We start from the raw sequence: 57,671 nt of genomic DNA, 5'->3' as shown, positions 1-57,671 counted from the left end.
CCTGCGCGATGCCACCCCGGCGCAGCTGTATCCACTGTATCTGCAGGAGCGCGAACAGCACGCTGGCAGCAGCGCGTTCTATCTGGACGTGGCCGATCTGCTGCTGGCCAGCGGACAACGTGAGCTGGCCCTGCGCGTGCTTTCCAACCTTGCCGAAATGGACCTGGAAAACCGCCACGTGTTGCGTGTGCTTGGCTACCGCCTGATGCAGGCCAAGGCACCGGCGCTGGCCGTGCCGGTATTCCGGCAGGTGCTGGCGATGGGCGAGGAGGAGCCGCAGAGTTTCCGTGACCTCGGCCTGGCGCTCGAAGCGGCCGGGCAGTACCAGGCGGCGGTGGCATCGCTGTATGAAGTGGTGGTGCGCCCGTGGGATGGCCGCTTCGACGGCATCTCGCTGATCGCGCTGGATGAACTGACCCGGCTGATCGCACGCGAGCGCGTCGACGCCTCGGCCATCGACCCGCGCCTGCGCCGTGCGATGCCGCTGGACCTGCGCGTGGTGCTGAGCTGGGACAGCGACAACAGCGACATGGACCTGTGGGTCACCGATCCCAATGGCGAGCGCGCCTACTACGGCAACCGGCTGACCTACCAGGGCGGGCAGATGTCGCAGGACTTCACCGGCGGCTATGGCCCGGAGCAGTTTTCGTTGCGTGATGCCAAGCCCGGCACCTACAAGATCGAAGCGAACTACTTCGGCAGCCGCGAGCAGCTGGTCACCGGCGCCACCACGTTGATGCTGCGCTTGAGCACCAAGTGGGGCAGCCGCACCCAGCGCGACCAGCAGGTCACGCTGCGGTTGAAGGACCGGGCGGAGACGGTGCTGGTCGGGGAGTTCGAGGTGAAGTGAGCGGCCAATACCCCGCCAAGGCGATGCCGCCGATGAAGATCGCCGCGTTGCCGATGGCGTTCAACACTACCTCCACCACCGCCGTATCAGGCAGTGCCAGTGCAGTGGCAACCGTCTCCAGCACCGGGCTGATGATGAGATACAGCCCGATCACGGCGAGTACCCGCCCGATCCGCTGCCACGACGTCTGCGGATCCACCGGCCAGCCGCGCCACTGCAGGAAGGCGAAGACCAGCAGCAGCCCCAGATACCGCCCCGCGCTGTCTGGCGGGACGAACTCGGTCGTCAGCGCCGCTGCCGTCACGCCGACGCCGAGGGTGGCGAGGATGAGGTGGCGGGTTCGATTGCGGCGCGCGGGCGCTGGCAGGCACTGCCAGGCAAGCCAGCCCAAGGCCATCCCGACCAGCCAGCCGCCCAGCACATCGGACAGGAAATGCCGCCCCAGGTACATCCGAGACAGCGCCATCAGTAACGGCCAGCCGATCAGCAGCGCGATTCGCCAGCCAGCACTGCGGATACCGAAGCACAGCACGAGAGCCGTCATCGCCGCTGTGGCTACGCCCACATGCCCGCTGATGAACCCATAGTCCGGATCCGGCTGCGCACGCAACGCTGCAATGGCTTCATCGGTCGGCAGCGACCAGAACGCTCCGGCAGCGCCATCGGCCACCAGCGCCTGGCCCGGGCGGCCCTTGTCCAGCACGTGGATGTCGACATCGCTGGGACGGGGCAGCGCAGCACCCTGCTTGATCGCGTGCGTGGCCATCGACATCAGCAGTACCGCCATCATGATGCCCAACCCCGCGCGCAGACGTATCCCGAAGCTGCAGACCACGATCAACAGCACGTACGCCCACTCGTAGCCGAGCGTGCTGACGACGCGCATCAGCGGCAACATCCACGCCGCATCGAAGAACGACTGCAGCCACACATGCCAATGGGTCTGGAACATCCGTATTCCTCAGTGCCGGGCCACCGCCCGCGGGACCGGCAACGATACCGGCTGCCGGCGCAGTCCGAACAGTGGGCGCAACCAGCCGACGCCGCGCCAAGTGACGAATGGCGGTCGCCAGGGGACGGGTGGGGCGCACTACCATGGCCTGATGAGTCAGGCTGACGACCCTTTGCAAATGGATGATTCAATGGCGAACGGACGTGCCGCGCGGTGGCGGCCGGGTGCGCGGATGCTGGTGTGGTCGGTGATCCTGCTGACTACCGCGGTGGCCAATGCGCTGGTGGAAGTGATGGATGCGGGCCGCCGTGGCGAAGACCTGGGCCTGTGGCAGCCGATGATCTGGGAGTTGAGCAGCGTCGCGATGATCCTGCTGACGTTGCCGGTCCTGTGGTGGGGCTGCCAGCGTTGGCCGCTGCACGCCGATACCTGGAAGCGACGGCTGCCGCTGTATCTGCTGGCCAGCGTGGCGTGGTCGGTGGTGCATGTGACCGGGATGATGGGGCTGCGCCATCTCGCCTATGCCGCGCTCGGCTACCAATACCAAGACGATGCCACCTGGCCGGTACGCCTGATGTACGAGTACCTCAAGGATGTCCGTGCCTTCTTCAGCTTCGTGGCGATCGAGCACTTCTTCAGTTGGTTCGGGCGACGCCGGCAGGGCGAAGCGCATCTGCTGGCCGCGCCGGACGATGCGCCCCCGGTGGACGCGGTGGAGCGTCCGGAGCGGTTCCTGGTGCGCAAGCTGGGCCGCGACTTCCTGGTCGCCACCGGTGATATCGAGTACGCCCAGGCGGCGGGCAACTACGTCAATCTGCGGGTGCGCGGGCACGACTACCCGCTGCGCAGCACCATGGCGGCGCTGGAAGAGCGATTGGATCCGGGGATCTTCGTGCGTGCCCACCGCAGCTGGCTGGTGAACATGCGGCACCTGGTCTCGATCGAGCCGCTGGAGGGGGGTGAGGCCCTGCTGCACATGGACGATGGCGGCCGGGTGCCGTGCAGCCGCCGGCAGCTGCCCTCATTCCGGCAGGCGCTGGCCGTGCAGGCACCGGCCTGACCTTGCCTGGCTGACCGGCACCCGGGCGGACCCGGGTGCCGGCAGGGCACTCAGCGCTTGCTGTCTTTCTTGATCATCGCGTCGATGCGCCCGGCGCGGGCTTCCGAGCCCGGGTGCGAGGACATCAGGCCGCCATCGCTGGACAGCTTGCGGAACATGCTGGCCAATGCGGCCGGGTCGTACTGGTGGCGCTTCATGAAGCGGTAGCCGTACTCGTCGGCAGCGCTCTCTTCCTTCTGCGAGAACTGCGCGTTGACGAAGCCTTCAGCCAGTTCGCCGAGCTGGCCCTGGGTCAGGGTGGCGACATTGGCATTGCCCGAGGCGGCCAGCGTGTCACGACCGGCCGAGGCCAGCAGCGCGGTGCGCATCTTGGTCTTGGAATGGCCCAGCTTGACGTGGCCGATCTCGTGACCGATCACGCCGCGCACTTCATCGTCCGAGGCCATGTCCATCAGGCCGGAGTACACGCGAACGCAGCCGTTGGCCATGGCCCAGGCGTTGACGTCTTCGGTCAGGTAGACCTTGAAGCTAAGGCTCATGCCGTCTTCATTGGCCAGGCCCTGGGTGATCTTGGCCAGACGCTGGGCATACGGGTTGTTGGCCGGGGCCACCTTGTTCTGCTGGTCCATGTAGACGCAGGCTTCGTCGGCGGCCTTGGCCACGTCCTGGTCGGACAGGGTCAACGCCTGGCCGGCCTTCAGGCCGGTGCTGGCCAGCTGCTTGAGGTCCAGGGCCGAGGCGGTGGTGGAAGCGGTCAGGCAGGCGAGAGCCAGCAGCAGGGCGGAGGATGACGTCCTCATCGGGGTAGTGCTCCATGTAGTGCGTTGGGGGACGCCGCGGGCAGGGGGCCGCGCAGCGGGGCGGAAGTCTACCGTCTGCCCGGGCGCCCGTGTTCAGCGATGTCGTTTTCCTGGCCGGAACAGGGCGATTCCCACCCCGGCCACCGCCGGAAAGCCCCGGATAGGCTATGATGGACAGTCTTTTCGCACGCATTAATCGCCGACATGATCGAGCTCAATCCTGTCCGCCAGCGCATCACCGATCTCACCGATCGCGTGCTCTCGCTCAGGGGGTATCTTTGACTACGACGCCAAGAAAGAGCGTCTGGAAGAAGTAACCCGGGAACTGGAAAACCCGGATATCTGGAACAACGCCGAGTACGCCCAGAATCTTGGCCGCGAACGCGCCAATCTGGACAAGACCGTCGGCGGCATCGCCACGATCCTCGACGGCCTGACCGAGTCGGGCGAACTGCTGGAACTGGCCGAAAGCGAACAGGACGAAGAAACCGCCCTGGCCGTGGTCAGCGACCTGGACAAGTACCAGAAGCACGTGGAGCAGCTGGAGTTCCAGCGCATGTTCTCCGGGCAGATGGATACCGCGGCGGCGTTCGTCGACATCCAGGCCGGTGCCGGTGGTACCGAAGCCCAGGACTGGGCCGAGATCCTGCTGCGCATGTACCTGCGCTGGTGCGAATCGCGCGGCTGGAAGACCGAGCTGATGGAAGTGTCCGGTGGCGACGTCGCCGGCATCAAGTCGGCCACCCTGCGCGTGGAAGGCGATTACGCCTACGGCTGGTTGAAGACCGAAACCGGCGTGCACCGCCTGGTGCGCAAGTCGCCGTTCGATTCGGACAACCGCCGCCATACCAGCTTCACCTCGGTGTTCGTGTCGCCGGAAGTCGATGACAACATCGAGATCGACATCAACCCGGCCGACCTGCGTACCGACGTGTACCGCTCCTCCGGCGCGGGTGGTCAGCACGTGAACAAGACCGAATCGGCGGTGCGTATCACGCACATCCCGACCAACACGGTCGTGGCCTGCCAGACCGGCCGCAGCCAGCACCAGAACCGCGACAACGCGATGAAGATGCTGGCCGCCAAGCTGTACGAGCTGGAAATCCAGAAGCGCAACGCCGAGCGTGACGCGGTGGAAGCCACCAAGTCCGACATCGGCTGGGGCAGCCAGATCCGCAACTACGTGCTCGACCAGAGCCGTATCAAGGACCTGCGCACCGGCATCGAACGCTCCGATACGCAGAAGGTGCTGGATGGCGACCTCGACGAATTCGTCGAAGCCAGCCTGAAGTCCGGCCTGGCCGTGGGTGCCAAACGCACCGACGCCTGACCGTCGGGGCCGCCACGTGCGGCCCCGATCCGTTGTGCCCGGGCCGCGCCCGGTTTCGCAATCCGCCCCGACCATCGGCATGATGGCGGGGACCGTACCTTCCCCCCGACATACATAGACCCACGCCATGAACGATCAGACCGCCGCGCCGCAGCCCCCCGTCGACGAGAACAGCCTCATCGCCGAGCGCCGCGCGAAACTGACCGCCCTGCGCGGGCAGGGCATTGCCTACCCGAACGATTTCCGCCGCGAGCACTTCGCCGGCACCCTGCAGGCCGAGTTCGCCGACGCCGAGCAGTGGACCGCCGAAGCACTGGAAGCCAGTGACCGCCAGGTCAAGATGGCCGGCCGCCTGATGGCCAAGCGCGTGATGGGCAAGGCCAGCTTCGCCCAGATCCAGGACGAGTCCGGCCGCATCCAGCTGTTCCTGCAGGGCAGCACCCTGGGCGATGCCTACACGGCGTTCAAGGGCTGGGACGTGGGCGACATCATCGGCGTGGAAGGCGGGCTCACCCGCACCAAGACCGGCGAGCTGTCGGTCAAGGCCACCAGCATCCGCCTGCTGACCAAGTCGCTGCGCCCGCTGCCGGACAAGTGGCACGGCCTGGCCGACGTGGAGCAGCGCTACCGCCAGCGCTATGTCGACCTGATCGTGACCCCGGAGTCGCGCGAGGTGTTCATCAAGCGCTCGCGGATCATCCGCGCCATGCGCGCCTGGCTGGACAGCCGCGACTTCCTGGAAGTCGAAACGCCGATGATGCATTACATCCCCGGCGGCGCCACGGCCAAGCCGTTCACCACCCACCACAACGCGCTGGACCTGGACCTGTACCTGCGCGTGGCCCCGGAGCTGTACCTCAAGCGCCTGGTCGTGGGTGGGCTGGAGCGCGTGTACGAGATCAACCGCAACTTCCGCAATGAAGGCGTGAGTACCCGCCACAACCCGGAATTCACCATGATGGAGCTGTACGAGGCCTACGCCACGTACACCGAAGTGATGGACCTGACCGAAGGCGTGATCCGTGACGTGGCCAGCAAGGTGCTGGGCACCACCACGGTGGAGTGGGACGGCGCCACGATCGATCTGGCCCCGGCCTTCCGCCGCTGGCGCATGGATGAAGCCGTGCGCCACCACAACCCGGAAATCAGTGCGGCCGACTGTACCGACCGCGATGCGCTGGTCGCCCATTGCGAGCGCCTGAAGATCCGCATCAAGCCGTCCTACGGCTGGGGCAAGCTGCTGCTGGAGATCTTCGAAGCCACCGTCGAGCACACCCTGATCCAGCCGACCTTCATCACCGACCACCCGGTCGAGGTGTCCCCGCTGGCCCGTGCCAACGATGACCAGCCGGGCTATACCGACCGCTTCGAGCTGTTCATCAACGGCAAGGAGCTGGCCAACGGGTTCTCCGAGCTGAACGATCCGGAAGACCAGGCCGCCCGTTTCCAGGCCCAGGTCACGGCGAAGGAGGGCGGTGATGACGAAGCCATGCATTACGACGCCGATTACATCCGCGCGCTGGAGTACGGCATGGCGCCGACCGGCGGCCTGGGCATCGGCATCGACCGGCTGGTGATGCTGCTGACCGGCAGCAGCTCGATCCGTGACGTGCTGCTGTTCCCGTATATGCGTCCCGAAAACTGAGACCTGGGTCCGGACGTGCTTGGGGCACGTCCGGATGGGGGTTCCGCTCCCGTGGCCGCGCGAGTATGGTTTCTGCGTGGCCTTAGCAAGGTGCTATGGCGTGATGGCCACGGACCATGACGGGTTGCAGCGGGTGCTTACATTGGCATCACACTGTGACGACGATCATGAACTGGGGTGTTCATGACGGGAGGCGGACCCATGCAAGGTGCCAGTGTGCTGAGCGGCGGAGTATCCTCTCCGCAGCATGTTCCAGTGTGGTCAAGGAAGAAGGCAGAAGCAGCCTTGAATATTGTCATCGTTGACGACCAGACGTCCGCGCGAACCATGCTGCGCCATGTCATCGAAGACATCGCGCCGGAACTGTCCGTGCACGACTTCGGCGATCCACTGACGGCGCTCGCCTGGTGCGAGTCGCATGCCGTGGATCTGCTGCTGCTCGATTACCGCATGCCGGAGATGGATGGGCTGGAGTTCGCCCGCCGGTTCCGCCGCCTGCCCAAACACCGCGACATCCCCGTGATCCTGATCACCGTGGTCGGCGATGAGCCGATCCGTCAGGCCGCGCTGGAAGCGGGGGTGATCGATTTCCTGGTCAAGCCGATCCGCCCGCGCGAACTGCGCGCGCGCTGCTACAACCTGTTGCAGCTGCGCCAGCAGTCGGAGAACGTGAAGCAGCGCGCGCTCTCGCTGGAGCAGCGGCTGCTGGCCAGCATGCATGAGGTGGAAGAGCGCGAGCGTGAGACGCTTTCGCGCCTGGCGCGTGCGATCGAGTTCCGTGATGCCGGCACCAGCGCCTACCTGGAGCGCATGGCGCACGTGGCGGGCCTGATCGCCGAGCAGCTCGGGCTGCCGGAGGAAGAGGTCAAGCTGATCGAGATGGCCGCGCCCCTGCACGACATGGGCAAGATCGCCATTCCCGATGCCGTGCTGCTCAAGCAGGGCAAGCTGAGCGAAGAGGAGCAGGCGATCATGCGCCGGCACCCGCGCATCGGCTATGAACTGTTGAGTGGCAGCCAGAACCGTTTCATCCAGGTCGGCGCGCTGATCGCGCTGCGCCACCACGAGCGCTACGACGGCAGCGGCTACCCGGATGGGCTGGTCGGCGATGCCATTCCGCTGGAAGCGCGGATCGTGGCGGTGGCCGATGTGTTCGATGCCCTGATCTCACCCCGTCCGTACAAGGAAGCATGGACCATGGAAGCCACGCTGGCTTATCTGTACGCCCAGCGTGGCCGGTTGTTCGACCCGCGTTGCGTTGATGCCCTGCTGCGCGGCCGCCTCCAGCTTGATGAGATCTGCGCACAGCACTCCACTGCGTCATCCCGCCCGGGGATGTGATATGCGTCGTCTGTACCCGCGGCTGAAGCAACGTCTGGCGCAGCGCCCGGATACCGAGCACGGCCAGGCGATCGTGCGCATCGTGCTGATCACCCTGATCCTGCTGTACGTACTGATGCCGGGGCCGCGGCACGATCTGCCGCCGGCGCAGTACCACGGCGTGCTGGCGATCGTGCTGACCGGCCTGACGCTGTCGCTGGGGCTGTTCGGCTGGCTGCTGTGGCGGCCGGGGCGCTCGGACCCGCGCCGGGTGGCCGGCATGCTGGCCGACTACGGGCTGATTGCCGCCGGGATGGTGCAGATGGGCGAGCCGCTGGCCTGGGTCTACATCGTGGTGATGTGGGTGACGGTCGGCAACGGCATGCGCTATGGCAACAACTATCTCTATGTGGCCGTGGCGATGGCCATGGTCAGCTTCGGCAGCACCGCGCTGCTGACGCCGTACTGGGAACGCAATGCCCGGCTGGCGTTCGGGCTGTGGCTGGGCCTGGCCGCGGTGCCGCTGTATTTCTCCACGCTGCTGCGCCAGTTGACCCGGGCGATGGCCGAGGCGCGCCGTGCGAGCGAGGCCAAGAGCCGCTTCCTGGCCAACATGAGTCATGAATTCCGCACGCCGCTCAACGGGCTGTCGGGCATGACCGAGTTGCTGGCCACGACCAAGCTCGATGAAGAGCAGCGCGAGTGCGTCAATACCATCCAGGCCTCCTCGCGCAGTCTGCTGGCGCTGGTGGAAGAGGTGCTGGACATCTCCGCGATCGAAGCGGGCAAGCTGCGCGTGACCGCCGAAGACTTCGCCCTGACCGATGTCATCCAGGCGATCGGGCTGATCCTGCTGCCACAGGCCAAGGCCAAGCGGCTGGATTACCGGGTCAAGGTGGCCGACACCGTGCCGCCGTTGCTGCGCGGCGATCTGGGTCACCTGCGCCAGATCCTGCTCAACATCGCCGGCAACGCGGTCAAGTTCACCGACCATGGCCGGGTCGAGATCCGCGTCGCCGTGCTCAATGCCGAATCCGATGGCGGGGTGCGCCTGCGCTTTGACATCCTCGATACCGGCATCGGCGTCGCGCCGGAAATGCGCCCACGTCTGTTCGAAGCCTTCGAGCAGGCCGATGTCAGCATGGCCCGCCGGCACGAAGGCACCGGCCTGGGTACGACCATCGCCAAAGGCCTCGTCGAGGCGATGGGCGGCGACATCGGCTATGAAGAGAATCCGCCGCAGGGCAGTCATTTCTGGTTCGAGCTGCCGTTTGCGCCGCCGCGCGTGCCGTTGGGCACGGTCACCCCGGCCCTGGTCGGCGACGGGCTGCCGGACCGCAACGGCAATGTCATCGCCTTCGCCGATCCGTTCCTGCGCCACCGCGCGCGCGTGCGCAGCATGCACATCCTGGTCGCCGATGATCACGAGGCCAACCGGATGGTACTGCAGCGCCTGCTGCAGAAAGCCGGTCACAAGGTGCTGTGCGTCAACGGCGGCGAAGCGGTGCTGGATGCGATGGCCGAGAGCGATTTCGATGCCGCCATCGTCGATCTGCACATGCCCGGCATGAGTGGCCTGGACATGCTCAAGGAGCTGCGCGTGATGCAGGCCGGGGGCGGTCCGCGCACGCCGGTGCTGGTGCTCAGCGCCGATGTCACCCCAGAGGCGATCCAGCGCTGTACCCAGGCCGGTGCGCATACTTTCCTGGCCAAGCCAGTGGTGGCCGTGCGGCTGCTGGACGTGCTGGCCGACATCGCCTCCAACGGTCAGCTCAAGGCGAGCGCGCCGATCGTGCGCACCGCCACCGTGCTCGATGGGGTGCTCGATCCAGGCGTGCTGGACGAGTTGGCCTCGCTCGGCATGGGCGATGGCTTCGAACGCGAGTTCATCCGCCAATGCCTGGCCGATGCCGAGCAATGCGTCGGCGTCGCACTGGCCGACGGCGAGCGCGCCGACTGGGTGCATTTCCGTGAGCAGGCGCATGCGATCAAGGGCGTGGCCAGCAATCTGGGCCTGGTCCGCGTGGCGAACCGTGCGGGCGACCTGATGCGCATGGCCGATTGGCAGCTCAAGAGCGAATGGCGGCAGCGCGTGACCCTGCTGCAGGCGGGCATCAAGGAAGGCCGGCAGGCACTGGATGCGCGTGCGCAGCGCAAGGCGCAGGGGCAGGCCGACGACGGCGGCGACATGCGCTGAAAAAAAGCCCGGCGGCAGCCGGGCTTGAACAACACAGGGGAGGGGAGGACTCAGGCCACGTCGAGGGTGGCGCGGCGGGTCTGGGCCTTGATCAGGCGGTCCATGGTGCGCAGCGACTTGTCGCCCAGGGCGAGTGCGGAATCGACCCACACCTTGGTGATCTCCAGCAGTTCGTCATAGCGCACGGCCTGGGCCAGGTTGCGCGCGGCATTCATCGCCAGATACGAATGCGGAATGCGCTGGTGCTGGCGGATCAGATCTTCCACGGCCTTGACGCCGTGGCCCTTGGGCACCAGCACGTCGACCACGCCCATGGCATGCATCTCTTCGGAGGAGTACACGCGGCCGTCGAGGATGATCTTCTCGGCCAGCTGCGGTGCCACGCGCTTGCATAGGAACGAGTACGCGCCCATGCCCGGGAACAGGCCGAACAGCACCTCCGGCAGGCCCATGCCGCAGCCTTCTTCGGCCACGATGGTGTGGCAGGCCAGCGCCATCTCCAGGCCGCCGCCGAGCGCGTCGCCCTGGATCAGCGCGATCGAGCGCACGTCGCCACCGAAGCCGGTGTGCAGGTGGTGCACGCCTTCCACGCAGCGCTGTGCGTAGGTCAGCAGGCGGTCGCGGTTGCCCTCGCGGATCAGGCGGGTGAACAGGTCCAGATCGCCGCCCAGGTTGTAGGCGTTCGCATCGGAGGCGAGCACGAAATGCCGCAGCTTGCCGCTGTTGCGCTCGGCCGGGGTGCGGGTGATGGCACTCATGAAATTCCACATTTCATCGAGCATGTCCTTCCGGCAGCACGGGCGGATGCCGCTGGCGGCATCGGCGTGCATGTACAGCCAATGGGCATCGTCGTTACCCGTGGTTTCGGTGCGGATGGTGGCGTAGCGGTGGTTGACGGGCAGCTTTTCAATGGTGCTCATGGCGATTTCCTCGGAGGCTGGCCCGCTGGGAGGACGGTGGGCGGCGGGCCTGACGGGTCCACACGCCGCGATCCTACACCCCCGGCATCTCACGCAATGCAAAAGGCCCCCGCCGTTGCCGGCAGGGGCCCTGTGAAGATGCAGCCGTTGGGGAACCGTTACGGCGCGGGCGTATCGCGCAGTTCGCGGCGCAGGATCTTGCCGACGTTGGTCTTCGGCAGCTCCTTGCGGAACTCCACGATGCGCGGATGCTTGTAACCGGTCAGGTTGGCACGCGCATGCTCCTTGACCATCTCGGCGGTGAGGTTGGGGTCCTTCTTGACGATGACCACCTTGACCACTTCGCCGGACTTCTCGTCGGGCACGCCGACCGCGGCGACTTCGAGCACGCCGGGCATCATCGCGATGACGTCTTCAACCTCGTTGGGATACACGTTGAAGCCGGACACCAGGATCATGTCCTTCTTGCGATCCACGATGTAGAAGAAGCCCTGCTCATCCATGCGCGCCATGTCGCCGGTGTGCAGCCAGCCCTCGGCATCGACCGCCTGTGCGGTGTCCTCCGGGCGCTGCCAGTAGCCCTTCATCACCTGCGGGCCCTTGATGCACAGCTCGCCCACTTCGCCGGCGGCCAGCGTCTTGCCGGCGTCATCCTTCACGCAGGCATCGGTGGACGGGATCGGCAGGCCGATCGCGCCGTTGTACTCGGCCAGGCTGAGCGGATTGATGCAGGCGGCCGGCGAGGTCTCGGTCAGGCCGTAGGCCTCGACCAGGGTCACGCCGGTGACCTTCTTCCAGCGCTCGGCGACGGCGCGCTGCACCGCCATGCCGCCACCCAGGGTGACCTTCAGCGAGGAGAAATCGATCTCGTCGAAGCCGGGGGTGTTGAGCAGGCCGTTGAACAGCGTGTTGACGCCGGTGATCGCGGTGAAACGGGTTGCCTTGAGCTCCTTGACGAAGCCCTTCATGTCGCGCGGGTTGGTGATCAGGTAGTTGCAGCCACCGAACTTCATGAAGACCAGGCCGTTCGCCGTCAACGCGAAGATGTGGTACAGCGGCAGGGCGGTGATGATCACCTCCTTGCCCATCTCGATCCCCGAGGCGGAGATCCAGGCCGAGGCCTGCTGCATGTTGGCGACCAGGTTGCGGTTGGTCAGCATCGCGCCCTTGGCCACGCCGGTGGTGCCGCCGGTGTACTGCAGGAAGGCGACGTCGTCGTGATCGATCTCGACCTTGGGCAGGGTGTGGCGGCTGCCCAGCTTGAGCGCCTGGTTGAAGCGGATCGCGCCGCGCAGGCTGTAGTTGGGCACCATCTTCTTGATGTACTTCAGCACGAAGTTCACCACGATGCCCTTGGCGCCGAGCATGTCGCCCAGGCCGGTGGTCACCACCTGCTTGATCGGGGTGTCGGCGATGACCTGCTGCACGGTGTCGCAGAAGTTGTCGACCACCACCAGCACGGCCGCGCCGGAATCCACCAGCTGATGCTTGAGCTCGCGGGCGGTGTACAGCGGATTGACGTTGACCACGGTCAGGCCGGCCCGCAGCACGCCGAAGGTCGCGATCGGGTACTGCAGGCAGTTGGGCATCATCAGGGCAACGCGGTCGCCCTTCTTGAGCTGCAGCTCACCGAGCAGGTAGGCGGCGAACTGTTCGACCAGTGCGTCCGTTTCCCCGTAGGTCAGAACCTTGCCGAAACTGGAGTAGGCGGGGCGGTCGCGGAACTTGGCCACCGAGGTGTCGAAGACGGCCGAGACCGAATGGAACTCGTTGACGTCGATCTCGGCGGGTACGCCTTTGGGATAACTCTGCAGCCAGGGTCGTTCCAGACTCATATTCCCCCTCCAGGAAACGTGGATGATGTGATGCGATGACGGAGAGTATCCGTCGTTTCATGCCTCGGCAGCATACCGTCCCGAATGGGAAACGCGAAGGGCCGGTGAAGAAAGGTGGACGCGGGGCAGCGGGGCAGGGTCGCGCCGACGATGGATGACGTTTGCAGCCGCATGTGTTCGCTCATCCGTCTATGCTCGCTCATCGCGGCGGCTCGCCAGCGCAGGCGTCGTGACACTGCAGTGCAGCTTCCAGCACCGGCACGGCCCAGTCGGGTGCCTGCCGCAATTGAGCGGCGTCATCGGCGGCGGGCCAGGTCAAACGGCCACCGTCCATCTGCAGCACAGGCTGCGGGTCGGCAAGGGGCTGGCCAGGACCGGCCTCTGCACTGTTGTCGTACACCTGCAGCTGTGCCAGTGCTGGCAACAGGGTGATCAGGTTCTGCAGCGCCAACGGATAGCGGCGGTGGATGTCCGCATCGCTGATGGGGTGGCCACCGGCCGCAACGCATGCGCGCACCCGTGCGATGTGCTGCTCGGGAGAGGCCAGGCCGCAGTACCAGACCAGTACGTCATGCGTGGCGCATGCCTCGGCCAGGGTCGCGGCGATGGATTGTCCGCCCAGGGTGGTTTCGAAGGCGTGGTTGCGACGTTCGGCGATCGCGGCCTGCAATCGGGAGAAGCCTTCCTGCCACGCCTGACCATTGGCCTCGCGCTGGCTCATGCCCAGTCCGCGGCACAGCTGCCGGGCCCAGTCGTCCGGATCGAACCAGTCCAGCCCGGCCTCGCGGAGCAGGTGACCCCCGATGGAACTCTTGCCTGCGCCGTTGACCCCTGCCAGGACGAACAGGAAGGGGCGCGCCGCCATCAGTACCCGCTGCCTGCGACTACCTTGCCCTTGAGCCCTGCCGGCTTGCGCAGCAGCGCGCGCGCGTTGGTGCCCGCCGCAGCACTGTCCAGCACGGCAAGGCGATCATCGAAGCGCTGCCGCAGGTGCTGGAGGGCCGGGGTCTGCTCGCGCAGGGAGGCCAGATCACGCTGCAGCGATAGCACTTCGGCCTGCATGGCCTGGTATTGCTCGGCGGAGAGGATGACGGCCTGGGGCTCGTTGTGATTGGTCACCAGCACTGCCTGTTGTTCGCGGACGTCCTGCATGACCTTTCGCCAGTGCTCCTTCACCGTCGAGGCGGTGGTGCGGGTCAGCTCGGTGATCGGGTCGAACTTGAGCGCGTGCCGCATGCCGGTGGCTCCCTGACGGATGCCTCCAGCCTAGCTCATTGCATACGAAATGGGATAAATATGTGATTTATGAAATTTATGAAAAAGAAGATGGGGCGTTGGGACGCCTGTCCGGGGCACGCCCAAGACGCAGATTCGCGAGGATCCGGAAAGCAGCAAGGGGGCGTTGCGCCCCCTTGCTGTCACGTCATCCCCTGGATGGAGACGGCGTACTTCGCCAAGTGGCTGACGCTTACTTCTTCCCCGCCAGCTGGCGCAGCACGTACTGCAGCAGGCCGCCGTGCTTGAAGTACTCCACTTCCTTCGGGGTCAGCAGCATCACATGGACCTCGAAGGTCTTCTTCGTGCCATCGGCCCGGGTCGCGGTGAGGGTGGCCGATTTGCTGGCGCCATCCTCCAGGCCGGTGATGTCGACCACTTCCGAGCCATCCAGGCCCAGGCTCTGTGCGTTCTCGCCGTTCTTGAACTGCAGCGGCAGCACGCCCATGCCAACCAGGTTGGAGCGGTGGATGCGCTCGAAACTCTCGGCGATCACCGCCTTGACGCCCAGCAGGTTGGTGCCCTTGGCTGCCCAGTCGCGGGAGGAGCCGGTGCCGTATTCCTTGCCGGCGAACACCACCAGCGGGACGCCCTCGGCCTTGTACTTGACGGCCGCGTCGTAGATCGCCAGCTTCTGCGGCTCGCCGCCGTCCTTCGGGAAGTACAGCGTGTTGCCGCCTTCTTCGCCGCCGAACATCAGGTTCTTGATCCGGATGTTGGCGAAGGTGCCGCGCACCATGACGTCATCGTTGCCGCGGCGACTGCCGTAGCTGTTGAAGTCAGCCGGCTGCACGCCACGCTCCTGCAGGAAGCGGCCCGCCGGGGAATCCTTCTTGATGTTGCCGGCCGGGGAGATGTGATCGGTGGTGATCGAGTCGCCGAACAGGCCCATCACACGCGCGCCATGCACATCCTCGATGTGGCCGACGTCCATCGTCATGCCGTCGAAGTAGGGCGGGTTCTTGATGTAGGTCGAGTTGCCATCCCACTCGTACAGATCGCCATCGGGCGACTGGATGGTGTTCCAGCGGGTGTCGCCCTTGAACACGTCGGCATAGTTCTTCTTGAACATCTCCGGCCCGATGGTCGCAGCGATCACGTCGCCGATTTCCTTGTTGCTCGGCCAGATATCGCGCAGATACACCGGCTGGCCATCGCTGCCCGTGCCCAGCGGCTCGGTGGTCAGGTCGATATCGGTGGTGCCGGCGATGGCGTAGGCGACGACCAGTGGCGGGCTGGCCAGGTAGTTCATTTTGACTTCCGGGTGCACGCGACCTTCGAAGTTGCGGTTGCCCGACAACACCGAGGCCACCACCAGGTCACCGGCGGCGATGCCCGCGCTGACTTCGGTCGGCAGCGGGCCGGAGTTGCCGATGCAGGTGGTGCAGCCATAACCGACCACGTAGAAGCCGATCTTTTCCAGCTCGGTAAGCACACCGGCTTTTTCCAGGTAATCGGTGACCACGCGCGAGCCCGGGCCGAGCGAGGTCTTGACCCACGGCTTGCGGTCCAGGCCCTTGGCGGCCGCGTTGCGGGCGAGCAGGCCGGCACCGATCATCACCGCCGGGTTGGAGGTGTTGGTGCACGAGGTGATCGCGGCGATCACCACCGCGCCATCCTTCAGGCGGAATCTGTGACCCTCCAGCTCGACATCGCTGTAGCCCTTGGCCAGCTGTTCGTTGCCGACCGCCGCACCGCCGCCTTCGTTGACGAACTTGGAGACGTCATCGTTGCGCTTGTCGCGGTTGGTGGTCAGGCCGACCAGGTTCTCGCGGTAGTTCTGCTTGACGTCTTCCAGCAGCACGCGGTCCTGCGGGCGCTTAGGGCCGGCCAGCGACGGCTTGACCTCGCCCATGTCCAGTTCCAGCGTGGCGCTGTAGCTGGCGTGCGCGGTGTTGGCGTCGTGCCACAGGCCCTGGGCCTTGGCATAGGCTTCGACGAGATCGATCTGTGCTTCGCTGCGGCCGGACAGGCGCAGGTAGGTCAATGATTCTTCGTCGATCGGGAAGATGCCGCAGGTGGCGCCATATTCCGGTGCCATGTTGCCGATCGTGGCACGGTCGGCCAGCGGCAGGTGCTGCAGGCCCTCACCGAAGAACTCCACGAACTTGCCGACCACGCCGTGCTTGCGCAGCATCTGGGTGACGGTCAGCACCAGATCGGTGGCGGTGGCGCCTTCGGGCATGCGACCGGTCAGCTTGAAGCCGACCACCTGCGGGATCAGCATCGAGGACGGCTGGCCGAGCATGGCGGCCTCGGCTTCGATACCCCCTACGCCCCAGCCGAGCACGCCGATGCCATTGATCATGGTGGTGTGGCTGTCGGTCCCGAACACGGTGTCCGGGTACGCCACCGCCTTGCCATCCTTGTCCGCGGTCATGACGACGCGGGCCAGGTTTTCCAGGTTCACCTGGTGGACGATGCCGGTGTTGGGCGGCACCACCTTGAAATCATCGAAGGCCTTCTGGCCCCAGCGCAGGAAGCCATAGCGTTCCTGATTGCGCTGGAATTCGATCTTGCCGTTGAGATCCAGCGCGTCGGGCGTGCCGAACACATCGACCTGCACCGAGTGATCGATCACCAGCTCGGACGGAATCTGCGGATTGATCTGCTCCGGTCGACCGCCGAGCTTGACCACCGCATCGCGCATCGCGGCCAGATCGACGACGCAGGGCACGCCGGTGAAATCCTGCAGCACCACGCGCGCGGGCATGAAGGCGATCTCGATGTCGGGCTCGGCCTTGGGGTCCCACTGGGCCACGGCCTGGATGTGGTCCTTGCCGACGGTGACGCCACCATCCTCGTGCCGGAGCAGATTCTCCAGCAGGATCTTCATCGAATAGGGCAGGTGGGAAATGTCGAACGTCTGTCCGAGCTTGGGCAGGCTGAAGTAGTCGTAGGTGGTGCCGCCGACGTCCAGCTGGCTGCGGGTGGAGAACGAATCGCTCATTGCAGATGACTCCTTTGCTGATGGCTTGCAACGGCTGCGCCGGAACGCGCGCCTGCTTGCGGCTGCCGTCGGGCTCGCTGCGCCCGCCGATCCCTCGCAGTATGCGACAGCGGCCGGGGCGTGCCAGCCCTTGGGCTCAGGACGCAAGGTTACACAGGCATGTGTAGTGCCGATGTCATCGCCTGCATCCCGAATGCAGACGGGGCGCCATGAGCGCCCCGTCTGGAAGTAGCTCGGCCGCGGCCGCTTACTTGCCGTTGGCGGCGTCGATCAGGGGGTTGCCGGTCTTGCCCACCGCATTGGTCTTGGACTTGGCGGACAACACGCCGGTCTTGCCGAACTCGAACACGGTGGCTTCCTGGATGTTCTTGCCGAACGACTTGATCTTGACGAAGTCGTAGTACCAGACCTGTGTGTCGCCGAGCTGTTCGCGGCGGCTGGGGGCGCCGAAGGCGCCACGCACATCATCCTGGGTGGTTTTGCCCACTTCGGCGGCATCCAGTTGCTGCTGGGTGATCTCGGTGCCGGTGGTGTAGGCGCCAAACGGGTTGGCATGCGCCGATGGGGCAGCCAGGGCCAGCGGGGCGGCAATCAGCAGGGCAAAAGCGAGGGTGGTGGCGCGCATCGTGGGATGTCCTTGTCTATCGATGGGGGTGCGGGTCGCCAGGAGGGCGGCAAGCGTCCGGGTCCAGGCGGCAGCGGTTGCTGCTCGTTCAGTCTAGCCTTCTTGCCGGGCCCGGGACGCCCGAAAGGCGGGCGCCGCCTGGATTTGCCCCTGAACGTCAAAGTACGTACAATTTATACATACTTTTCGAGGCGTACCCCATGGAAGCTACTGTTGCTGAACGCGGACAGATCACGCTGCCCAAGGCCGTGCGTGACGCCCTGGGGCTGACCAAGGGCACCCAGTTGACCGTGGAGCTGGAAGGCGGCCGCATCATCCTGCGCAAGAGCGTGGACGATGCGATCTCCCGCGCCCGCGGCAAATTCGCACTGGATGGCTTCGAGTCGTCCGAGGCCGCCGTGAAGGCTGTCCGTGACGAAGACTGAGCCCGCGATGATCGCCGTCGATTCGCCGGTGCTGATCGAACTGCTCAGCAACGGCCCGCAGGCCGATGCCGTCGAGGCCTGCCTGCGCCAGAGCCTGGTCGGCGGGCGCGTGGTGGTCTGCGGCGCGACCTTGGCCGAGCTGTGCGCCTCGCTGCGCGGCGGCGCCGAAGTGCTCGAAGCGCTGGAGGAAATGGGTGTCCATTTCAACGCGCTGGAGGCCAAATCGGCCCTGCGCGCCGGCGAGATGCAGCGCCGCCACCGGCAGCGTGGCCAAGGCCGGCGCAGCCTGGACGACTTCATGGTGGGGGCCCATGCACTGCTGCAGTGCGATGGCCTGATCACCTGGAACGACACGTTTTACCGCGACTACTTCAAGGGCCTGAAGCTGATCGTGCCGCAAGCCTGAGCCCATTCTTTAAACCGCATTCTTTCAAAAGAATCACCCGGGAGTTGTCATGTTGGAAGCCTACCGCCACCACGTAGCCGAGCGCGCCGCGCTTGGCATCCCGCCGCTGCCGCTGAGCGCCCAGCAGACGGCCGACGTCATCGAACTGCTGAAGAACCCGCCCGCCGGCGAAGCCGAGTTCCTGCTTGACCTGCTGACCCACCGCGTGCCGGCCGGCGTCGATGACGCTGCCAAGGTCAAGGCCTCGTACCTGGCCGCGATCGCCCTGGGCAGCGAAGTCAATCCGCTGATCACGCGCGAGCGCGCCACCGAACTGCTGGGCACCATGCTCGGCGGTTACAACGTCGCCCCGCTGGTCCAGCTGCTGGACGACGCTGCCGTCGGTGCGATCGCCGCCGATGCGCTGAAAAACACCCTGCTGGTGTTCGATGCCTTCCACGACGTGCAGGAAAAGGCCAAGGCCGGCAATGCCAACGCCCAGGGCGTGCTGCAGAGCTGGGCCGATGCGGAGTGGTTCACCAGCCGTCCGCAGGTGCCCGAAAGCCTGACCATCACCGTGCTCAAGGTGACCGGCGAAACCAACACCGATGACCTGTCGCCGGCCCCGGATGCCACCACCCGCCCGGACATCCCGCTGCACGCCCTGGCGATGCTGAAGAACAAGCGTGATGGCATCGAGCCGGAAGAAGACGGCAAGCGCGGCCCGGTCACCTTCATCGAATCGCTGAAGGACAAGGGTCACCTGGTCGCCTACGTGGGCGACGTGGTCGGCACCGGTTCCAGCCGCAAGTCGGCCACCAACTCGGTGCTGTGGTTCACCGGTGAAGATATTCCGTTCATCCCGAACAAGCGCTTCGGCGGCGTGTGCCTGGGTTCCAAGATCGCCCCGATCTTCTACAACACCATGGAAGACGCCGGTGCGCTGCCGATCGAACTCGACGTGTCGCAGATGAACATGGGCGATGTGATCGAGCTGCGTCCGTACGACGGCAAGGCCCTGAAGGACGGCGCCGTCATTGCCGAGTTCAAGGTCAAGTCCGATGTGCTGTTCGACGAAGTGCGCGCCGGTGGCCGCATTCCGCTGATCATCGGCCGCGGCCTGACCGCCAAGGCGCGTGAAGCGCTGGGCCTGGCCCCGACCGATCTGTTCCGCCTGCCGATGGACCCGCCGGATACCGGCAAGGGCTTCTCGCTGGCGCAGAAGATGGTCGGCCGCGCCTGCGGTCTGCCGGAAGGCCAGGGCATGCGCCCGGGCACCTACTGCGAACCGAAGATGACCTCGGTGGGCTCGCAGGACACCACCGGTCCGATGACCCGTGACGAACTGAAGGACCTGGCCTGCCTGGGCTTCTCGGCCGACCTGGTGATGCAGTCGTTCTGTCACACCGCCGCGTACCCGAAGCCGGTGGACGTCAAGACCCACCACACCCTGCCGGAGTTCATCTCCACCCGTGGCGGCATCTCGCTGCGCCCGGGCGACGGCGTGATCCACAGCTGGCTCAACCGCATGCTGCTGCCCGACACCGTCGGCACCGGTGGCGATTCGCACACCCGTTTCCCGGTGGGCATTTCGTTCCCGGCCGGCTCGGGCCTGGTCGCCTTTGCGGCGGCCACCGGCGTGATGCCGCTGGACATGCCCGAATCGGTGCTGGTGCGCTTCAAGGGCACGATGCAGCCGGGCGTGACCCTGCGTGACCTGGTCAACGCGATCCCGCTGTATGCGATCAAGTCCGGTCTGCTGACCGTGGCCAAGGCCGGCAAGAAGAACATCTTCTCCGGTCGCATCCTCGAGATCGAAGGTCTGCCGGAGCTGAAGGTCGAACAGGCGTTCGAACTGTCCGATGCCTCGGCCGAACGTTCGGCCGCCGGTTGCTCGGTGCACCTGAACAAGGAGCCGATCATCGAGTACCTCACCAGCAACATCACGCTGCTGAAGTGGATGATCGCCGAGGGTTACCAGGACGCCCGTTCGCTGGCGCGCCGCATCGAGAAGATGGAGGCCTGGCTGGCCAACCCGGAGCTGCTGGCCCCGGATGCCGACGCAGAGTACGCCGCCGTCATCGAGATCGACCTGGCCGACATCCACGAGCCGATCGTGGCCTGCCCGAACGATCCGGATGACGTCAAGACGCTGTCGGACGTGGCCGGCGCGGCCATCGATGAAGTCTTCATCGGTTCGTGCATGACCAACATCGGTCACTTCCGTGCGGCGGCCAAGCTGCTGGAAGGCAAGCGCGACATCCCGACCAAGCTGTGGGTGGCCCCGCCGACCAAGATGGATGCCTCGGAGCTGACCAAGGAAGGCCATTACGGCACCTTCGGCACCGCCGGCGCACGCATGGAAATGCCGGGCTGCTCGCTGTGCATGGGCAACCAGGCACAGGTGCGTGAGGGTGCGACGGTGTTCTCGACCTCGACCCGCAACTTCCCGAACCGTCTGGGCCGCAACTCCAACGTGTACCTGGGGTCGGCCGAGTTGGCCGCGATCTGTTCGCGTCTGGGTCGCATCCCGACCAAGGAAGAGTACATGGCCGACATCGGCGTGCTGGATGCCAGCAGCAAGGACATCTACCGCTACATGAACTTCGACCAGATCGAGGATTATCAGGAAGTCGCCGGTACGGTGGCTGCCTGATCCGGTGCCGGGCGCTGCCCGGCCTCGGTAGCCATCGACCGTGGGTCGATGGATGAGCACAAGAACCCCCGGTGAACGCCGGGGGTTTTTTCATGCGCGACGCTCAGGGTGTCGGAAACCGGAATGGCCAGGCCTCGTCGCCTGCATCGTTGCGTTCGGTACAGACCTGCCGGAACGTCTCCACGAACGCCTGCTGCAGCCGGGTAGGGTGCCAGTCAGCGCGGGTGGTCAGGCCGATACGGCGGCGCAGGTCATCGCCGGCCCGGCCGATCTCGCAGAGCAGGCCGGCCCGACGTTCGAACACGAACTGATCGCGCGACATCAGCGTGAGCCAGTCGTCTTCGAGCAGCAGGCCGCGGGTGATCAACACCGAACCACACTCGATGCGCAGCCGCGGGGGTTCGTGGCCATGCTGGCGGAACATCCGTTCCCAGCGCGCCCGGACCGGGGCCCCCGTCGCGGCGATCACCCAGGGGTAGTCGAGCAGCTGTGGAAAGTGGATCCCTTGGGTGGCAGCCAGTGGATGTCCGCTGCGCGCGACAATGACCGGGTCGTCGTCGAACAGTCCTTCCTGCGCGATGTCGCGTACCGGCAGCTTGTCGCGCATCGCGCCGATCAACAGGTCCAGGCTGCCTTCGCGCAGGTCACCGAGCAGCTCGGCGTAGGGGCCTTCGATCACGTTCACCGTCGCCCCCGGATGCGCGCGCGCAAAGCGGGCAAGCACCTGGGGCAACAGGATGGCCCGGGCCAACGGCATGACGCCGAGCACGACCCGGCCGCCCTGTTGCGAGCGTAGTGAGGCAAGTTCATCGACGCCGGCGCTCAGCTCGGACAGCGCCAGGCGGACCAGACGGAGCATGCGTGTGGCCGCGGGAGTCGGCTGCACGGTTTTCCCGCGGCGCACCATCAACGGTGTCTCAATCACCTCGGCGAGCTCGTGCACCGCGCGATAGATGGCCGGTTGGGACACGCCCGCGCGGCTCGCCGCGAGCGTGAAGCTGCCGGCGGTATCCACTGCGGCCAAGGCGCGCAGCTGGCCCAAGGTGACCCGCCGCTCCACAGCGGGCATCGCCGGCAGGCGCTGGGCCCGGCGGGCCCCGCGGACACCGTGCGCGATGTAGGCAAGCGCGCGTTCGATCCGCGGCACCAGCAGCCCGGCCGCCTCGGTCGGCGACATGCCGCCGGGCTGGCGATCGAACAGCGGCGCGTCCAACTGTTTCTCCAGCCGCGCGATGGCCTGCGTCAACGCCGGCTGGGACAGATTCACGTGCGGTGCGGCCGCGCTGATGCCGCCGTGGTGGTAGACCGCGGCGAGGGCGTGCAGGTGCTTGAGGTTCAGGTCCAGAGGTGTGCTCATGGATCAACTATAACCAAACCCAATGGCTGTTTCGAAAAACGATCTTGAGGGGTTGGGCGGCGAAAGGACAGACTGCGCCATCGTCAACGAAGGATGGATGGATGTCCCGGGTAGTCTCTTCTATCGAACGCGCCGATGCGGCGGTGATCCAGGTGCTTGCGCAGGCCGGTGTTGCCACCGCGCATGAAGCGCAGGGCCGCAGCGGTCTGCTGCATCCGCGGCTGCGCCCGATCTATGGCGGTGGGCGCATCGCCGGTAGCGCGATCACCGTGTCGGTGCCGCCGGGCGACAACTGGATGATGCACGTGGCCATCGAGCAGCTCCGCGAGGGCGACGTGCTGGTGGTGGCGCCGACCAGCGACTGCACCGACGGCTACTTCGGCGATCTGCTGGCGACCTCGGCCCAGGTGCGTGGCTGCCGCGGGCTGGTGATCGATGCCGGCGTACGCGACGTGCGTGACCTCACCGCGATGGGCTTCCCGGTCTGGAGCCGCGCGATCCACGCACAGGGCACGGTCAAGGAAACGCTGGGGTCGGTCAATGTGCCGGTGGTCTGTGGCGGGGCACTGGTCCGGCCGGGCGATGTGGTGATCGCCGACGACGACGGGGTCTGCATCGTGCCGCGTGCGGATGCGGCGCATGTGGCCCGCGAGGCACAGGCCCGCGAGGCCCGTGAAGCGGACAAGCGCGAACGGTTGGCCAAGGGCGAGCTGGGCCTGGACATCTACCAGATGCGCGAGCGCCTGGCGGCCAAGGGCCTGCGCTATGAGTAAGGCCGTGCGCGCGATGTGGATGCGCGGCGGCACCTCCAAGGGCGGGTTCTTTCTCGCTTCGGAGCTGCCGGCCGAGCCGGCCACGCGCGATGCCTTCCTGCTACGTGCGTTCGGCTCGCCCGATCCGCGCCAGATCGATGGCATGGGCGGCGCTGATCCGCTGACCTCCAAGGTCGCGGTCGTGGCGCCCTCCCGCCATGCGGATGCCGACGTGGACTATCTGTTCCTGCAGGTGTTCGTGGACCAGGCCGTGGTCAGCGATGCGCAGAACTGCGGCAACATGCTGGCCGCCGTCGGCCCGTTCGCCATCGAGCGTGGATTGGTTGCAGCCACGGGCGAGCAGACCGACGTACGCATCTTCATGTGCAACACCGGCACGCTCGCCTCGGCGACCGTGCAGACGCCGCAGGGCACGGTGGCGTATGACGGCCAGGCACGCATCGACGGCGTGCCCGGCAGCGCCGCCCCGGTTCCATTGGCGTTCGCCGACATCGCCGGCTCCAGCTGTGGCGCGCTGCTGCCGACCGGCCATGCTGTCGATGTCATCGACGGGGTGGAGACCACCCTGATCGACAACGGCATGCCGTGCGTCGTGCTGCGCGCCTCCGATGTGGGCATCACCGGCCATGAGGACCGCGCCACGCTGGACGCTGATGAGGCGCTCAAGGCCACGTTGGAGGCGATCCGCCTGCAGGCCGGCCCGCTGATGCGGTTGGGTGATGTCAGTGCCCAGTCCGTCCCCAAGATGATGCTGGTGGCGGCGCCTCGCGCAGGCGGGGCGATCAGCGTCCGTTCGTTCATTCCGCATCGCTGCCACGCCTCCATCGGGGTGCTTGGGGCAGTGACGGTCGCCACGGCCTGTCTGCTGCCCGATTCCCCCGCGCATGCCCTCGCGGCGCTGCCCGGCGGCCCGCATCAGACGCTGGAGATCGAGCACCCCAGTGGAAGCACCGCTGCCGTGCTGGATCTGGACGCGGCCGGGCAGGTGACCCGCGCCGCGGTACTGCGCACCGCGCGAAAGCTCTTCGACGGCATGCTGTTCGACTGAATACGCACGACGTCCTTATTCTTGTGACCTGGGAGGGTTGATATGACCGTTGTAGAGAAGCGGCCGAGCCGCTTCGGCATTGTGGGCCAGCTCTGGTTCCAGGTGCTGGCAGGTACCGTGATCGGCGTGCTGTTGGGGTGGCTGCAGCCGGACATCGGCTCGGCGATGAAGCCCTTCGGCGACGCGTTCATCAAGCTGATCCGGATGATGATCGGTCCGATCATCTTCGTCACGGTGGTGCATGGCATCGCCGGCATGCGCGACATGCGCAGCGTGGGCCGCCTGGCCCTGAAATCGCTGATCTACTTCGAAGTCATCACGATCCTGGCGCTGATCGTGGGCCTGGTGGTGGTGGATGTCTGGAAGCCGGGCGCGGGGATGAACATCGACCCGGCCACCATCGACATGGCCAGCATCCAGGGCTACGTGCACAGCGCGCATGACCAGTCGATCGTGTCCTACATCATGGCGATCATCCCCAACACGCTGGTGAGTGCCTTCACCGAAGCGCACGTGCTGCAGGTGCTCTTCGTGGCGGTGCTGTTCGGTGTGGCGCTGGCCTCGATCGGCGAGCGCGGCGCGCCGGTGATGAAGGTGATCGAGTCCACCTCGGGCGCGCTGTTCAAGATCATCGGCTACATCATGTACTTCGCCCCGATCGGCGCCTTCGGTGCAATCGCCTTCACCGTTGGCCAGTTCGGTGCGGGCTCGCTGCTGTCGCTGGGCGAGCTGATCATCGAGTTCTTCGTGGTCTGTGGGCTGTTCACCGTGCTGGTGCTGGGCAGCGTGTGCTGGTGGACCGGTGCCAGCTTGTGGCGGCTGCTGGGCTACCTGCGCGATGAGATCGTCATCGTCGCGGCGACCACCTCCACCGAAACCGTCCTGCCGCGCCTGATCGAAAAAATGAAGAAGCTGGGCTGCGAGGAAGGTGTGGTGGGTTTCGTGATCCCGGCCGGCTACTCGTTCAACCTCGACGGCACCTGCCTGTACCTGACCACCGTCGCGCTGTTCCTGGCCCAGGCGACCAACACCGAGCTGACCGTCTGGCACCAGCTGGGCCTGATCGCGGTGCTGCTGCTGACCTCCAAGGGAGCGGCCGGTGTGGCCGGCGCGGCATTCGTGGTGCTGGCAGCGACGCTGGGTACCACCGGCACGATCCCGGTGGCGAGCATCGCGTTGATCCTGGGCATCCACCGGATCCTGGCAGAGGGCCTGACCTTCGTGAACCTGATCGGCAATGCGATCGCGGTGCTGGTCATCGCCAAGTGGGAAGGCAAGCTCGACGAGAAGGTGCTGGCCGAGCAGATCGGCACTCGGCGGCTGAGACGCCGCGTGCTGACTGCCGCCACCGTCTGATCCTGCCGCCGCGGCGCTGCCGCGGCCTCCCGACATCCATCCGTTGCGCGGCTGCGGCCGCGCACAGGAGGCGCTTGTGTCCCGTTTTCCCCGCAATACCCTTTGCCTGCTGGTGGCTGCCAGCCTGGCGGCGCCGGCGTTCGCCGCGTCCGCTTCACCCAAGGGCAGTCTGCCCGATGGCGTCGATCTCACGTTGGACCTGGTCGGCAACGTCGCCTCCAATCCGGTCGGTGGTGTCGAGCAGGGCACCGAAGGCTCGTACTGGGTGATGGCCCAGTCCAAGTTTGATCTGGACACGCTGTGGGGTATCCACAACACCGACGTCGATGCGCAGTGGGCCTGGTTCGCCGGCCGCAACCTGGCGCGCGAGAAAATCGGCAATTCGATCAGTGCCCAGCAGACCTGGCGGCCGGTGGCCGGCGGGCGCCTGACCCGGCTGACCCTGCGCCACCGCTTCGACAACGGCCTGAGCATCATTGCCGGGCGTGCCCCGGTGAACAGCTACTTCAACAGCTCCGCGCTCAACTGCGTGTTCATGAGCAACGCGATGTGCCTGACCCCGTATGGGGCGATCACCGATCTGGGCATCACCGCCTACCCGAACGCGTCCTGGGCCGGGATCGTGCGCTACGACGTGAATGACCGCTGGTATGCGCAGGCCGGTGCCTTCGACTACAACAACGCCTTGAACAAGGCCGGCAAGAACGGCCTGGACTTCTCGGTGGGCGAGGGTACCGGGACCATCACCGCGTATGAAGTCGGCTACCAGACCAGCTTCGCCAATAACCGTCTGCCGCGGACCTTCCGGCTGGGCATGTACCGCAACAGCGATGGTGGCAAGAGCTCCTACTACGATGCCAACGGCACCTCCGCAGCGCTGACCGGCAGGCCGACCGCGGTGCAGGACGGTGCGCGGTCGGGCGGGTATGCCATGGCCGATCAGACGGTCTGGCGGGGTACAGGCAAGCGCAACCTCGCGCTGTTTGCGCGCGCGTACGTGAACACGGGCAACGAAGCGCCGGTCGACACCTTCGTCTCGGCCGGCTTCGTCAAGACCGGCACCTTCGCCGGCCGCGAGCAGGACACGTTGGCGATGTTTGTCTCCAACACCCACTTCAGTGACGAACAGATCGACTTCCTGCGCGACCGGCGTACCCGCAATGGCGGCAACGGTGCGCCGCATGCGGACGAGATCATCGCCGAGCTCAGCTATGGCTGGGCCGTGCACAAGGGCATCCGCCTGATGCCCAACCTGCAGTACGTCATCAACCCCGATCCCCTCTACGCGCCTACCCGTACCACCGACATTCCCGATGCGCTGATTGTCGGGCTGCGCATGGACATCCACTTCGCCCAGCTGTTCGGCTGGTGATTGATCCCCCACGAGGCCCCTGCATGATCATCGATTGCCACGGTCATTACACGACCGCCCCCGCCAGCCACGACGCCTTCCGCAAACAGCAGATCGCGCATTACCACGACCCCTCGCTGCCGGCGCCGGTCTACCCGGAGATCAGCGATGCGGAGTTGCGCGAGAGCGTGGAGGCCAACCAGTTGCGCCTGCTGCGCGAGCGTGGTGCCGACATGACCATCTTCTCCCCGCGTGCCAGCACCATGGCCCATCACATCGGCGACGAACGGGTCAGCGCGGAATGGACACGCCGCTGCAACGACCTGATCGCCCGCGTGGTGGCGCTGTATCCGGAGACCTTCATCGGCGTGTGCCAGCTGCCGCAGTCGCCGGGCGTGCCGATCGCCCATTCGATCGCCGAGCTGGAGCGCTGCGTCAACGAGCTCGGCTTCGTGGGCTGCAACCTCAACCCGGACCCGTCCGGCGGCCACTGGACCGGCCTGCCGCTCACCGACAAGGCCTGGTATCCGTTCTTCGAGAAGATGGTGGAACTGGACGTTCCGGCGATGGTGCATGTCTCGGGCAGCTGCAACGCCAACTTCCATGCCACCGGCGCGCACTACCTCAACGCCGATACCACCGCGTTCATGCAGTTCCTGCAGGGCGATCTGTTCCGTGACTTCCCTGCGTTGCGTTTCATCATTCCGCACGGCGGCGGTGCGGTTCCCTATCACTGGGGGCGTTTCCGTGGCCTGGCCGACATGCTGGGCAAGCCGCCGCTGAACGAGCACGTCATGAAGAACGTGTTCTTCGATACGTGCGTCTATCATCAACCGGGCATTGATCTTCTTTTCAAGGTCATCGACATCGACAACATCCTGTTCGGTTCGGAAATGGTCGGCGCGGTCCGCGGCATCGATCCGGAAACGGGGCAGTTCTTCGACGACACGCTGCGGTATGTGAACGCGCTGGGCCTGTCCGAGAGCGATCGCCGCAAGGTGTGCGAAGGCAACGCGCGGCGGGTCTATCCGCGTCTGGATGCGCAGCTGAAGGCGAGGGGCCTGTGATGAGTGATTTCGTGAAAGACGCCGATTGGCTGGATTTCTGCCCCGCACCGAGCGTGCCGCGCTTCGTGCCGCCCATGGGCGCCGTGGACGCGCATTGCCATGTCTTCGGGCCGGGCGACCGCTTCCCCTACGCACCCGAGCGCAAGTACACCCCATGCGACGCCGGCAAGGAACAGCTGTTCGCGCTGCGTGACCTGCTGGGATTCGAGCGCAGCGTGATCGTCCAGGCCACCTGCCATGGCGCCGACAACAGCGCCCTGGTCGATGCCCTGCGCAGTGCGGGCGGCCGCGCCCGTGGCGTGGCGACCGTGCGTGACAGCGTGACCGATGCTGAACTGCGTGAGCTGCACGCGGCGGGCGTGCGCGGGGTCCGCTTCAATTTCGTGAAGCGGCTGGTCGATCCCAAGCCGGATGCGTACTACCGCGCGATCATCGAGCGCATTGCGCCGCTGGGCTGGCACGTGGTGGTCTACTTCGAGGCGGCCGATCTGGCCGAGCGCTGGGACTTTTTCACCTCACTGCCGACCACCGTGGTGGTGGACCACATGGGTCGACCGGACGTGACCCAGCCCGTGGAAGGTCCGGCGTTCCAGCAGTTCGTGCGGCTGATGGATGAGCACGCCAATGTGTGGAGCAAGGTCAGCTGCCCGGAGCGCCTCTCGCGCAGTGGGCCGCCGCATTACGACGACGTGGTGCCGTTCGCGCGCCACCTGGTGGAGAGATTCCCGGACCGGGTCTTGTGGGGGACGGACTGGCCGCACCCCAATCTGACCTCGCACATGCCCGACGACGGTACGCTGGTGGACGTCATTCCGCGTATCGCAGTGACCGCGGATCTGCAGCGCAGGCTGCTGGTGGACAACCCGATGCGGCTGTACTGGGCGTAGGTGTCGACCGGCCCGCCGCTGCTAGCTGCGAACCAACGCCATCAACCGCTCCGCAATCCGCTCCAGCGGCACCATTTCCTCGGCCGCGCCGATCCTCACCGCGCTGCCCGGCATGCCCCAGACCACGCTGGTGGCTTCATCCTGCACCAGGGTCGGGGCACCGGCGTTGCGAAGATCCAGCAAGCCGCGCGCACCATCGTCGCCCATACCGGTCAGGATCGCGCCGATGGCATTGGCGCCCGCACTTTCGGCCACCGAGCGGAACAGCACGTCCACCGCCGGCTTGTGCCGGTTGATCGGCGGACCGTCGTCGATCCGGCACCGCCAGCGCGCACCGTCCCGGATGACGCGCAGGTGCTTGCCACCGGGCGGCAGGTAGGCATGGCCGGGCAGGACCGCTTCGCCGTCGGTGGCTTCGCGCACCGACATTGCCGAATGGCGGTCCAGGCGCTCGGCGAACGGGGTGCTGAACTGCGCCGGCAGGTGCTGGGTCATCACCACGGCCGGGGCATCGGCCGGCAGGCCTTCGAGCACCACGCGCAGGGCTTCGGTGCCCCCGGCGGAGGCGCCGATGGCGATCAGGCGGTCGGTGGTGCGGAACTGGATGGAGCGCGGTGTCGCCACCGGCGCCACGGCACCCAGGGTGATCCGCGGGGGATTGGGCCGGGACAGCGGGCGCACGCGCGAGCGCGCGGCCATCTTGACCTTGGCGATGATCTCGTCGGCGTAGCCCTGCAGGCCACGGGCGACATCCAGCTTCGGCTTGGAGACAAAGTCCACCGCGCCCAGCGCCAGCGCCTGCAGGGTGGTGTCGGCACCGCGCTCGGTGAGCGAGGAGATCATCACCACCGGCAGCGGATGCAGGCGCATCAGGTTTTCCAGGAAGGCCAGGCCATCCATCCGTGGCATTTCCACGTCCAGCGTGATCACGTCCGGCGCCAGGCGCTTGATCTTCTCGCGCGCCAGCAGGGGATCGGCAGCGGTGCCGACGACCTCGATGCCGGGATCGCTGGCGAGGATCTCGCTCAGCATCTGGCGGACGACCGCCGAGTCGTCGACGATCAGGACTTTGCAGGGCACACCGTGGGTCATTCGAACAGCTCCACGCCACCGGTGACCGGGGCCTTGGACAGGCGGGCGCGCACGGCCGATTCGGTCGCGGCCACTTCAGCTTCATGGGCGTGCGGCAGGCGCTGCACCACCACGCGGCCGGTATCGGCGAAGAACCACACCTTGCGTGGATGGATGCCGCACAGGTCCTCGGCGATGATCGGAATGTGCTCGGCCTGCAGGTACTGGCGCACGAACTCGGCGTTGCGGGTGCCAACCGGGTTGCTGGTGAAGCCCTTGAGCACGTTGGCCCCGCCGAACACCTTGGCCTCCAGCCGCTTGCGGTGCGCGCCGCGCTTGAGCAGATCGTTGATCAGCAGTTCCATCGCGTAGCTGCCGTAGCGCGCGGGCGCGCCATCACCGACGTTGCCTTCGGGCAGCAGGAAATGGTTCATGCCACCGATCTTGAGCACCGGATCGCGCAGGCAGGCGGCCACGCAGGAGCCCAGCGTGGTGGTCAGTGCGGTGTTGTCATCCACGGCGAGGTACTGGGTCGGCAGCAGCTTGGCGGCGGTCACCTGGAAGCGGCTGTCGAAATAGCGCATCACCTCGTCGTTACGGATCGGCAGACTCATACCGGTGCTCCCGGCGCGCGCTTGTACAGCGTGCGGCCGCAGGGTTGGATCAGGTCGGCGGCGTGCAGGTAGTTCTCCGAGTGGCCGGTATAGAGCAGGCCGTCATCGCCCATGTGCTGGATGAGACGCGAGAGGATCCCGCGCTGGGTCGGTTTGTCGAAATAGATCATCACGTTGCGGCAGAACAGGGCATCGAACGGGCCGCCGACGTCGTAACGGCTGGCGAGCAGGTTGAGCGGACGGTAGTCGATGAGGTCACGCAGGGCTGGATTGACCCGGCAATGCCCTTCGTTGGGGCCGGTACCGCGCTGGAAGTAGCGCTTGCGGATCGCCGGATCCAGTCCGGCGACCCGGTCGATCGCGTACACGCCGCGGCTGGCGGTGGCCAGCACCTGGGTGTCCACGTCGGTCGCCAGGATGCGCACCGGCGGTTTGAGCGTGCCGAAGGTCTCGCAGGCCGTGATCGCCATCGAGTAGGGTTCTTCGCCGGTCGAGGCCGCGCACGACCACAGCTGCAGCGTGCCATGGCCGGCGCGAAGGCGCAGTTCCTCGGCGAGCTTCTCGAAGTGGTGCGGTTCGCGGAAGAACGCGGTGAGGTTGGTGGTCAGGGCGTTGGTGAACGCCTGCCATTCGTCACCGCCGTGGGCTTCGAGCTGGTCCAGGTAGTCGCTGAAGCTGCGCATGCCGAGCGCACGCAGCCGCCGCGACAGCCGTCCATAGACCATGTCGCGCTTGGCCGGGGCCAGCGAGATGCCGACGCGCTGGTAGATCAGCTCGCAGACGCGGCGGAAGTCACGGTCGGCGAACTCGAATTCGCGAGCGTTCGGTGAAGCGGCGTTGGCTGGGGGCGTGGACACGGACGGACTCGCAGGGGAAGGGGGCGCGGCGATCGTGGGATCGCCGCGGGAACTCAGAACGCTTGCCAGTTGCCGTCATCGGCCGACGTGCTGCGCGGGGTGCGCACCGGGGCGGTGGCACGCGGGGCAGGGGATGCTGGCGGTGCCGGGCGGCTGGGGCGGCGCATCGGGGCCAGCTCGGCAACCGCACGGGCGGTCACGGCACTGACCGCCTGGGCGACCTGGTTGTCGAGGCGGAAGATCGCCACCGCATCGGCCAACTGGGTGGCCTGTTCTTCCATCGCACGGGCGGCGGCCGTGGCTTCTTCCACCAGGGCGGCGTTCTGCTGAGTGGTCTCGTCCATCTGCACCACGGTCTGGTTGACCTGGTCGATGCCGGCGGACTGCTCCTGCGAGGCGGCGGAGATCTCGGCCATGATGTCGGTCACGCGCTGCACCGAGGCCACGATCTCGCCCATGGTGGCACCGGCCTGGTTGACCAGCTGGGAGCCCTCGGCGACCTTGCCGACGGAGTCGTCGATCAGGCCCTTGATTTCCTTGGCCGCGCCGGCCGAACGCTGGGCCAGCGTGCGCACTTCGGAGGCGACCACCGCAAAGCCGCGGCCCTGTTCGCCGGCACGGGCGGCTTCCACCGCGGCGTTCAGCGCCAGGATATTGGTCTGGAAGGCGATGCCGTCGATGACCGAGATGATCTCGGCGATCTTCTTCGAGGAGGTCTGGATCGCGGCCATGGTGGTCACCACTTCGCCGACGACATTGCCGCCCTGGGAGGCCACCGTGTGTGCGCCGATCGCCAGCTGGTTGGCCTGGCGGGCATGTTCGGCATTCTGGCGCACGGTGGAGGTGAGTTCCTCCATCGAGGCGGCGGTCTCTTCCAGGTTGGCGGCCTGCTGCTCGGTGCGGCGCGAGAGGTCGCTGTTGCCGGTGGCGATTTCACCGGCGGCCAGGTTGATGCTGCCGGCGGCCTCCTGGATCTGGCCGACGATCTGGGTCAGCTGCGCGACGGTGGCGTTGGCATCGTCGCGCATGGTGGCGAAGACGCCCTGGAAATCGCCGTGCATGCGCGCGGTCAGATCGCCCTCGGCAATGGCCGACAGCAGCTGCGAGAGCTTGCCCAGGTTCTCATCGCTGACCTGCATCATCGCGTTGAGGTGACCGATCATCCGGCGGAAATCGTGATCGAAGCGGGCGGTGTCGCCCCGCTGGCTGAAATCGCCGGCGGCGGCGGCCGCAGCCAGGCGCTGGATCTCGCCATTGATGCTGCCCAGGTTCTGCTTGACCGCATCGACGGTGCCGGTGATGGCGGCCTTTTCGCCCGGGTAGCGCGCGATATCGGCGCTGAGGTCGCCCTGTGCGTAACGCTGCACCACCGCCAGCACCTCGTCCATGGTCTGCACGTGCGCGCCGACCAGGCTGTTGGTCTCGTGCACCATCAGGCCGTACTCGCCGGGGAAGGCGGTTTCATCCATCCGGTAGCGGGTGTTGCCGGCGTCGTGGCGGCTGGCCATCTCGCGCTGGCCGCTGATCACCGCGTGCAGCTGTTCCTGCATGCGCGCCATGCTCTCCAGCAGGCGGCCGGGTTCGTCATGGGCCTGTTCGCCGATGCGGCTGTCCAGCTTGCCGCGGGCGATGCTCTCGGCCACATGGGTGGCCTGGCGCAGGGGCAGGGTGATGCGGTTGCCGATCAGCCAGCTCAGCGCCAGCACGATCAGCACCACGCCGCCGCCGGTCGCCGCCATGATCGCGGTGAACACCAGTGCCTGCTGCTGCACATCGTCCATGTAGACGCCGCTGCTGACCACCCAGTTCCACGGTGCGTACATCCCGGCATAGGCCACCTTCTCGACCACCTTCTCGGTGCCCGGCTTGGCCCACTGGTAGGAAACGAAGCCACCGCCGAGGCGGGCCATGCCGATCTGGTCGTAGTACACGCGCACCCCGTCATCGGTGCGGTAATCCTTCATGTCCTGCCCGATCAGCTCCTTGCGGAACGGATGCATGAGCATCCGGTAGTTCGTGTCGTACACGTTGAAGTAGTAGGTATCGCCGTCGGCACGCATGCTCTCCAGCGCCGTCAGCGCGGCCTGCTTGGCCGCAGCGTCGGTCAGTTCACCGCTGTCCGCCAGCCGGTTGTAGTGCTCCAGGATGCCGTAGGTGAGCTCGACCTGGGTCTTCAGGCTGTCCTTGCGGGTGTCGGTCAGATCCAGGTACTGCATGCGCGCAGCGACCACCGACAGGGCGATGACACCCAGGGCGATCAGCACGGTCAGCAGGTTGAGCTTGCGCCTGACGGACAGGTTGGAGAAATACGGGTTCCAGCGGCGGAATAGATTCATGGGCAGGGCATCTGAGCGGGCAAAAGCACGTGGCGATGCCAGGAGCACGCGGTGGCGATCACCATCCTGGCTGGCCGCGACGAAGTGTCGGGCAATGCTGTTATCGGCCGGATCCGGCGAGTATTGAGTGCGTTGCCCATCGGCCATTCAGCCGGACAACAAAAAACCCCGGTGCCGAAGCACCGGGGCCTGTCATTCACAGCACGCCGCAGGGCGGCTTAGAACTCCTGCCAGTCGCCGTCGGCCAGTTCGGTGGCCACCGGGCGCGAGGCCGGGCGACGCACTGCCGCCTGCGCCAGCGGCGCGCGGGCGGCACGCGGCGGTGCGACCACGGCCGGGGCGGGCGCGATGTCCTGCTCATCGAGCTTGAAGATCGACACGGCATCGGTCAGATGGCCGGCCTGCTCTTCCATGGCACGGGCGGCGGCGGTGGCTTCTTCCACCAGCGCGGCGTTCTGCTGGGTGGTCTCGTCCATCTGCACCACGGTCTGGTTGACCTGCTCGATGCCGGCGGACTGCTCCTGCGAGGCGGCGGAGATCTCGGCCATGATGTCGGTCACGCGCTGCACCGAGGCCACGATCTCGCCCATGGTGGCGCCCGCCTTCTGCACCAGCGCCGAGCCATCATTGACCTTGCCGACGGAGTCGTCGATCAGGCCCTTGATCTCCTTGGCCGCGCCGGCCGAACGCTGGGCCAGGGTGCGTACTTCGGAGGCCACGACCGCGAAGCCACGACCCTGTTCACCGGCACGCGCCGCTTCGACGGCCGCGTTCAACGCGAGGATATTGGTCTGGAAGGCGATGCCGTCGATGACCGAGATGATCTCGGCGATCTTCTTGGACGAGGTCTGGATCGCGCTCATGGTCGTGACGACCTGGCCGACCACATCCCCCCCCTGCGAGGCGACGGTGTGCGCGCCGATGGCGAGCTGGTTGGCCTGGCGGGCATGCTCGGCGTTCTGGCGCACGGTGGAGGTCAGTTCCTCCATCGAGGCCGCGGTTTCTTCCAGGTTGGCGGCCTGCTGTTCGGTACGGCGCGACAGGTCGCTGTTGCCGGTGGCGATCTCGCTGGCGGCCGAGTTGATCTGCTGGCTGGAGTGCTTGATCCGGGTGACGATGCCGCTGAGCTGCTCGGCGGTGGCGTTGGCGTCGTCGCGCATCCGGGCGAACACGCCCTGGAAGTCGCCGTGCATGCGCACGGTCAGGTCGCCCTGGGACAGCGCGGCCAGCAGGTTGGAGACCTGTTCGATGCTGGCCGAGTTGGCATCCAGCAGGCCGTTGAGCTGCTGGGCCAGCTGCAGGAAGAAGCCTTCCTTGCCATCGCTGTCGATGCGGCCGGAGAGATCGCCGGCCGCGGCCTGGGCGATCACGCGGGCCACTTCGGCTTCCACCAGGGCTTCCGGGGTGCGGTCGCGCCATTCGATGACGTGGCCGACGGTCTCACCCTGTTCGTTGGCGATCGAGGAGATGACCTGGGCGAACTGGGCCTCGCCGAACTGCATCGGGCGGCGGCTGACGCCGTGCTGCTGCAGCTGGGCCAGGGTCTTGGGATCCATTTCGCTGCCGTGCTCCAGCGCGGCGGCCGACTTGCCGATCAGCGAGGCGGCGGCGTCGAAGTCCGGCAGGTCCTTGCGAATGTCGGCTTCGTACTGGCTCAGGGTCTGCTGCAGGGCGCGGTTGCTGTACACGATGGTGTGCTGCGCATCGGTCAGGTAGACGCCGGTGGAGCTGTAATCCAGCGCGGTACGGATGCGCAGGTTCTCGCGGGCAATGGCCTGGTCGGTTTCGGTACGCTCGCGCAGATCACGCTGCATGCGCTGCATGGCCTGCAGCAGATCGCCGACTTCATCCTTGCGGCTGACATCGATATGGCCGTCCAGCTTGCCGCTGGCGACATCGTTGGCGACCGAGACGGCGCCGCGCATGCTGCCCACCAGCGAACGGGCAAACAGATACACCAGCACCAGGCCCAGGGCGGCGCCGCCGAGCAGGGTGATGACGGTCAGCATGGCCGAGGCGGCGTAGGTGGATTCGGCTTCTTCGCGCGAGGCGCGCGAGAGACGGTTGTCCTCGGCGATCAGGGCTTCGAGCGCGGCCGAGGCCTTGCGATGCTTGGCGCGGGTTTCACCAACGAAGGTGTCCACGGCATCGTCGGGCAGGTCCAGCTCGAGCATTTCGGTGACGGCGTCGTAGGACGCCAGCGAGTCGGTCCAATCCTTGGCGAAGGTGTCAAACAGCTTCTTCTGCTGGGGATTGTCGATCAGCGCGGGGTATTTTTTGATCGAGGCGTCGATCTGGGTGCGAAGCTCCGCCGCGCGGGACTTGGCTTCGGCCTTGACGTCATCGCTGGCGCGGATGAGGCCCTGGTAAGCGGAGTTGCGGTACTCGCCGACCATGCCACGCAGTTCGCCGGCCATGCGGATGCTGTCCATCCGGGGGCCAGCCAGTTCAGTGGTGACGTTGTTGAGTGAGTGCAGGCCACGATAGGCCACGATGCCCTGCAGCAGCATCACCAGCAGGAGGACGCCGAAAGTCAGCATCAACTTGGGCATCAGTTTGAGGTTGTTGATCCACGGCATGGCAGGTGCGGTCTCCAGTGGCAAACGCGTCCGGCCGTCGGGGCCGGTTGCAGCGACCACGCCGGCCTGGGCCGGCGTGGCAGGGCGTACGGGCAATTACTTGATGTTGGCGAGCTTGAGGCCGGCCGGCGAGCTGACTTCGATTTCAGCGCGCGATGCATCGCGGGCGATCTTGCCGATGACGCAGACGGTCTTGCCTTCCAGCGATTCCAGCGGGAAGCTGAACTTGTCGCGGTTGGCGCCGGCGATGCGGGCCGAGAAGGTGTGGCGCGGGAACGCGCCGCCCATGTACAGGAAGGTCGGCTGACCTTCAGAGCCTTCGGCGTAGCGGGCCTTCTCGACCTTGCCGCAGACCATGCCGTCCTTGCCGACCGAGCGCGGGGCCATTTCCGGCGGAATCATTTCACCGGACTGGGCGAATGCAGTAGAGGCGGAAGAGGCGATCACGGCGACCGAGAACAGGGCAAGCAGGGACTTCATCGGGAAAATTCTCCGGGGATATGGGCAAGGTGGCCCGGCCATGGGCGATCCAGTGCAGCCGGGTTCTGAAACCAGCTATCGGCCGGTCAGCGGGGAACTGAAGCAATTTTTTCGACGGTGGCCGTTGCCGGTGGCGACAGCGGCGTGACGGCCGTTTTTCTGTGACGGATGTCTCAGGCGGCGACGTCGTCGATGACCGGGGCCTGGCCCATGTCGGCGCTGTCGAGCAGGGTTTCGATATCCAGCAGGATCAGCATCCGATCGTCCTGGGTGCCGATGCCGGAGATGAAGCGGGTATCGACGGCGGCGCCGAACTCGGGCGTCGGGCGGATCTGGTCGGCAGCCAACGGGATGACGTCGGAGACGCTGTCAACGACGATGCCGACGACGCGGTCTTCGACGTTGAGGACGATCATGACGGTGAAGGCGTCGTAGGTGGCATTTTCCAGGCGCAGTTTGAGGCGCAGGTCGATGACGGGGACGATGGTGCCGCGCAGGTTGATGACGCCTTTGATGTAATCCGGGGCATCGGGGACGCGGGTGACGGAGTCGTAGCCGCGGATTTCCTGGACTTTGAGGATGTCCACGCCGTAGTGCTCGGCGCCGAGGGTGAAGCTGAGGTATTCGCCGCCGTCGCTGGCGGCGTTGGTGTTCTTGTCGTTCATCGAGGGGTCCTGGGTCGGGCGTGGCGGTCGAATAACCGGGGGTCACGCTGGATATCGGCCTGCTCGGGGGCGACTTTAGCTCCCACACCCACCCTGCCTTCAACTCGGGCCCAGCCAACTGTCCATGGGGCGGCGCGCTGACCCAACCACGCATCAACTGAGCCACGCAGTTGAAGCAGCCATCAACTCTCCCCGTTCTTCCTCGCACTGCGCTGCCGGTCGATACGGAAGATGTAGCGCTGGATCGCGCTGTCGCCACCGCGCGGGAGGTTGTCGAAGCGCATGCCGATGCGCTTCATCTCGACACCGTTGGGCAGCTTGACCGCCAACTGGTTGCAGACGATCAGCGAGACGTGCAGCGGGCTGCCATCGGGGAGATCGAGCTGGGCGGCGTAGCGTTTCTGCAGGGAAAATACGTTGCAGTCCACCGGTACCGTGACGGCCAGACCGCCGCCGCTGATGTCGACCACGCGCAGCTGCAGCACCTCACCGCGGTCTTCGTTGATCGGGAACTGCAGGTGGGGCGAATCGGTGATCGGCGTTTCCAGCCGGTACAGTTCGCGGCGCTGCAGGTGCACCAGCTCGTCGGGGAAAGGCACGCGGAAGGCAACATGGCCTTCGTTGCGCACGCGTTGCAGGCCATCCAGGCGGAAGCGCACCATCACCCGGTCCAGCTGGGCGAAGCACAGCAGGTGGCCGGCGTCTTCGGCGGCGCGGTTGGAGGGCTCGGACGGGCTGCCGTCCAGGAGCAGCCAATCGTCGTCTTCGTCCAGTTCCAGCACCGCGGTGGGGAAGGATTGATCGCGGCCGCCCAGATGGGCGTTGATCAACGAACGCTGGTCGATCAGCGCCTGCAGCAACTGCCGGATCTGTCGGGGGTTGCGGACCAGGTACCTGTCATCCGTGGCATCGTCGTGGATGCCATGGGGACGGTCGTGTGCGTCGAGGCTGCCTTCGGACATGGAATCTACTGGGTTGGGCGGGTGCCGGCGTGCGGAGATGCCGGGGCTCAGTCCGTTTATCGGCAGCAGTTCACATTTATGTAGGGGAATTGTGCCGCGGTGGCGTGGCATGGCACCGGCGAAACGACGACACCCCGCCGGAGCGGGGTGTCGAAGGTCGACCGATCACGTGTCGAACGCGATCAGAATTCCTGCCACTCGGTATCGTTGGCCAGGGCCGGTTCACGACTCATGACACGGCGGGGCGCGGCCGCCACGCTGCGCGGCTTGGCCGGTGCCGCCGCGCGCGGCAGGGCGGGTGCGCGGAGCACGGCTGCCGGTGCCGCGTGCGCCTGGCCCTCCAGCTTGAACAGCGCGACCGCATCGGTCAGATGGCCGGCCTGTTCTTCCATGGCACGGGCGGCGGCGGTGGCTTCTTCCACCAGCGCGGCGTTCTGCTGGGTGGTCTCATCCATCTGCACCACGGTCTGGTTGACCTGCTCGATACCGGCGGACTGCTCCTGCGAGGCGGCGGAGATCTCGGCCATGATGTCGGTCACGCGCTGCACCGAGGCCACGATCTCGCCCATGGTGGCACCGGCCTGGTTGACCAGCTGCGAGCCTTCGGCAACTTTGCCGACCGACGCATCGATCAAGCCCTTGATCTCCTTGGCCGCGCCGGCCGAGCGCTGGGCCAGGGTGCGCACTTCAGAGGCGACGACCGCGAAGCCGCGACCCTGCTCGCCGGCGCGGGCGGCTTCCACCGCGGCGTTCAGCGCCAGGATGTTGGTCTGGAAAGCGATGCCGTCGATCACGGTGATGATGTCGGCGATGCGGCGCGAGGATGCGTCGATCTCGTGCATGGTGCTGACCACGCGGCCCACCACATCACCGCCCTGCGAGGCGACCGAGTGGGCGCCGATGGCCAGCTGGTTGGCCTGGCGGGCGTGTTCGGCGTTCTGGCGCACGGTGGAGGTCAGTTCCTCCATCGAGGCGGCGGTCTCTTCCAGATTGGCGGCCTGCTGCTCGGTACGACGCGACAGATCGTTGTTGCCCGAAGCGATCTCGCCGGCGGCGGTGCTGATGCTGGAGGACGCCTGCTGGATGCGGCCGACGATCTGGGTCAGCTGGGCGACGGTGGTGTTGGCATCGTCGCGCATCGAGGCGAACACCCCGTGGAACTGGCCCTGCATGCGCGCGGTGAGATCGCCGTTGGCGATGGACTGCAGCAGGTGCGAGAGCTGGGACAGATTGCCGTCGGCGACCTGCATCATCGTGTTGAGGTGCTCGATCATGACCCGGAAGTCGTGGTCGAAGCGTGTCGCATCGCCACGCTGGGTGAAGTCACCGGCGGCGGCGGCCTGGGCCAGCGACTGGATCTGCGTGTTGATCGCCAGCAGGCTCGCCTTGGCCGCATCCATCGATTCGTGCAGGATCGCGCGGGTGCCGGGGAGGCGGCGGGCGTTCGGCGAGAGATCGCCGGCGGCGTACTGGTTCAGGACGTTGATCGCGTCTTTGATCGAATCCAGGTGCTCGAAGATCACCGTGTTGATGCCGACGGCCAGCTGGCCATACACGCCCGGGAAATCTTCCGGAATGCGGTGGCTGATGTCCGGACCGGCGTGCATTTCCACCATCTGCTGGGTCTGCTCGGAGAAGCGGCGCAGCATCACGGTCATGTCGCGGGTGGCGGTCAGCATCTTGCCGGCTTCATCCTTGCTGGTGGCCTGGATGTTGACCGACAGATCGCCACGGGCGACCGACTGGATGGCGTGCACGGCCTGGCCAAGCGGGCGGGTGATGGCGCGCGAGATCACGACGCCCATCACGGCAGCCAGCAGCGACAGCAGCACGATGCAGCCGATGATCGCGTAGACGCTGTTCTGGTGCGTGGCGTTGGCGCTTTCGATGCGGCTGGCCATCACGCCGTTGCTGAACTCGCCCAGGTCCTTGAGTGCGGCGAACAGCGCGCGGCGTGCCGGGCGCGACTGTTCATCGGAGATCTGCTGGGCAGTGACGCCGTCGCCGGCGGCGATGGCGTCCTTGATCTGGCCGTTGGCCTTGAAGTAGTCGGCAGTGCGCGCGGCCACCACGTCGTACAACTGACGTTCCTTGTCGCCGGCCGGCAGCAGCGCGTAGGCGGCCAGCTCGGCGTTGACGATCTTGCCGGTGTCGGCCATGCGCTTGTCGTAGTCGGCGACCGACTCCGGCTTGTCCAGCACGGTCAGCTGGGCCATTTCGTAAGTGCGGAACTCGCCGAGCTGCGCGCGCACTTCGCCCAGGTGCTGGACCGAGGGAATGTCGTTGGTGCTCATCGCGCGCAGCTGGGCGTTGGCCTCGCCCAGGCGGACCAGGGCGAAGCTGCCCAGGGCCAGCGTCATCAACGTGGTGAGCGTGAAGCCTACCGCCAGCTTGCGGGCGATGGGCAGGTCGTGGAACCACTTCATGATTGAAACTCCGGGCAGGGCAGTGACGCACAGCCGTGGGGTGCTGGGCGGAATCAGCGGGATGGGAGAGAGTGGAGCGGAGGAGCGCGACGGTTGCCGTGGTCGCTACTTCGGATAGCGGCGCTGATCGACCGCAACTTGATAGTGCCGCGTCACATTTTTTTCACATTCGCCATCACGGCGCGATGGGCGGCGATGCTTGCTGTTGCAAGGGGTTGAGCGGTTTCTTCCGTACGCACGCGGACGGTGGGAGGGGGTGCTCGCCGCCTTGCGCGCTGACGGAGTTCACAGTTCGATGCGCCCTGATCAACACCCACGCACGCCCACGAAACAACGCCGCCGCTCCGGGGGAGCGGCGGCGTGGGGGACAGCATGATGGAGCCGCGTTATGCGGCCTGTGGCACCTTGAGCGAACGCACCAGGCCGCCGATGTCCACGATGAGGGCAACCCGGCCGTCGCCGAGAATGGTCGCACCGGAAACCCCGCTGATACGGCGGTAATTGTTCTCGATGTTCTTGACCACGACCTGCTGCTGGCCGACCAGTTCGTCCACTTCCAGCGCGATCTTCTGGCCATCGCCTTCAACGACCACCACCAGCGGATCGTCCATGGCACGGCCACCGTAGCCGTAGTACTCGCTGAGCGAGAGGATCGGCAGATACTCGCCGCGCACCCGCAGCACCCGGCCTTCGCCAGCCATGGTGCGCACATCGTCGGCCTGCGGCTGCAGGGCTTCGAGCACATAGGCCAGGGGCAGGATCAACGTTTCGCCGGCGACCGAAACGGTCATGCCATCCAGGATCGCCAATGTCAACGGCAGGCGGATCAGCACGCGGGTGCCGTTGCCGGCCTGGCTTTCCAGCTGTACTTCGCCACCCAGCGCCTGGATGTTGCGGCGGACCACATCCATGCCGACGCCACGACCGGACAGATCCGTGACGGCATCGGCGGTGGAGAAGCCGGGCTGGAAGATGAGATCCCAGACCTGCGCGTCGGTGGGGTTGTCCGGCACGCTCAGGCCGCGTTCGAGTGCCTTGGACAGGATCTTGTCGCGGTTCAGGCCGCGGCCGTCATCGCTGACTTCGATCACGATGTGGCCGCCCTGGTGCGAGGCCGCCAAGGTGATCGTACCGGTTTCGTCCTTGCCCGCCTCGCGACGCACGTCCGGCATTTCCAGACCATGGTCGATCGAGTTGCGGACCAGGTGCACGAGCGGATCGGCGATCTTCTCGATCAGGCCCTTGTCCAGTTCGGTGCCTTCGCCGATGGTGCGCAGGCGCACGTGCTTGCCCAGGCGCGAGGACAGATCGCGGACCAGGCGCGGGAAGCGGCGGAACACCGCGTCCACCGGCAGCATGCGCACGCCGATGACCGCTTCCTGCAGATCGCGGGTATTGCGTTCCAGCAGATCCAGGCCGGTCAGCAGCTGCTCGGCCTGCGCCGGATCCAGCGCGTGCGAGACCTGCTTGAGCATGGCCTGGGTGATGACCAGTTCGCCGACCAGATTGATCAGCGCGTCGACTTTATCCACGCTGACGCGGATCGAGGTCTCGGCTTCATGAGCGGCGGCGGCAGGCGGTGCGGCCGCCGCCGGTGCCGCAGGGGCGACGACGGCGGGTTTGGCCTCGACCGGCGCGCTGGTGGCCAGGCTCGGCGGTGCGGCCGGACGGATGTCCAGTTCGCAGTCGTCCACGACCCAGGCGAAGGTATCTTCGATCTTGCTGCGCGGTACCTTGCCGACCAGGCCGAGGTCCCATGCCAGGTGAGCTTCGAGCGGATCAAGCTGGTCGAAACCGGGCAGGCGATCCAGACGTGCGGCGACCTGCAGCGAGCCCAGGTGCTCGAGCTCGCGGATGATGCGCAGTGGGTCGTTGCCGCTCATGAACAGCGATGGCGCCGGCACGAAACCGATCTGCCACGCCTCCGGGGTGTCATCGACCTTGGCGGCCGCGACCGGTGCCGCCGCGGCGGCGTGGCCGGACAGCACCGCTTCCAGGCGCGCCTTGACCTCGGCGACCGCCTGCGGATCTGCAGCCTGGCCGTGTTCGGCTTCGCGCAGCAGCGCGCGCAGCACGTCCACCGACGCCAGCATCGCATCAACCGCGGCCGGCTCCAGCGCCCGCTTGCCGGCGCGCAGTTCGTCCAGCAGCGTTTCCAGCACGTGGGTCAGCGCGGCGATCGCATCGAAGCCGAAGGTGCCGGCGCCGCCCTTGATCGAGTGCGCGGCGCGGAACACCGAGTTGATGATCTCCGGGTCCTGCTGCCCCGATTCGAGCGCCAGCAGGCCAGCTTCCATCGCATCCAGCCCCTCGCGGCTTTCTTCGAAGAAGGTGGCGTGGAAACGTTGCAGATCCATGCTCATGGTGCGGGGTGTCCAGTTGCGAGGGGAGGGAAGGGTGAAGCGGGATCAGCCCAGGACTTTCTGGACGGTGGCGACCAGCTGTTCCGGGTTGAACGGCTTGACCAGCCAGCCGGTCGCGCCGGCGGCCTTGCCTTCGGACTTCTTGTCCGCGGCCGATTCGGTGGTCAGCATCAGCATCGGGGTGAACTTGTAGTCCGGCAGCTGGCGCAGCTCACGGATCAGCGCGATGCCATCCATGTTGGGCATGTTGACGTCGGTGACCACCGCGTTGAAGCGTTGGCCCTTGGCACGACCGAGGGCGACCGCGCCGTCTTCGGCTTCCTCGACGGAAAAGCCGGCCGAGGTGAGGGCGAAAGAGACCATCTGGCGCATCGACGCCGAATCGTCCACCACCAAGATACGTGCGCTCATGCAGCGTTCTCCACAGATTTCAGGTTGTCATGGGGTGCATCCAGGCCGAGGGCCTGGGTGACGCCGAGCAGGCGCGCGGCATCACGGAAGGTTGCGGTGCAACCGTGGAATCCGGTGGGATGCCCGGCCTTGCGGCGGGCCTCGACGAATGCGCACAGCACCTGCACCGAGGCGGTATGGATACGGCCGACCTGGCTGGCATCCAGCATCAGATCGCCGGCCTGATCCACCAGGGGGGCCAAACGTGTTTTCAGCTCGGTGCTGGTCTCGATACCGAGATCATCACCCAGGGCCACTGTGCTCATCATTGCTCCGGACAAACGGTTCCGAGGTCTATAACGGCAATAACCCGGGAAGCTTTAGCCGTTGCGGCGGTCAGTTCAGCAGCTGGGTTGCATCCAGCAGGATCATCGGCTGGGCGCCGCCGCGGGCCACGCCGCGGAAGAGGTCGTTGGAGATCTGGCAGATGCGGGCGGTATCGGGGGGCTCGATCTGCGAATCGGTGAGGTTGGCGACATCCTCCACGGCCGAAACGCGCAGCCCCATCGTCTCGCCGTTCTCTTCCAGCACCACGATGCGGGTATTGGCGTCGTTGCCGGCCGCGCTGCTGCCCAGGTGGATCCCCAGGTCCATCACCGGCACCACCTGGCCGCGCAGGTTCATGATGCCCAGCATTGCCGGCGAGGTGCCGCGCAGCGGCAGCAACGGCACCGGCAGGACCACTTCCTGGACCTTGAGCAGCTCCAGTGCGTAGGCCTGGGCGCCGCAGCGCAGGCGCAGCCAGCGCGAGGTGCGCTCGCTGGCGCGGCGGCTCTCGCGCGGGCTGGAGGCCGGGTCGCGTGCCTGGCGTTGTAGTTCCTCCCAGCTGCCAGGGCGACTCTGCGCCAGTGACGGGGTACCGGCGCGGACGCTGGTAGCGGCCGGCATCGGCGGCATCGGCGGCATCGGCGTCATGGAAGGCATCGGCCGGGCGATCGGTGCGCGGGCGGTTGGCAGCGCGGCGACCGGTGCCGGGGCGGGCGCCACCGCCGGCGAGGGTGCCGTCGCAGGCGCGTCGGTGCCTGCATCCACGGAATCGGTTTCGTAGACGACCTCGGCTGGCAGGTCGTCCCAGCTTGGGCGGGATTCGTCCACGGGCGCGGGCATCGCGCCGCTGAGGAGGGGGTCGTTGCGCAGCTCATCGAGCAGGTCGTCGAAGCCTGGCGCAGGCGCCGCGAGGGCAGCCTGCACAGGCGCGGCGTCCAGCGCCTGCACCTCCGTGGGGAGCGTCATCGCGCCGCTCAGCAGCGGATCGTTGCGCAGTTCATCCAGCAGGTCGTCGAAGCCTGGCGCGACGGCACTCGCTTCAGCCGCCGCGGCTAGTTCGGCGACGCCCGCGTTGCCGGTGGCAGACTCGGCTTGGACTGCTTCGACTGCGTCGACTGCGGCGAGCGCGTCAACCTCGACCCCCGCGACGGACACCGGCGCCTCTGCCGGCGCCGGCATCGCGTCGCCGAGCAGCTGCTCCAGGTAGTCGTCGAGGACCCCCGCGGTGTTCATGCCGCGCGCTCCATCTGCTGCGCGTCGTCGGCCAGGATCCATTCCAGGGCGCGGCGATAGGCGGCCAGGCCACGCCCGGGGTAATCCTCCGATTGCGGCGGCACGGTAAGGCTGGCGGCGTTGCAGATACGGGTGTCGACCGGGATCGCGTCTTCCCAGACGCGGTGGCCGTGCTTGTCCTGCATCAGCTTGACGGTTTCGTTGCCGGCGCGCGTGCGGCGGTCGAACAGGGTCGGCAGGATCGACATCGGCAGCGGGCGGCGGCGCGAGCGCTCGACCATTTCGCCGGTGCGGACCATGCCATCCAGGCCGTGCAGGGCCAGCGGCTCGGCCTGGGTCGGGATGATCAGGCGGTCGGCCGCAGCCAGTGCGTTGATCATCAACAGGCCCAGGGTGGGGGCGCAATCGAGCAGGATGTAATCGTGCTGGCCCTGATGGCGGCCCAATGCATTCTGCAGGGCCAGGCCGAGGCCAGGCTGGTTCGCGCTGCGGCGCTCCAGCGTGGCCAGCGCGGCCTGCGCGCAGACGTAGTCCAGGCCCGGGATGTCGCTGCGGTGGGCGAGGGTGGAGAGCTCGGCCGGTGGTGCGGCGAACAGTTCCAGCACGCCCTGCGGCGGCGGATCCAGCGGCACGCCGAAGGCGCGGGTCAGCGACGAATGCGGATCCAGATCGATCAACAGTACGCGGTGGCCCTGCGTGGCCAGACCGCGGCCGAGCGCAAGCGTCGTGGTGGTCTTGCCCACGCCGCCCTTCTGATTGGCAACAGCCCAGATACGCATGCGGTTCACTCCTTCATTGCGGGCGGAACGGCGGCGCCAACGCGGCTGCCGGCCGGCACCGGTGGCAACTGCACCGGTGCGATGGGGGTAACAGGGGTGCCGGCGGCGGTTGCCTGGGTGGCATCGGCCGCCTCGGCATCGGCGCTGAGCCGGTCGGTGATCGGATCGATGCTCTGCGCGGTGTCGGCCAGGATGATCACCATCACCCGCCGGTTGCGGTTGCGGCCTTCGGCGCTGGCATTGTCTTCGCGGGGGCGGAACTGGCCGTAGCCGACCATCGCCAGCCGTGCCGGCTGCAGGCCCTGATCAGCGAACAGATGCACCACGCTGGCCGCACGCCCGGCCGACAGCTCCCAGTTGGAGGGGAACAGCGAGGTGGCGATCGGGATGTTGTCGGTGTGGCCTTCCACGCGCACGCCATTGGGCGCATCGCGCAGCACTTCGGCCAGTTTGGAGAGGGTGTCGCGCGCGTGCACATCCAGCGTGGCCGAGCCGGTCGGGAACAGGATGTCGCTGTTGATCTCCACTTCGATCCACAGCTCGGTGCGGCGCACGGTGATCATGCCGCGTTCGATCAGCGGCGCCAGCGTGGCGGTGAGCTTGTCGGCGATGCCGTTGAGCTGGCGCTCGGCTCGCTGCAGCTGTGCCTGGTTGCGGATCGAGACCGGCATGCGCATCTGCGAGGCCATCGCCGGCAGCAGGGTCGGGTCGTTGCTGGGGGCGGGGGCGGAGGGGCCGATCTTGGTCCCGGCCCTGATCACCGAGGGGCTGTCCCAGCCGCCGCCCTGGACCTGCTGGTTGCCGACCTGCACCGGGTTGATGGTGCGCGGCGCGCCACCAAAGGCGGTGGTCAGCGCGTCAGCCATGATCCGGTACTTGCCCTCGTTGAGCGAGGAGATGGCGTACATCACCACGAAGAAGGCGAGCAGCAGCGTCATGAGGTCGGCGTAAGGGATCGCCCAGGCCTCATGGTTGGCATGTTCTTCGTGGTGCTTGCGGCGGGCCATGTCAGTGCAGGAACCCGGACAGGTTGGTTTCGATGTTGCGCGGGTTCTCACCCTGGGCGATCGAGATCAGGCCCTCGATGATCATCTCGCGGTCGCGGCTGTTGTGGTGGATCACGCTCTTGAGCTTGGCCGAGACCGGCAGGAACAGCAGGTTGGCCGAGGCGATGCCGTAGATGGTGGCGGTGAACGCCGCCGCGATGCCGTGGCCGAGCTTGCTCGGATCGGCAAGATTCTTCATCACCGCGATCAGGCCGAGCACCGCGCCGATGATGCCCAGCGTCGGCGCATAGATGCCCATGCCCTCGAACACCTTGGAGGCGGCCAGGTCCTGGCTCTCCTGGCTGCTCAGCTCGATCTCCATCATGTGCCGGATGGTTTCCGGCTCCACGCCGTCCACCAGCAGCTGCAGCCCCTTGCGCAGGAACGGATCGTCCTGGGCGTCGACCTGCGCTTCCAGACCGAGCAGGCCCTGGCGGCGGGCGATGTTGCTCCACTCCACGATCTGCTGGATCAGGTGGCGGCGGTCGCTGCTCGGCGGCAGGATCACCCACTTCACGATCTTGAAGGCGTGCTTGAACACGGCCGGCGAGGTGTGCAGCAGGATCGAGGCGATGGTGCCGACGATGACGATCACGAAGGCCGCCGGCGACCACAGCGACGCCAGACCAGCCCCCTTGAGGATGCTGCCGCCGACCAGTGAGGCCAACGCGAGGAAAAGTCCAATGAGGCTGAGTCTGTCCATGGGTCCGTTATCGGCTTGTGTGAATGGGACTTGAGATGCCGAAGGAATCCGGTGGGGCGGCGGTCACAGTTTTTTGGGGGTAAAGCAGCCGACCAACGGTCGGCTCTACCGGCGTCAGCGGAGGCCGTCTACGTCGAGGATCAGCGACATGCGGCCGTCACCGATGAGGGTGGCGCCGGCATAGCCACGCAGGCCGCGCAGGGCCTTGGGCAGCGGCTTGATCACCACTTCCTCGCGGCCGCGGACCTGGTCGACCACCAGGCCGAAGCGGGCTTCACCGGCCTGCAGCACCACGATGGTCAGCAGCGAGGACGGCATCGGCTCCACATCCAGCCAGTGACGCAGATCCACCAGGGCCAGCGTGTGCGATTTGCGGTCCAGCACGGCGCGGCCGTCGAACCAGCCCAGGGACGTGTTGGGGGCGTGCAGCACCTCCATCACGCGGGCCAGGGGCAGGGCGTAGACGTCTTCGCCGGCCTGCACCAGCAGGGTCGGCAGGATCGCCAGGGTCAGCGGCACGCGGATCATGAAGCGGCTGCCGCGGCCCAGCTCGGACTGGATCTGGATCTGGCCGCTGAGCTCGCGGATGCGGGACTGGACCACGTCCATGCCCACGCCGCGGCCGGAGATGTCGGTGACCTGCTGCTTGGTCGAGAAGCCGGGCAGGAACACCAGGTGCAGGCATTCCTCGCTGCTCAGGCGGGCGGCGGCCTCCGGATCGATCAAGCCCTTCTCGCGTGCTTTCTGACGCAGGCGTTCCGGGTCGATACCCGCGCCGTCGTCCTGCACTTCGATGCTGACGTAGTCGCCTTCCTGCTGGGCCGACAGGCGCACGTGGCCACTGCGTGGCTTGCCCTGGGCCTCGCGCAGGTCCGGCATTTCCACGCCGTGGTCGATCGCGTTGCGGACCAGATGGACCAGCGGATCGGCCAGCGCTTCGACCAGGTTGCGGTCCAGCTCGGTTTCCGCGCCGATCAGCTCAAGCTCGACCTCCTTCTTCAGCGACCGCGCGACATCGCGTGCCACCTTGGGGAAGCGCGAGAACACCTTGCCGACCGGCTGCATGCGGGTGCGCATGACCGCCGACTGCAGGCGCGCGGTGGCGATGTCCAGCGTGGAGACCGCGCGGTCCAGTTCTTCATCGTGCAGGCGCGCACGCAGGGTCTTGAGCCGGTTGCGGGAGAGCACCAGCTCGCCGATCAGGTTGACGATCGCATCCAGGCGCTTGGTATCCACGCGCACGGTGTGTTCGGCTTCGGCGAGCGGCTTGGCCGGGGCCGGCTTGGCGCTCGGCGCGGCCGGCGCAGCCACGGCGCGCGGTGCAGCCACCGGCGCGGCGGCAACGGCCTTGGCACCAGGAACGGCGCCACCGTGCAGCTGGTCCAGCAGGGCTTCGAACTCGTCCTCGCCGATCAGGCCGTCATCTTTTTTCGGGGCCGCGATGGCGGTCGGTGCGGCGCCGCCGTGCAACTGGTCGAGCAGCGCCTCGAACTCATCATCGGTGATCATCTCGCCGCCGCTGCTGGCCGTGGCGGTGGCCGCAGGCGCCGGCGAGGCCGGCCCGTTGACGTCGAACTGGGCGATCAGCTCCGGCGGGGCATAGCCCGGCTCGGTCCCGGCCGAGACCGAATCCAGCATCGACTGCAGGTAATCCAGCGATTGCTGGGCTGCATCGAAGTGGTGGGCCTGCAGCGTGGCCTGGCCCGAGCGGGCCATGCCAAGGGTTTCCTCGGCGGCGTGGCACAGTTCGACCATCGCCTGGATGCCGAGGAAGCCGGCACCGCCCTTGAGCGTGTGGAAGCCACGGAACACGGCGTTGAGCTGGTCGGCATCCTGGGGCGCCTGCTCCAGCGACACCAGCTGTTCGCCGAGGCGATCCAGGATTTCCTGGGCCTCGAGGATGAAGTCGGCAGCGATATCGTCTGGCACAGCACTCATGAGCGTTACAGTCCCAGGTCCGAGAGCAGGTCGTCGGCGTCGTTCTGTGACACCGCGTGGCGATCCAGGCCATTCACGGCCGGGCCGGCCAGGCCGTTGGTGTCGCGCTTCTTGTCGTCTTCCTGCGGGGGCAGGCCCAGCGCACCGAAGCCCTCATGCACGCGACGCACGATCCCGACCACGCGGCGGATGATCTGCCCGGTCAGGTCCTGGTAGCTCTGGGTCAGCGCGATTTCGGTGAGGTTGTGGCGGATCCGGTCCAGCTGCTGGCCCTGGTCGGGCGTCAGCCCATTGGCGCGCAGCTGTTCGGTGAGCGAGCGACATTCCTCGGCCAGGTCCAGGGTGCGGTGGGTGGCCTGTTCGGTCATCGCCACCACGTGGTCCAGGCGCGCGCAGGCATCATCCAGCTCGCCGGCTTCGCTGGGCAGGCTGGGCAGTTCGCCCAGGGCCTGGCCAAGCTCGCGGGCCAGGCGGTTCAGGCCGGCCATCATCGGCTGCGTGCGCAGCGCGGCGAGGGCGTCGATTTCCCGGCGCCAACCGGCTTCGTCACCGCTTTCCAGCGCGGCCAGGGCGTCCTGCAGGCGCTGCACCAGCGCGGATTTGTCGCTCAGGGTGTCCATCAGGCGCTCGCCGCCAGGCGTTCGAAGATCTTGCCGAGCTTTTCTTCCAGGGTCTGGGCGGTGAACGGCTTGATGATGTAGCCGTTCACGCCGGCCTGGGCCGCTTCGATGATCTGCTCGCGCTTGGCTTCGGCGGTCACCATCAGCACCGGCAGCGTCTTGAGTTTGGCGTCGGCACGCACCGCCTTGAGCAGGTCGATGCCGGTCATCACCGGCATGTTCCAGTCGGTGACCACGAAATCGAACGGCTGGCTCTGCAACATCGCCAGCGCCGCATGCCCGTCCTCGGCTTCGGCCGTATTGGTGAAGCCCAGATCGCCCAGCAGGTTCTTGACGATACGACGCATGGTCGAGAAGTCGTCGACGATCAGGATACGCATGTTCTTGTTCAAAGCACTTTCCTCGATTTCAATGGTTCTCGAGGCCGGCGTCTGCCGCCTCGAAGATCTTCAGCCGGCCCCGCAGGCGCAGCACGGCCTGGCCATGGATCTGGCACACGCGCGATTCGCTGACACCCAACACGGCGCCGATCTCTTTCAGGTTCAGTTCCTGCTCGTAGTACAGCGACAGCACCAGCTGTTCGCGCTCGGGCAACAGGCCGATCGCGTTGCCCAGCTCACGCCCGAACTCACCGCGTTCCAGCACCTGCTGCGGGGTCGGGCCGCCCTGGGCGACGGTGTCCAGTTCACCCTGGTCCTCGATCCGCGATTCCAGGCTCAGCACCTGGCCCCGTGATGCGTCTTCCATCAGGCGCAGGTAATCGGGCAGCGGCATGTCCATCGCGGCGGCCACTTCGGTGGCGCTGGCGGCACGACCGGTGCTCTGCTCCAGGCGACGGATGGTCGCGGCGGCATCGCGGGCGCGGCGGTGCACCGAGCGCGGCACCCAGTCGCCACGGCGGATCTCGTCGATCATCGAACCGCGGATGCGGATCGAGGCGTAGGTTTCGAACGAGGCGCCCTGGTCGGCGTCGTAGCTGCGCGAGGCCTCGATCAGGCCCATCATGCCGGCCTGGATCAGGTCGTCGACCTCCACGCTGGCTGGCAGACGTGCCGCCAGATGGTGGGCGATGCGGCGGACCAGATCCGAGTGCTGGGCAATGCACTCGTTGGCCGCGGTGCGCTGGACCTCTTTGTATTGTGCTGCGCCCTTCATACCGTCACCCCGCGTTGCTTGAGGATGCGTTCCAGGAAGAACTCGACGCCGCCACGCGGCTCGGTCGGGGCCTGCCAGCGGGCAGTGCGGCGCGCGATCTCGGTCAGCGCCAGGGCGGCCGGGCTGGACGGGTAGGCCTTCACCACCGGCTGCTGGCGCTGCACCGACAGGCGCAGCCAGTCATCCTGCGGCACGCAGCCCAGGTAGTTCAGCGAGACATCGGCGAGGAACTTCTCGCAGACGCGGCTCAGCTTTTCGTACAGCACGCGGCCTTCGTTCGGGTCGCGGACCATGTTGGCCACCACCTGGATGCGGTCCACGCCGCGCTCGCGCGAGAGCACCTTGATCAGCGCGTAGGCGTCGGTGATCGACGCCGGCTCATCGCAGACCACCACCACGGTGTCCTGTGCGGCCTGGCAGAAGGTCAGCACGCCATCGGTGATGCCGGCGGCGGTATCCACGATCATGATGTCCAGCTCGCGCTCGAGCTCGGAGAAGACGTTGACCAGGCCGACGTGCTCGGCCGGCTGCAGCTCGGCCATGTGGCGACGGCCGGAGGCGGCCGGGACCACCAGCACGCCGCCGGGGCCTTCGATGATCACTTCTTCCAGCGTGCAGCGCCCGGCAACGAGGTCGGCCAGGGTCACCTTCGGCTGCAGGCCGAGGATCACATCGATGTTGGCCAGGCCGAGGTCGGCGTCCAGCAGCAGCGTGCGCTTGCCCATATCTGCCAGCGCCACGGCCAGATTGGCCGAAACGTTCGTTTTGCCCACGCCGCCCTTGCCGCCGGTGACGGCGATGGTGCGGACCGGGCCCAGCGGCTGGCTTCGGGTAGCCGACAACGGGAAGGTCTTGGTCAGCTTGGCATACTCACGCGACGGCATGGTTCAACTCCGGGTTGCAGGGCATATCGGCCGCGCGGCGCAAATCTTCAAGGCGAAGTACAAGATTGGCCGCACTGGCACGGTGCAGGTCTTCAGGAACGTCCTGGCCATCGGTGACCCAGGTGATCGGCAGGCGGTGATCCACGGCCACCGAAAGGGCGGTACCGAAGCGGCCGGTTTCGTCCAGCTTGCTCAACACCACGCCCTGCGGGTTGGCGGCGCTGAAGCGGCGCACCACCTCGTCCATGTCGCCGAAGCTGGTGTTGGCCGGCAGCACCAGCAGGGTGCGGATCTGCTCGGCGGCGCGCAGCCACTGCAGCTGGGCGGCCAGGGCGCGGTCGCGCGGGCCCAGGCCAGCGGTGTCGATCAGGACCAGCTTGTAGTCCTTCAGGCGCTCCAGCAGCTGGTTCAGATCACTGCCGCTGCTGGCCTCGTGGACGGCGATGCCGAGCTGGCGGCCGAAGCCGTACAGCTGCTCGCGGGCGCCGATGCGGCCGGTATCGGTGGTGACCAGGGCCACGTCGCGGGCGGCATGCGCCTCGGCGAAGCGCGAGGCCAGCTTGGCGATGGTGGTGGTCTTGCCGGCGCCGGTCGGGCCGACCAGGGCGATCACGCCGCCGGCTTCAAGCGGGTCGACCGGGGCGATCGGCAGCTTCTTGGAGAGCAGGCCGAGCATCAGGCCGCGGCCACGGTGGGCCTCGGTATCCAGCGGAATCTGCATGGCCACGTCGCGGCTGATGCCGGCGTCGAAGCCGTACTCGTCCATCAGGTCCAGCGCGGCGGCGCGGACCGGCGAGCCGCGCAGGCGCTCATCGGTGAACCGGTGCATCTCACGCTCGATGACATGGCGCATCCCGGCCACTTCATGGCGCAGCTGGCGGATTTCTTCGTCGTCGCGCTGGATGACCGTCAGTTCCGGCACGCTGGCCACGACCGGTGCCGGTTCATTGGCGGCGGCGATGACGGTCTCGGCGATCGGCAGCGGGAGTGCCGGCGGCAGGGCAGCAGCGACGACCGGCACCGGCACGGCGGCGCCCTGCGGTACGGTCTCGTCCGTCTCCTCCAACGGCGGATCGATCACGAAGCGGGCGCGGTTGATCGGGGCCGGCGCGGCGACGGCATCCACCGGTGCGGCAGGCGAGGCGGCCGCGGCCTGCTCGACATTGAACGGCGCGAAGATCTGCTCCGGCAGCGACGGTTCATTGACGGCAGGACTGACGCTGGCGCGGGCCAGGGTGGCAGCGAAACCGTCGCTGCCCGGCGGCGGCACGATTTCGTTGGCGGTATCCAGCGTGCGACCGGTCGCGCCGACGGCGGCGCGGGCCAGTGCGGCCACGGCCGAGGTGGTCGCGGCCACCGGTTCGGGCGTGGCGACCGGGGCCTTGCGGCGGGTCACGGCGGCAATCACGGCATCGGCGGCGCTGCGCGGGCGCGGTGCCGGCGGCGCGACGTCCTTGCGGGCCGCTTCCAGCGCACGCTGCACGGCGCTTTCGTCGTAGTTGGCCGCCGCCACGATTTCGACACCTTCCTCGATCCGGCGGTTGGACAGGATCACTGCGTCCGGACCGTGTTCCTTGCGCACCAGGTTCATGGCCGAGCGCATATCGGAGGCGACGAAGCGTTTGATTTTCATGCTGTGATACCGGGACTGGGGCGGCGGAGTGGTGGAAGGGAAACGCTGGTTGTCGGTGGTCTGCACGGTCAGGGAGTCCCTTTATTTCCTGCTGCGGTGAAATCGAATGAGGTGTCTGTTTTCTGTCGCGGTGCCGTTGGGTGTCCGGCTCAACTGATCGTGCCGACCAGCTTCAACCGTTTGTCCTCGGGCACCTCGCTGTAGGCCAGCACGGACAGCGAGGGGACGCTGTGGCGTACCAGCCGTGCCAGCGCGGCACGAACCGGGCCAGGCACCAGCACGACCGCCGGCTCGTTCTTCGCTTCCTGCTTGCCGACACATTCGGCCAGGCTTTGATGCAGTCGCTCGGCGAGTCCGGGTTCCAGCGCGGCGCCGTTGCCCTGCGTGGACTCCTGCAAGACCCGTTCCAGTTGCGGGTTGAGGGTGAAGACCGGCAGCTCCGGCGACATCCCGGCGATCTCCTGCACGATGAAACGGCCCAGCGCGTTGCGCACGGCAGCGGTGAGCACGGCCGGGTCCTGGCTGGTCGGCGCGCTTTCCACCAGCGATTCGACGATCTTGCGCAGCTGGCGGATCGGAATGCGCTCGATCAGCAGGTTCTGCAGCACGCGCACCACGGCCGACAGCGGCAGCGACTTGGGCGTCAGATCTTCGACCAGCTTCGGCGCGCTCTTGGCCAGGTTGGCCAGCAGCTGCTGCACTTCTTCATGGCCAAGCAGTTCCGGGGCGTGCTCACGGATCAGGTGCGACAGATGGGTGGCGACCACGGTGGCCGGGTCGACCACGGTGTAGCCCATCGATTCGGCATTGGCGCGCTGGTGCGGCTGGATCCAGGTCGCATCCAGGCCGAAGGCGGGATCCTTGCCGGCGATGCCTTCCAGCGTGCCCAGCGCGCTGCCCGGGTCCAACGCGAGTTCACGGTCGGGGTGGATCTCGGCGGTGGCCACCGGCACGCCGTGGATCAACAGGCGATACGCGGTTGCCGGCAGTTCCAGGTTGTCGCGGATATGGACGGAGGGAATCAGGAAGCCGATGTCGTGGGTGAGCTTGCGGCGCACCCCCTTGATCCGCGCCATCAGCTCGCCGCCCTGGTTCTTGTCCACCAACGGGATCAACCGGTAGCCGACTTCCAGGCCGAGCGGATCGACCGGGCGCAGTTCATCCCAGGTCAGCTCGGCGGTCGGCGAGGGCGCGGCACCGGGCAGGCCGAGGGTATCGGGACGGTTGGCGGCGGGAGATTCGGCGGCGCGGGCTTCGGCCGTGCTCTTCTTCCAGGCCTTCCACGCGATGAAGAAGAGGATCGCGGCCAGCGTCAAGAAGGCGACGTTGGGCATGCCCGGCACCAGGCCTACCACCGCCAGAATCGCGGCGGCGATGGTCAGCGCGCGGTACTGGCCGAACACCTGGCCCATCATGGCCTGGGCCATGTCCTGCGAGCGCGAGGCGCGGGTGACCAGCATGGCGACCGCCGAGGACACCAGCAGCGCCGGGAGCTGGGCGACCAGGCCGTCACCGATGGAGAGCAGGGTGTAGGTCGCGGCGGCATCCCCAAACGGCATGCCGTGCTGGAGCACGCCGACCGCCAGGCCACCGACGAGGTTGATGAACAGGATCAGGATGCCGGCGATCGCATCGCCGCGGATGAACTTGCTGGCACCGTCCATCGCGCCGTAGAAGTCGGCTTCCTCGCGGACCTCCTCACGACGGGCCTTGGCCTCTTCACGCGTCAGCAAACCGGCGTTGAGATCGGCGTCGATCGCCATCTGCTTGCCGGGCATGGCATCGAGGATGAAGCGTGCGGTCACTTCGGAGACGCGCCCGGCACCCTTGGTGATCACCACGAAGTTGATGATGGTCAGGATCGCGAACACCACGATGCCGACCGCGTAGTTGCCGCCGATCACGAACTCACCGAAGGAGGCGATCACCTTGCCGGCCGCTTCGTGGCCGTTCTGGCCGTTGAGCAGGATCACGCGGGTGGAGGCCACGTTCAATGCCAGCCGCAGCATCGTGGTGACCAGCAGCACGATCGGGAAGATGGTGAAATCCAGCGGGCGCTTCACGTAGACCACCGCCAGCAGCACCATCAGCGAGATGGCGATGTTGAAGGTGAACAGTGCATCGAGCACCGGCGGCGCCAGCGGCACCACCACCATGGCCAGCAGGGCCAGCACGATCAGCGGGGCCCCCAGGCCGTGGCGGATCATGTCCAGCGCGCGGCGCACGTTCATCCCGGCAGGTTGCGCGCTCATGGGCGGCCTCCCTTGCCGAATTCATCGATATCGATGCTCGGTGCCGCCGGCATCGGGCCGGTCCCCCAGCTGCGCAGCTGGTAGACGTAGGAGAGCACCTGGGCCACGGCCGAATACAGTCTCACGGGAATTTCCTTTCCAAGTTGACCTTCCCGATACAAGGCGCGTGCCAAAGGCGGGGCGGAGACGATGGCGACCTTGTTGCCGTCGGCCACTTCACGGATGCGCAGGGCGGTTTCATCCACGCCCAGGGCGACCACGGTGGGCGCCCCCATCTTTCCGCCGTCGTACTTCAGGGCGACCGCGTAATGGGTGGGATTGACCACCACGACATCGGCGGTGGGCACCGCCTCCATCATCCGGCGGTTGGACATCTGCTGCTGCAGCTGGCGGATGCGGCCCTTGACCTCGGGGCTGCCTTCGCTTTCCTTCATCTCCCGGCGCAGCTCTTCACGGGTCATCTTCAGCTTGCGCATCCAGTTCCAGCGCTGGTACGGCGCATCGATGGCAGCCAGCAGCATCATCGCGCCGCCGGTGGCCAGCATCAGCTTCAGGGTGAAGCCCAGGCCATGCACCATCGCCGCTTCCAGGGGCTGGTTGAGCAGGTCGCGCAGCGAGCGGGTGCCGTGCCACACCACCAGCCCCGCCGCGGTGCCGACGAAGGCGATGCGCAGCAGCGACTTGGTGAACTCGGCAATCGCTTCAGGCCCGTACAGGCGCTTCATGCCGGCCATCGGGCTGAGCCGTTTGAAATCGGGCATCAGCGATTTGTTCGACCAGCGCAGCCCGCCCATCGCCACCGGCGACAGGAAACAGGCCAGCAGACAGATCACGAGCAGCGGCCACATGGCCAGCATCAAGCGCAGCATCAATTCGCCGAAGTGGCCGAACAGCGCCTGTGGGTGCAGGCGCAGGCCCGGCTCGGGGCTGAGCGCGAACTGCATCCAGCTCTTGGCGTTGCGGGCGATGGTGCCGGAGAACGCCATCAACGCCAGTACGCCGGCACCGAACACGGCCGCCGTCGCCAGCTCCCGCGAGCGCGGGATGTTGCCCTGTTCCCGGGCATCGCGCAGGCGTTTTTCGGTCGGTAATTCGGTCTTTTCGCCGGCTTGTTCGTTTTCGGACATCAGGGCACGACACGGGAGGAGATACCCGGGTCCGTGCAAGAACCGTTCCGTGAGCCGCGAGCCGCGAGCCGCGAGCCAAGGTAGTGCCCGGCGCCGGGCCGCCCCGGGTGGAGGCGGGGGGGCGGGCATGAGGGGGCCCCCCCGGCGCGCCCCCCTCAGACGCGGCG

48 protein-coding genes and 1 pseudogene (1 of these 49 running past the window's edge) are annotated in these 57,671 nt (G+C 66.8%); 16 read left to right on the top strand and 33 right to left on the bottom strand.

The genetic code is table 11. The features are described 5' to 3' along the window. Positions 1-850, top strand: the final stretch of a protein-coding gene (locus ABE483_RS04705) for a VIT domain-containing protein (RefSeq protein ID WP_346481196.1). Its footprint begins 2,030 nt before the window's first position; the window shows 850 of its 2,880 coding nt (coding positions 2,031-2,880); the start codon falls outside the window, past its left edge; it ends in the stop codon at positions 848-850. Here the strand turns inward: ABE483_RS04705 and ABE483_RS04700 are convergent. After that, the gene (locus ABE483_RS04700) at positions 789-1,802 is read right to left on the bottom strand and encodes a phosphatase PAP2 family protein (RefSeq protein WP_346481195.1); all 1,014 of its coding nucleotides are present in this window, start codon (positions 1,800-1,802) and stop codon (positions 789-791) included. The two genes, ABE483_RS04705 and ABE483_RS04700, sit on opposite strands and share 62 nt — an antisense overlap. Positions 1,803-1,992: 190 nt before the next feature. Between ABE483_RS04700 and ABE483_RS04695 the strand changes: the two genes are divergently transcribed. Further along, complete coding sequence (locus ABE483_RS04695; protein ID WP_346481194.1) at positions 1,993-2,862, top strand: LytTR family DNA-binding domain-containing protein; 870 nt, start codon at positions 1,993-1,995, stop codon at positions 2,860-2,862. A 50-nt stretch (positions 2,863-2,912) separates the two neighbouring features. Here the strand turns inward: ABE483_RS04695 and ABE483_RS04690 are convergent, their stop codons facing one another. Then, a complete protein-coding gene (locus ABE483_RS04690) occupies positions 2,913-3,662 on the bottom strand; it encodes a M48 family metallopeptidase (RefSeq protein ID WP_313212485.1) in 750 nt (249 codons plus the stop codon). Between the two features lie 204 nt (positions 3,663-3,866). Here ABE483_RS04690 and prfB point away from each other — a divergent pair. The 4 genes from prfB (at position 3,867) to ABE483_RS04670 (ending at position 10,154) form a co-directional block, all read left to right on the top strand. Beyond that, positions 3,867-4,992 (top strand): peptide chain release factor 2 gene (prfB, locus tag ABE483_RS04685; RefSeq protein ID WP_179459037.1). Its coding sequence is split into 2 segments (ribosomal slippage): positions 3,867-3,941 and positions 3,943-4,992, totalling 1,125 coding nucleotides; the frame shifts between segments, so codons are not numbered across the junction. Positions 4,993-5,119: 127 nt separating this feature from the next. Further along, the gene (gene lysS / locus ABE483_RS04680) at positions 5,120-6,637 is read left to right on the top strand and encodes a lysine--tRNA ligase (RefSeq protein ID WP_313218228.1); all 1,518 of its coding nucleotides are present in this window, start codon (positions 5,120-5,122) and stop codon (positions 6,635-6,637) included. Between the two features lie 201 nt (positions 6,638-6,838). Further along, entirely contained in the window at positions 6,839-7,978 is a 1,140-nt protein-coding gene (locus ABE483_RS04675; protein ID WP_313218230.1) for a two-component system response regulator, read from the top strand. Between the two features lies 1 nt (position 7,979). Continuing rightward, a complete protein-coding gene (locus ABE483_RS04670; protein ID WP_313212482.1) occupies positions 7,980-10,154 on the top strand; it encodes an ATP-binding protein in 2,175 nt (724 codons plus the stop codon). A gap of 50 nt (positions 10,155-10,204) precedes the next feature. Here the strand turns inward: ABE483_RS04670 and ABE483_RS04665 are convergent, their stop codons facing one another. The 6 genes from ABE483_RS04665 to bamE all read right to left on the bottom strand — a co-directional run bounded on the left by ABE483_RS04665 (position 10,205) and on the right by bamE (position 17,759). Continuing rightward, positions 10,205-11,074, bottom strand: coding sequence for a crotonase/enoyl-CoA hydratase family protein (locus ABE483_RS04665; protein WP_313212481.1), 870 nt, complete (start codon positions 11,072-11,074; stop codon positions 10,205-10,207). A gap of 158 nt (positions 11,075-11,232) precedes the next feature. After that, entirely contained in the window at positions 11,233-12,909 is a 1,677-nt protein-coding gene (locus tag ABE483_RS04660; RefSeq protein ID WP_121036701.1) for a long-chain fatty acid--CoA ligase, read from the bottom strand. A 199-nt stretch (positions 12,910-13,108) separates the two neighbouring features. Continuing rightward, a complete protein-coding gene (locus ABE483_RS04655; RefSeq protein WP_346481193.1) occupies positions 13,109-13,774 on the bottom strand; it encodes a hypothetical protein in 666 nt (221 codons plus the stop codon). Beyond that, positions 13,774-14,145, bottom strand: a complete 372-nt coding sequence (locus ABE483_RS04650; RefSeq protein WP_346462212.1) for a type II toxin-antitoxin system prevent-host-death family antitoxin — start codon at positions 14,143-14,145, stop codon at positions 13,774-13,776. Before ABE483_RS04650 ends, ABE483_RS04655 begins: the two co-directional genes overlap by 1 nt. A gap of 232 nt (positions 14,146-14,377) precedes the next feature. After that, positions 14,378-17,134, bottom strand: a complete 2,757-nt coding sequence (gene acnA / locus ABE483_RS04645; RefSeq protein WP_346462214.1) for an aconitate hydratase AcnA — start codon at positions 17,132-17,134, stop codon at positions 14,378-14,380. Between the two features lie 247 nt (positions 17,135-17,381). Next, complete coding sequence (gene bamE / locus ABE483_RS04640) at positions 17,382-17,759, bottom strand: outer membrane protein assembly factor BamE (RefSeq protein WP_346462216.1); 378 nt, start codon at positions 17,757-17,759, stop codon at positions 17,382-17,384. Positions 17,760-17,959: 200 nt separating this feature from the next. On the opposite strand from bamE, the gene ABE483_RS04635 reads away from it, so the two are divergent. Genes ABE483_RS04635 through acnB form a run of 3 tightly spaced genes read left to right on the top strand, consistent with a single transcriptional unit; the run spans position 17,960 to position 21,225 of the window. Further along, entirely contained in the window at positions 17,960-18,184 is a 225-nt protein-coding gene (locus ABE483_RS04635; RefSeq protein WP_123729167.1) for an AbrB/MazE/SpoVT family DNA-binding domain-containing protein, read from the top strand. Between the two features lie 7 nt (positions 18,185-18,191). Further along, positions 18,192-18,590 (top strand): type II toxin-antitoxin system VapC family toxin, encoded by a 399-nt coding sequence (locus tag ABE483_RS04630; RefSeq protein WP_313212487.1) that lies wholly within the window; start codon positions 18,192-18,194, stop codon positions 18,588-18,590. A 49-nt stretch (positions 18,591-18,639) separates the two neighbouring features. After that, the gene (acnB, locus tag ABE483_RS04625) at positions 18,640-21,225 is read left to right on the top strand and encodes a bifunctional aconitate hydratase 2/2-methylisocitrate dehydratase (protein WP_313212475.1); all 2,586 of its coding nucleotides are present in this window, start codon (positions 18,640-18,642) and stop codon (positions 21,223-21,225) included. A 103-nt stretch (positions 21,226-21,328) separates the two neighbouring features. Here acnB and ABE483_RS04620 read toward each other — a convergent pair whose 3' ends face one another. Further along, the gene (locus ABE483_RS04620; RefSeq protein WP_346481192.1) at positions 21,329-22,582 is read right to left on the bottom strand and encodes a LysR family transcriptional regulator; all 1,254 of its coding nucleotides are present in this window, start codon (positions 22,580-22,582) and stop codon (positions 21,329-21,331) included. A 101-nt stretch (positions 22,583-22,683) separates the two neighbouring features. Between ABE483_RS04620 and ABE483_RS04615 the strand changes: the two genes are divergently transcribed. The 6 genes from ABE483_RS04615 (at position 22,684) to ABE483_RS04590 (ending at position 29,064) form a co-directional block, all read left to right on the top strand. Further along, entirely contained in the window at positions 22,684-23,355 is a 672-nt protein-coding gene (locus ABE483_RS04615; protein ID WP_313212473.1) for a 4-carboxy-4-hydroxy-2-oxoadipate aldolase/oxaloacetate decarboxylase, read from the top strand. After that, positions 23,348-24,403 (top strand): 4-oxalomesaconate tautomerase, encoded by a 1,056-nt coding sequence (locus tag ABE483_RS04610; RefSeq protein ID WP_346481191.1) that lies wholly within the window; start codon positions 23,348-23,350, stop codon positions 24,401-24,403. The genes ABE483_RS04615 and ABE483_RS04610 overlap by 8 nt, the downstream gene beginning before the upstream one ends. A 42-nt stretch (positions 24,404-24,445) precedes the next feature. Then, positions 24,446-25,759: a C4-dicarboxylate transporter DctA gene (gene dctA / locus ABE483_RS04605; protein WP_313218241.1), complete on the top strand. Its 1,314-nt coding sequence runs from the start codon at positions 24,446-24,448 to the stop codon at positions 25,757-25,759. Between the two features lie 76 nt (positions 25,760-25,835). Next, the gene (locus ABE483_RS04600) at positions 25,836-27,131 is read left to right on the top strand and encodes a carbohydrate porin (RefSeq protein ID WP_346481190.1); all 1,296 of its coding nucleotides are present in this window, start codon (positions 25,836-25,838) and stop codon (positions 27,129-27,131) included. A 23-nt stretch (positions 27,132-27,154) separates the two neighbouring features. Then, a complete protein-coding gene (locus ABE483_RS04595) occupies positions 27,155-28,177 on the top strand; it encodes an amidohydrolase family protein (RefSeq protein ID WP_313212469.1) in 1,023 nt (340 codons plus the stop codon). After that, a complete protein-coding gene (locus ABE483_RS04590) occupies positions 28,177-29,064 on the top strand; it encodes an amidohydrolase family protein (protein ID WP_346481189.1) in 888 nt (295 codons plus the stop codon). Before ABE483_RS04595 ends, ABE483_RS04590 begins: the two co-directional genes overlap by 1 nt. 21 nt (positions 29,065-29,085) lie before the next feature. Here the strand turns inward: ABE483_RS04590 and ABE483_RS04585 are convergent, their stop codons facing one another. The 4 genes from ABE483_RS04585 to ABE483_RS04570 are packed head-to-tail and all read right to left on the bottom strand — an operon-like array spanning position 29,086 to position 33,942. Next, the gene (locus tag ABE483_RS04585; protein ID WP_346481188.1) at positions 29,086-30,156 is read right to left on the bottom strand and encodes a chemotaxis response regulator protein-glutamate methylesterase; all 1,071 of its coding nucleotides are present in this window, start codon (positions 30,154-30,156) and stop codon (positions 29,086-29,088) included. Continuing rightward, positions 30,153-30,749 carry a chemoreceptor glutamine deamidase CheD gene (gene cheD, locus ABE483_RS04580; RefSeq protein WP_121036713.1) on the bottom strand — a complete coding sequence of 199 codons (597 nt, stop codon included), beginning with the start codon at positions 30,747-30,749 and terminating at the stop codon, positions 30,153-30,155. Before cheD ends, ABE483_RS04585 begins: the two co-directional genes overlap by 4 nt. Then, on the bottom strand, positions 30,746-31,606 hold the full coding sequence (locus ABE483_RS04575) for a CheR family methyltransferase (protein WP_313212465.1): 861 nt from the start codon (positions 31,604-31,606) through the stop codon (positions 30,746-30,748). The genes cheD and ABE483_RS04575 overlap by 4 nt, the downstream gene beginning before the upstream one ends. Before the next feature lie 53 nt (positions 31,607-31,659). Continuing rightward, a complete protein-coding gene (locus ABE483_RS04570; protein WP_346481187.1) occupies positions 31,660-33,942 on the bottom strand; it encodes a methyl-accepting chemotaxis protein in 2,283 nt (760 codons plus the stop codon). Between the two features lie 51 nt (positions 33,943-33,993). Here ABE483_RS04570 and ABE483_RS04565 point away from each other — a divergent pair, with 51 nt between their 5' ends. Further along, positions 33,994-34,164, top strand: a complete 171-nt coding sequence (locus ABE483_RS04565) for a hypothetical protein (protein WP_313211890.1) — start codon at positions 33,994-33,996, stop codon at positions 34,162-34,164. Here the strand turns inward: ABE483_RS04565 and ABE483_RS04560 are convergent. From ABE483_RS04560 to flhB, 20 genes and pseudogenes are all read right to left on the bottom strand, one after another. After that, positions 34,161-36,521 (bottom strand): methyl-accepting chemotaxis protein, encoded by a 2,361-nt coding sequence (locus ABE483_RS04560; protein ID WP_313211888.1) that lies wholly within the window; start codon positions 36,519-36,521, stop codon positions 34,161-34,163. The genes ABE483_RS04565 and ABE483_RS04560 overlap by 4 nt on opposite strands. 96 nt (positions 36,522-36,617) lie before the next feature. After that, complete coding sequence (locus ABE483_RS04555; RefSeq protein ID WP_088435034.1) at positions 36,618-37,001, bottom strand: hypothetical protein; 384 nt, start codon at positions 36,999-37,001, stop codon at positions 36,618-36,620. Positions 37,002-37,174: 173 nt separating this feature from the next. Continuing rightward, positions 37,175-37,666, bottom strand: a complete 492-nt coding sequence (locus tag ABE483_RS04550) for a chemotaxis protein CheW (protein ID WP_121036718.1) — start codon at positions 37,664-37,666, stop codon at positions 37,175-37,177. 182 nt (positions 37,667-37,848) lie between these two features. Beyond that, a complete protein-coding gene (locus ABE483_RS04545; RefSeq protein ID WP_346481186.1) occupies positions 37,849-38,628 on the bottom strand; it encodes a flagellar regulator YcgR PilZN domain-containing protein in 780 nt (259 codons plus the stop codon). A gap of 182 nt (positions 38,629-38,810) precedes the next feature. Next, entirely contained in the window at positions 38,811-41,054 is a 2,244-nt protein-coding gene (locus ABE483_RS04540; protein ID WP_346481185.1) for a methyl-accepting chemotaxis protein, read from the bottom strand. Positions 41,055-41,440: 386 nt separating this feature from the next. Beyond that, complete coding sequence (locus tag ABE483_RS04535) at positions 41,441-43,417, bottom strand: chemotaxis protein CheA (RefSeq protein WP_313211879.1); 1,977 nt, start codon at positions 43,415-43,417, stop codon at positions 41,441-41,443. Between the two features lie 45 nt (positions 43,418-43,462). Further along, positions 43,463-43,828, bottom strand: coding sequence for a response regulator (locus ABE483_RS04530; protein ID WP_088435039.1), 366 nt, complete (start codon positions 43,826-43,828; stop codon positions 43,463-43,465). Then, positions 43,825-44,133 carry an STAS domain-containing protein gene (locus ABE483_RS04525; RefSeq protein WP_313211878.1) on the bottom strand — a complete coding sequence of 103 codons (309 nt, stop codon included), beginning with the start codon at positions 44,131-44,133 and terminating at the stop codon, positions 43,825-43,827. Before ABE483_RS04525 ends, ABE483_RS04530 begins: the two co-directional genes overlap by 4 nt. 70 nt (positions 44,134-44,203) lie before the next feature. Further along, positions 44,204-45,367: a chemotaxis protein CheW gene (locus ABE483_RS04520; RefSeq protein ID WP_346481184.1), complete on the bottom strand. Its 1,164-nt coding sequence runs from the start codon at positions 45,365-45,367 to the stop codon at positions 44,204-44,206. Further along, positions 45,364-46,146: a ParA family protein gene (locus ABE483_RS04515; protein WP_313211876.1), complete on the bottom strand. Its 783-nt coding sequence runs from the start codon at positions 46,144-46,146 to the stop codon at positions 45,364-45,366. The genes ABE483_RS04520 and ABE483_RS04515 overlap by 4 nt, the downstream gene beginning before the upstream one ends. A 161-nt stretch (positions 46,147-46,307) precedes the next feature. Beyond that, positions 46,308-47,153 (bottom strand): annotated as a pseudogene (gene motD / locus ABE483_RS04510) (flagellar motor protein MotD); the annotation flags it as partial. 1 nt (position 47,154) lies between these two features. Then, complete coding sequence (locus ABE483_RS04505; RefSeq protein ID WP_121036725.1) at positions 47,155-47,895, bottom strand: flagellar motor protein; 741 nt, start codon at positions 47,893-47,895, stop codon at positions 47,155-47,157. A 114-nt stretch (positions 47,896-48,009) separates the two neighbouring features. Continuing rightward, positions 48,010-49,833, bottom strand: coding sequence for a chemotaxis protein CheA (locus tag ABE483_RS04500; protein ID WP_313211875.1), 1,824 nt, complete (start codon positions 49,831-49,833; stop codon positions 48,010-48,012). 5 nt (positions 49,834-49,838) lie between these two features. Continuing rightward, on the bottom strand, positions 49,839-50,453 hold the full coding sequence (locus ABE483_RS04495) for a protein phosphatase CheZ (RefSeq protein ID WP_088435045.1): 615 nt from the start codon (positions 50,451-50,453) through the stop codon (positions 49,839-49,841). After that, complete coding sequence (gene cheY, locus ABE483_RS04490; RefSeq protein ID WP_019182908.1) at positions 50,453-50,845, bottom strand: chemotaxis response regulator CheY; 393 nt, start codon at positions 50,843-50,845, stop codon at positions 50,453-50,455. The genes ABE483_RS04495 and cheY overlap by 1 nt, the downstream gene beginning before the upstream one ends. A gap of 16 nt (positions 50,846-50,861) precedes the next feature. Then, the gene (locus ABE483_RS04485; RefSeq protein WP_019182907.1) at positions 50,862-51,608 is read right to left on the bottom strand and encodes an RNA polymerase sigma factor FliA; all 747 of its coding nucleotides are present in this window, start codon (positions 51,606-51,608) and stop codon (positions 50,862-50,864) included. Beyond that, positions 51,605-52,492, bottom strand: coding sequence for a MinD/ParA family protein (locus ABE483_RS04480; protein ID WP_313211874.1), 888 nt, complete (start codon positions 52,490-52,492; stop codon positions 51,605-51,607). Before ABE483_RS04480 ends, ABE483_RS04485 begins: the two co-directional genes overlap by 4 nt. Next, entirely contained in the window at positions 52,479-54,125 is a 1,647-nt protein-coding gene (flhF, locus tag ABE483_RS04475) for a flagellar biosynthesis protein FlhF (protein ID WP_346481183.1), read from the bottom strand. Before flhF ends, ABE483_RS04480 begins: the two co-directional genes overlap by 14 nt. Positions 54,126-54,274: 149 nt before the next feature. Next, on the bottom strand, positions 54,275-56,356 hold the full coding sequence (gene flhA / locus ABE483_RS04470) for a flagellar biosynthesis protein FlhA (RefSeq protein WP_183073735.1): 2,082 nt from the start codon (positions 56,354-56,356) through the stop codon (positions 54,275-54,277). A 17-nt stretch (positions 56,357-56,373) separates the two neighbouring features. Then, a complete protein-coding gene (gene flhB / locus ABE483_RS04465; protein WP_313218260.1) occupies positions 56,374-57,504 on the bottom strand; it encodes a flagellar biosynthesis protein FlhB in 1,131 nt (376 codons plus the stop codon). Between the last annotated feature and the right edge of the window lie 167 nt (positions 57,505-57,671).

It is taken from the genome of Stenotrophomonas sp. TWI602 (assembly GCF_039674045.1).
Taxonomy (GTDB): Bacteria; Pseudomonadota; Gammaproteobacteria; order Xanthomonadales; family Xanthomonadaceae; genus Stenotrophomonas.
This window is presented reverse-complemented; position numbering and strand designations above follow the sequence as displayed.

Coding starts and splice junctions, on each gene's coding strand:
- ABE483_RS04590 (WP_346481189.1), top strand. CDS start 28,177: ATGAGTGATTTCGTGAAAGACGCCGATTGGCTGGATTTCTGCCCCGCA.
- ABE483_RS04515 (WP_313211876.1), bottom strand. CDS start 46,146: ATGCGTATCTGGGCTGTTGCCAATCAGAAGGGCGGCGTGGGCAAGACC.
- ABE483_RS04660 (WP_121036701.1), bottom strand. CDS start 12,909: ATGAGTCTGGAACGACCCTGGCTGCAGAGTTATCCCAAAGGCGTACCC.
- ABE483_RS04670 (WP_313212482.1), top strand. CDS start 7,980: ATGCGTCGTCTGTACCCGCGGCTGAAGCAACGTCTGGCGCAGCGCCCG.
- ABE483_RS04615 (WP_313212473.1), top strand. CDS start 22,684: ATGTCCCGGGTAGTCTCTTCTATCGAACGCGCCGATGCGGCGGTGATC.
- ABE483_RS04675 (WP_313218230.1), top strand. CDS start 6,839: ATGCAAGGTGCCAGTGTGCTGAGCGGCGGAGTATCCTCTCCGCAGCAT.
- ABE483_RS04665 (WP_313212481.1), bottom strand. CDS start 11,074: ATGAGCACCATTGAAAAGCTGCCCGTCAACCACCGCTACGCCACCATC.
- flhB (WP_313218260.1), bottom strand. CDS start 57,504: ATGTCCGAAAACGAACAAGCCGGCGAAAAGACCGAATTACCGACCGAA.
- ABE483_RS04595 (WP_313212469.1), top strand. CDS start 27,155: ATGATCATCGATTGCCACGGTCATTACACGACCGCCCCCGCCAGCCAC.
- ABE483_RS04525 (WP_313211878.1), bottom strand. CDS start 44,133: ATGAGCACAGTGGCCCTGGGTGATGATCTCGGTATCGAGACCAGCACC.
- ABE483_RS04530 (WP_088435039.1), bottom strand. CDS start 43,828: ATGAGCGCACGTATCTTGGTGGTGGACGATTCGGCGTCGATGCGCCAG.
- ABE483_RS04650 (WP_346462212.1), bottom strand. CDS start 14,145: ATGCGGCACGCGCTCAAGTTCGACCCGATCACCGAGCTGACCCGCACC.
- ABE483_RS04550 (WP_121036718.1), bottom strand. CDS start 37,666: ATGAACGACAAGAACACCAACGCCGCCAGCGACGGCGGCGAATACCTC.
- ABE483_RS04480 (WP_313211874.1), bottom strand. CDS start 52,492: ATGCCGTCGCGTGAGTATGCCAAGCTGACCAAGACCTTCCCGTTGTCG.
- ABE483_RS04520 (WP_346481184.1), bottom strand. CDS start 45,367: ATGAACACCGCGGGGGTCCTCGACGACTACCTGGAGCAGCTGCTCGGC.
- acnA (WP_346462214.1), bottom strand. CDS start 17,134: ATGAGCGATTCGTTCTCCACCCGCAGCCAGCTGGACGTCGGCGGCACC.
- ABE483_RS04535 (WP_313211879.1), bottom strand. CDS start 43,417: ATGAGCATGGATCTGCAACGTTTCCACGCCACCTTCTTCGAAGAAAGC.
- ABE483_RS04495 (WP_088435045.1), bottom strand. CDS start 50,453: ATGGACACCCTGAGCGACAAATCCGCGCTGGTGCAGCGCCTGCAGGAC.
- ABE483_RS04585 (WP_346481188.1), bottom strand. CDS start 30,156: ATGACCCACGGTGTGCCCTGCAAAGTCCTGATCGTCGACGACTCGGCG.
- ABE483_RS04620 (WP_346481192.1), bottom strand. CDS start 22,582: ATGAGCACACCTCTGGACCTGAACCTCAAGCACCTGCACGCCCTCGCC.
- ABE483_RS04690 (WP_313212485.1), bottom strand. CDS start 3,662: ATGAGGACGTCATCCTCCGCCCTGCTGCTGGCTCTCGCCTGCCTGACC.
- bamE (WP_346462216.1), bottom strand. CDS start 17,759: ATGCGCGCCACCACCCTCGCTTTTGCCCTGCTGATTGCCGCCCCGCTG.
- ABE483_RS04610 (WP_346481191.1), top strand. CDS start 23,348: ATGAGTAAGGCCGTGCGCGCGATGTGGATGCGCGGCGGCACCTCCAAG.
- ABE483_RS04505 (WP_121036725.1), bottom strand. CDS start 47,895: ATGGACAGACTCAGCCTCATTGGACTTTTCCTCGCGTTGGCCTCACTG.
- ABE483_RS04560 (WP_313211888.1), bottom strand. CDS start 36,521: ATGCCGTGGATCAACAACCTCAAACTGATGCCCAAGTTGATGCTGACT.
- ABE483_RS04700 (WP_346481195.1), bottom strand. CDS start 1,802: ATGTTCCAGACCCATTGGCATGTGTGGCTGCAGTCGTTCTTCGATGCG.
- ABE483_RS04630 (WP_313212487.1), top strand. CDS start 18,192: ATGATCGCCGTCGATTCGCCGGTGCTGATCGAACTGCTCAGCAACGGC.
- ABE483_RS04540 (WP_346481185.1), bottom strand. CDS start 41,054: ATGAAGTGGTTCCACGACCTGCCCATCGCCCGCAAGCTGGCGGTAGGC.
- dctA (WP_313218241.1), top strand. CDS start 24,446: ATGACCGTTGTAGAGAAGCGGCCGAGCCGCTTCGGCATTGTGGGCCAG.
- cheD (WP_121036713.1), bottom strand. CDS start 30,749: ATGAGTCTGCCGATCCGTAACGACGAGGTGATGCGCTATTTCGACAGC.
- flhF (WP_346481183.1), bottom strand. CDS start 54,125: ATGAAAATCAAACGCTTCGTCGCCTCCGATATGCGCTCGGCCATGAAC.
- ABE483_RS04570 (WP_346481187.1), bottom strand. CDS start 33,942: ATGAATCTATTCCGCCGCTGGAACCCGTATTTCTCCAACCTGTCCGTC.
- ABE483_RS04555 (WP_088435034.1), bottom strand. CDS start 37,001: ATGAAGTCCCTGCTTGCCCTGTTCTCGGTCGCCGTGATCGCCTCTTCC.
- lysS (WP_313218228.1), top strand. CDS start 5,120: ATGAACGATCAGACCGCCGCGCCGCAGCCCCCCGTCGACGAGAACAGC.
- acnB (WP_313212475.1), top strand. CDS start 18,640: ATGTTGGAAGCCTACCGCCACCACGTAGCCGAGCGCGCCGCGCTTGGC.
- flhA (WP_183073735.1), bottom strand. CDS start 56,356: ATGAACGTGCGCCGCGCGCTGGACATGATCCGCCACGGCCTGGGGGCC.
- ABE483_RS04485 (WP_019182907.1), bottom strand. CDS start 51,608: ATGAAGGGCGCAGCACAATACAAAGAGGTCCAGCGCACCGCGGCCAAC.
- ABE483_RS04635 (WP_123729167.1), top strand. CDS start 17,960: ATGGAAGCTACTGTTGCTGAACGCGGACAGATCACGCTGCCCAAGGCC.
- ABE483_RS04500 (WP_313211875.1), bottom strand. CDS start 49,833: ATGAGTGCTGTGCCAGACGATATCGCTGCCGACTTCATCCTCGAGGCC.
- ABE483_RS04655 (WP_346481193.1), bottom strand. CDS start 13,774: ATGGCGGCGCGCCCCTTCCTGTTCGTCCTGGCAGGGGTCAACGGCGCA.
- ABE483_RS04695 (WP_346481194.1), top strand. CDS start 1,993: ATGGCGAACGGACGTGCCGCGCGGTGGCGGCCGGGTGCGCGGATGCTG.
- ABE483_RS04545 (WP_346481186.1), bottom strand. CDS start 38,628: ATGTCCGAAGGCAGCCTCGACGCACACGACCGTCCCCATGGCATCCAC.